Below are 57161 nucleotides of genomic sequence, written 5' to 3'. Positions count from 1 at the left end.
CCGCCGCGGACTCGCCAGGGAACTCCTCGGGGAACTCCTCGGGCCGGCCGAAGGGGTCGTTGCCGCCCTGCACCACGAGCGTGGGCACCCCGGCACCGAGCAGTTCCCCGGCGCGCGACTTCTCCGGCCTGCCCGGCGGGTGCAACGGGAAGCTCAGGGCCAGTACGGCGCGGGCGCCGAGCTCGCGCGCGGTGCGGCAGGCGACCCGCGCCCCGGCGCTGCGCCCGCCCGCGACCACGGGCAGGTCCCGCCCGGCCACCGCGGGCCACACCCCGCGCCACCCCGCGTCCAGCGTCTTGGGGGCCGGCGCCAGCTTTCTGCCCGCCACCCGCCAGGGCTGCTCCACGAGCGCGACGCTCACCCCGCGCGCGGGCAGCTCCCGGGCCAGGGCCGTCAGGTCGCGCGCCTCGATGCCGCCGCCCGCGCCGTGGCTCACGGCGAGCACGAGGCGGGCGCGCGGGGCTTCGTACCAGGTGACACGGGCCGGACCCGCGTCCGTGTCCACCGTCTCCACCGTCGCGGTCGTCCGGTCTGCTTCACTGTGCGTCACCCGGCCATGGTGCCCTGCCGACGGATCCCGGTGGATCATTAGGGCCTGTGGCGCGGAGGAGCGCTTCAGAAGAGCGTGCCCTCCTCCGGTGCCTCCAGCTCCTTCAGCAGCTCGGGCCCGTTGTTGCGCACGTTGCTCACCGCCGTGGACACCGGGTACGCGCGCATCAGGCCCGGCGGGGGCGGCGCGAGCAGGGAGCGCACGTCGTCGGCGTCCGTACGGGCCGGGTCGAGCCAGGCGTCCCAGCGGTCGGGGGTGAGCATCAGCGGCATGCGGGGGTGGATGTCGGCCAGGGAGCGCGGGCCCTCGGCGGGGGCCACGGCGAGCGGCGAGGTCTCCGCCTCCGTGGTGATCACCGAGCAGGTCACCCACCACGCGCGCGGGTGGTCGTCCGGCAGCGTGCGGTCGCGCCAGAACTCGTACAGGCCCGCCATCGCGAACACCGAGCCGTCCGCGCGGGTCACGAAGTACGGCTGCTTGCGGGGCCGCTTCTTCTTGCCCTCCACCTCCAGCTCGCGCTCGGCGGCGGCGGTGACCCACTCGTAGTAGCCGTCCGCCGGGAGGATGCAGCGCCGGGTGGCGAAGGCCCGCCGGTACGACGGCTTCTCGTGCACGGTCTCCGCGCGCGCGTTGATCATCCGGGCGCCGCCGTCGGGCGTCTTGGACCAGGACGGGACGAGGCCCCACTTGAGCCGGCGGAGCTGCCGAACCGGCCGCGGGTCCCCGGCGTCCTTAACGGGACGGTCGAGGACCGCGTAGACCTCCTTGGTGGGAGCCACGTTGAAATCGGGCGCCAGGGCCTCGGCGGGCCCACCGCCTTCCGCGCCCGGCTCCGCCGCCGCCTCGGGCACCATCTCGATCTCAAAGATTCCTGCGAGATCCTCGGGCCCACGACTCGCTGCATACCGTCCGCACATACGTGCCACACTGCCAGATCTCGCGAACCCACAGGGAGCCACCGCAGACAATGGACAGCACCGCATCCACCTCGCCTGCCGAACTCTGGGACCAGATCGTCGGCGGCCAGCCGGACCCCGACCTGTGGGTGGTGATCGCCACCGCGGTCGCCGCCCTCGCGGTGATCCTCCCGCACAACGTGTGGCGGCTCTCACGCAACGCCATCACCATCGCGCACGAGGGCGGCCACGGTCTGGTCGCCCTGCTCACCGGCCGCAGCCTCGACGGCATCCGGCTGCACTCCGACACCAGCGGTCTCACCGTCAGCCGCGGCAAGCCCAGCGGGCTCGGCATGATCCTCACCGCGGCGGCCGGCTACACCGCGCCGCCGCTGCTCGGCCTCGGCGGCGCCGCGCTGCTCGCCGCGGGCCACATCACCGCCCTGCTGTGGCTGGCCACCCTGCTCCTGGTGGCGATGCTGGTGATGATCCGCAACGCCTACGGCGCGCTCACGGTCGTGCTCACCGGCGGCACCTTCGTGCTGGTGTCCTGGCTGGCCGGACCCCAGGTGCAGGCGGCGTTCGCCTACGCGGTGGTGTGGTTCCTGCTGCTCGGCGGCGTCCGTCCGGCCTTCGAGCTCCAGGCCAAGCGGATACGCGGCGGCGCGGGCGACTCGGACGCCGACCAGCTCGCCCGGCTCACGCACGCGCCGGCCGGGCTGTGGCTGTTCTTCTTCCACGCGGTGTCCCTGTGCTCCCTGATAGGCGGGGGGCGCTGGCTCCTGGAGGTGTGATCCGGGACGGACGGAACCGGATGCCGGGCGGGCGGGAACCGGTTGCCGGGGCGAACGGAACCGGAGGCTCCGCCGGTTCGGGACGCGGTACACCGCCCGTTCTTACCACCGTTTCGTTTCGCTCGGATTTCGCCGCTTTTGATCAAGATCTCCGCTCATCGCCAGCCACTAAAGTGGGGCGCATGACCGTTAACCCCGCTCACACCGCCCTCTGGCCCGCCCCGCACGCGAGCGGAGCCGTCGACGCGACGGTCCACGTGCCCGGGTCGAAGTCGGTCACCAACCGTGCCCTGGTCCTCGCCGCGCTGGCCTCCGAACCGGGCTGGCTGCGCCGCCCGCTGCGCTCGCGCGACACCCTGCTCATGGCGGGCGCGCTGCGCGCGATGGGCGTCGGCATCGAGGAGACGGTCTCCTCCAGCTCGACCGTCACGGTCGGCTCCGAGAGCTCCGGCGAGGCATGGCGGGTCATCCCCTCCGGGCTGCGCGGCCCGGCCACGGTCGACGTCGGCAACGCGGGCACCGTGATGCGCTTCCTGCCCCCGGTCGCCGCGCTGGCCGACGGCCCCGTCCGCTTCGACGGCGACCCGCGCTCGTACGAGCGGCCGCTCAACGGGGTGATCGACGCGCTGCGGGTGCTCGGCGCGCGGATCGACGACGACGGCCGCGGCGCCCTGCCGCTGACCGTGCACGGCGGCGGTGCCCTGGACGGCGGCACGGTCGAGATCGACGCGTCGTCCTCCTCGCAGTTCGTCTCCGCGCTGCTGCTCTCGGGGCCGCGCTTCAACCAGGGGGTCGAGGTCCGGCACACCGGCTCCCGGCTGCCCTCCATGCCGCACATCCGGATGACCGTCGACATGCTGCGCACGGTCGGCGCGCAGGTGGACACCCCGGAATCGGGCGGCGAGCCCAACGTCTGGCGGGTCACGCCGGGCGCCCTGCTCGGCCGCGACCTGACGGTGGAGCCGGACCTGTCCAACGCCCAGCCGTTCCTGGCGGCGGCCCTGGTGACCGGCGGCAAGGTACTCATCCCCGACTGGCCGGAGCACACCACGCAGCCCGGTGACAGGCTCCGCGACATCTTCACCGAAATGGGCGGTTCCTGTGAACTGACCGACCGCGGTCTGGTGTTCACCGGTTCGGGTTCCGTGCACGGCATCGACGTGGACCTGGGCGAGGTCGGCGAGCTGACGCCGGGCATCGCCGCGGTCGCCGCGCTGGCCGACTCCCCGTCGACCCTGCGGGGCGTGTCCCACCTGCGGCTGCACGAGACGGACCGCCTCGCCGCGCTCACCAAGGAGATCAACGAGCTGGGCGGCGACGTCACCGAGACCGCCGACGGCCTGCACATCCGCCCCCGCCGGCTGCACGGCGGCATCTTCCACACCTACGACGACCACCGCATGGCCACCGCGGGCGCGATCATCGGCCTGCTGGTGGAGGGCGTCGAGATCGAGAACGTGGCGACGACGGCGAAGACCCTGCCGGACTTCCCCGACCTGTGGACCGGAATGCTCGGGAACTGACGGGCGGCCCGGAACCATGCGCCGCTACGGCAAGCACACCGACGAGGACGACATCCGCAGCCGCCCCAACCGCAAGGGCAACCGGCCGCGTACGAACATCCGGCCCAAGCACGAGGACGCCGCGGAGGGCATGGTCCTCACCGTCGACCGGGGCCGGCTGACCTGCCTGGTCGACGACCGCCACATCCTGGCGATGAAGGCCCGCGAGCTGGGCCGCAAGGCCGCCGTCGTGGGCGACCGGGTGGCCCTCGTCGGCGACCTGTCCGGCAAGAAGGACACCCTCGCGCGGATCGTCCGCATCGAACCGCGCACCTCCGTCCTGCGCCGCACGGCCGACGACGACGACCCCTACGAGCGCGTGGTCGTCGCCAACGCCGACCAGCTCGCCATCGTCACCGCCCTCGCCGACCCCGAGCCGCGCCCGCGCCTGATCGACCGCTGTCTGGTCGCGGCGTACGACGGCGGCCTCGACCCGCTCCTCGTACTGACCAAGTCGGACCTGGCACCGCCGGACGAACTCCTGGAGCTGTACGGCGCGCTCGGCGTCCCGTACGTCGTGACCAGCCGCGCGGAGCTGGAGAGCGGCGAGGCGGTGGAGCGCGTGCGCAAGCAGCTGGACGGCAAGGTCACGGCGTTCGTCGGGCACTCGGGCGTCGGCAAGACGACCCTGGTCAACGCGCTCGTGGCCGAGGACCGGCGGCGCTCCACCGGGCACGTGAACGCGGTCACCGGGCGCGGCCGGCACACCACGACGTCGGCGCGCGCCATCCCGCTGCCCGGAGCGTCCGGCTGGGTCATCGACACCCCGGGCGTGCGGTCCTTCGGACTGCACCACGTGGACCCCTCCCGGGTCATCAAGGCGTTCCCGGACCTGGAGCCCGGCACGGAGGGCTGCCCGCGCGCGTGCAGCCACGACGAGCCGGACTGCGCGCTCGACCAGTGGGTGGCCGACGGGCACGCGGACCCCGCGCGCCTGTACTCGCTGCGCAGGCTGCTCGCCACCCGGGAGCGGCACGAGGGCGACTGATCCGGCGCGCTGTTCGCGGCAGGGCGCGTCACATGCCAGGGGCAGGCCGCTGACCTCCGCGTTGTTTGCGTACGCGGCCGGTCGGTAAGTGCATAATCGCACCGAGCCGGAGCCGAGCCGGGCGAAGCAGTCGACGTGCGGACACGGGAGGACAAGACATGGCGTGGCTGCTGGTCGTGGTGGCGGGGCTCCTGGAGACGGGCTTCGCCGTCTGTCTGAAGCTCTCGCACGGTTTCACCCGGCTCTGGCCGACGGTCGCCTTCTGCGTCTTCGCGCTCGGCAGCTTCGGTCTGCTGACGCTCTCCCTGAAGAAGCTCGACGTCGGCCCGGCGTACGCGGTGTGGACCGGCATCGGCGCCGCGGGCACCGCGATCTACGGGATGGTCTTCCTCGGCGATCTGGTCTCCGTGCTGAAGATCGTCTCCATCACCTTCGTGATCGCCGGGGTCATCGGACTCCAGCTCTCGGGCTCGGCGCACTGACTCCGGCGTACTGCATCCGGCGTACGCGTCCACGCTCGTTCACGCTCGTTCACGTGAGCGCCAGTGTGCGCGGGGGCGGTGCGAGCGCGGTCCTCACCAGATCCGTGATCCCGCCCTGCCCCGGCGGCGCGGCGACACAGGACAGCGACAGCCGTACGACGAGCTCGCAGCAGCGGGCCAGTTCGAAGGCGTCCGCCTTGCCGGTGCCGGGCCCGGAGACCGCGGCGACGGCCCGGTCCCGTACCAGCGCGACGAAGTCGGACGGCGAGGGCAGCGGCCCGTCGGCCCGCCGCTGCGCCGGCACCGCGGTCGACGACGGCACCGCCGAGAGCGTCGGCGAGGGCAGCCGCTCGCTCCAGCAGCCGGTGAGCATCGCCCGTACGAGCGCGTTGCCGCGGGCGGCCGACGCGGTCCACTCGGCGGCGGCGACCAGGCGCTCGCGCGGCTCGGCGTGGGCGGCGAGGGCGCGCTCGACGCCCGCGAGGAAACCGTCGGCCTCCCGGCGGACCAGGGCCCGCGCCAGGCCGTCCTTGGAGCCGAACTCGTTGTACAGCGTCTGGCGGGACACACCGGCCACGGCCGCGACGTCCACCATGCGCACGGTGGACCACGGGCGGCGTGCGAGCGCCGTGTATGCGGCGTCCAGTAGGGATTCCCGCGCTGCAGGCATCATCGCCTCCCTGGAGGGACCGGCTCTCAGAGACCGGGTCTCAGCTCACATTTGACGCGCACGGAGGCACTGTCAAGGGTTCCCGGCGGTACCGAGGGGCGTACGCCCGTCGCCGTGCGCGGCGCCCGCGCGACGGTCTCCGTGATGACGTGCCGTGATGCCCGCGCGCGGGGACCGTGGTGATCCCGAACCCGTGTGGCCCCGCCCCTGGCCGGGCGGATACGGTTCTGCCATGGCCGATTATCGCGATGACCTGCGCCTCGCCCATGTGCTGGCGGACGCCGCCGACGCGGCGACCATGGACCGCTTCAAGGCGCTCGACCTGAAGGTCGAGACGAAGCCGGACATGACGCCGGTGAGCGAGGCGGACAAGGCCGCCGAGGAACTGATCCGCGGTCACCTCCAGCGGGCCAGGCCGCGCGACGCGATCCTCGGCGAGGAGTTCGGCATCGAGGGCACGGGGCCGCGCCGCTGGGTGATCGACCCGATCGACGGCACCAAGAACTACGTACGCGGGGTGCCCGTCTGGGCCACGCTGATCTCCCTGATGGAGGCGGGCGAGGGGGGCTACCGGCCCGTCGTGGGGGTCGTCTCGGCGCCCGCGCTCGGCCGCCGCTGGTGGGCGGCGGAGGGTCACGGCGCGTTCACCGGGCGCAGCCTGACCGCCGCGTCCCGGCTCAAGGTCTCCGGCGTCTCGCGGATGGCCGACGCCTCGTTCGCGTACTCCTCGCTCACCGGCTGGGAGGAGCAGGGCCGCCTGGACGGCTTCCTCGACCTCACCCGCGCGGTCTGGCGCACCCGCGGCTACGGCGACTTCTGGCCGTACATGATGGTCGCCGAGGGCTCGGTCGACCTGTGCGCCGAACCGGAGCTGTCGCTGTGGGACATGGCGGCGCCCGCGATCGTCGTCACCGAGGCGGGCGGCTCCTTCACCGGCCTCGACGGCCGCCCGGGCCCGCACAGCGGCAACGCGGCCGCCTCGAACGGCACCCTCCACGACGAACTGCTGGGGTATCTGAACCAGCGTTACTGAGCACCGGCACCGACCGGCGGTACGAGGAGATACGCGAGAGGTACGGGAGCGTCCGGGGCACTTCCGGGACGCGTGGGCGCCCCCGAACTCGCCTCCCGCGCCCCCTTGTTGCGCTCCCCGGCACCTGCAACTCTGAGAGTCCCCCACTTGTGAACTTGTGAATCGCTTCTCTTGGCGTTTCACCAAGGAGGTGGCTCCATCCCATGCTCGTACGCGATGCCATGAGCACGGTGGTCCTCACCATCGGCCCGGCACACACCCTCCGCCAGGCGGCCCGGCTGATGTCGGCACGCCGGGTGGGCGCGGCCGTCGTCCTCGACGAGGAGAGCAGCGGCCTCGGCATCCTCACCGAACGCGACATCCTCAACTCACTCGCCCTCGGCCAGAACCCGGACAGCGAGACCGCAGGTACCCACACCACGACCGACGTCGTCTTCGCGGCACCCGCGTGGACCCTGGAGGAGGCCGCGGCCGCCATGACCCACGGCGGCTTCCGGCACCTGATCGTGCTCGACGGCAGCGGTCCCGTCGGGATCGTCTCGGTCCGCGACATCATCCGTTGCTGGGCCCCCGTCCGGCAGCACGCGGCGGTCTGACCCGGTACCCCCACCGGGACGACCCGGGCGACCGGGGCATACGAACGGGCCGGAACCCCTGGAAAAGCAGGGGTTCCGGCCCGTCCTCCACGACAAGCGTTCCAGCGCTGGTTCGTCAGCCGCGCAGGGCCTGGACCGCGGCCTCCAGCCGCTTGCCGAAGTCTCCGTCGGCCTGACGGAAGTTGTTGATCGCGCGCTCGGCGATGTCCTCGCGCGAGACCCCGGAGATGGCGCCCGCCAGGTTGTTCACCAGCCGCTCCTTCTCGTCCTCCGTCATCAGCCGGTAGAGGTTGCCCGCCTGGACGAAGTCGTTGTCCTCGGTGTGCACCGGGGTCACGGTCTCGCCGGTGACACCGGTGACCTGAATGCCCTGCCACAGCGCGCGGTCCGTCTGGAACGGGCCGCCGAAGCTGTTCGGCTCGTAGTTCTTCGCGCCCTTGTGGCGGCCGTCGTACAGGTAGCCGTCACGGGAGTTGGTGCGCGCCTCGGTGGCGTGCGGGCGGTTCACCGGCAGGTGGTCGGCGTTGATGCCGACGCGGTAGCGGTGGGCGTCGCCGTAGGCGAAGAGCCGGCCCTGGAGCATCTTGTCCGGGGACGGGCCGATGCCGGGCACGAAGTGCGCCGGGGAGAAGATCGACTGCTCGACCTCGGCGAAGACGTTCTCCGGGTTGCGGTTGAGCTCCAGCTTGCCGATCTCGACGACCGGGTAGTCCGCGTGCGGCCACACCTTGGTCAGGTCGAACGGGTTGAAGCGGTACGTCGCCGCCTCGGCCGCCGGCATGATCTGCACGCCCACGGTCCAGGACGGGAAGTCGCCGCGCTCGATGGCCTCGCGCAGGTCGCGCTGGTGCGAGTCGGGGTCCTTGCCCGCGAGGACCTCGGCCTCCTGGGCGGACAGGTTCTTGATCCCCTGGTCCGTCTTGAAGTGGTACTTGACCCAGAAGACCTCGCCGGCCTCGTTGTTCCACTGGTAGGTGTGCGACCCGAAGCCGTCCATGTGCCGGTACGAGGCGGGGATGCCGCGGTCGCCGAACAGCCAGGTCACCTGGTGGGTGCTCTCCGGGCTCAGCCCCCAGAAGTCGAAGACGTTGTCCGCCTCCTGCGAGCCGGTGTACGGGTCGCGCTTCTGGGTGTGGATGAAGTCGGGGAACTTGATGGCGTCCCGGATGAAGAAGACCGGGGTGTTGTTGCCGACGAGGTCGTAGTTGCCCTCCTCGGTGTAGAACTTCAGCGCGAAGCCGCGCGGGTCGCGCACCGCGTCCGCGGCACCGAGGTTGCCCGCCACGGTGGAGAACCGCAGGAACGTCTCGGTCTCCTTGCCGACCTCGGACAGGAAGTTCGCGCGCGTCCACTGCGAGACGTCCCGGGTGAGCGTGAAGGTGCCGTAGGCGCCCGCGCCGCGGGCGTGCACGACACGCTCCGGGATGCGCTCGCGGTTGAAGTGGGCCAGCTTCTCCAGGAGGAGCTGGTCCTGGACGAGCACGGGGCCGCCGACGCCCGCGGTCTCGCTGTTCTGGTTGTCGGCTACCGGCGCGCCGGCCTCCGTAGTAAGCGGTCCCTGCGTCACGTGCGCCTCCTGCGTCCTGCCTGACTGATGCTGTCCGACCCTGTCCTTCGACCAAAGCCGAGTCCGATCCTACGATAGACAATGTCTAAGTCAAGTAAACTTCCAAAGTCACACCTGTTCGGAGTTCCGTTCCCTTGCTGTTAGGCTGGTGCGTATGAGCGACCTGTTGGAACGACTGCGCGGACGCGGCTGGCGCATGACCGCGCAGCGACGCGTCGTGGCCGAGGTCCTCGACGGCGAGCACGTTCACCTGACGGCCGACGAGGTGCACGCCCGCGCGGTGGCCAAGCTGCCCGAGATCTCCCGGGCGACCGTGTACAACACCCTGGGCGAGCTGGTCACGCTCGGCGAGGTGCTGGAAGTCGCCACCGACAAACGCGCCAAGCGGTACGACCCGAACGCGCACCGGCCGCACCACCACCTGGTGTGCGCCCAGTGCGGCGCCATCCGCGACGTCCACCCGAGCGGCAATCCGCTCGCCGACCTCCCCGACTCCGAGCGCTTCGGCTTCGTGGTCTCCGAGGTCGAGATGACCTACCGCGGCGTCTGCCCGAACTGCGCGTCGGCCTGACCCGAGCCCGAGCACAGCGGTAAGCCCCGGCGTCCTGGACGCCGGGGCTTACCGCTGTGCCTTCTACGGGCGTGGGGTATCAACACCGAAGGCCCGGAACCATTGGTTCCGGGCCTTCGGCCTTCAGTAGCGGGGACAGGATTTGAACCTGCGACCTCTGGGTTATGAGCCCAGCGAGCTACCGAGCTGCTCCACCCCGCGTCGATGAACTGAACATTACGCGAGCCCTGCCGATCAGCGCAAATCGTTTGCCTGCCGCCGTGCCCGGCCTGCGTTCGCCGCCGGTCACGGCGTACACCGGTCACGGCGGCGGACGCCGGGCCGCGGCTCCGTCACCGCTCAGGCGGACAGTTCCTGCCGCAGCGCGTCCCGCAGCCGCGCGGCGCGTTCGGCGACCTCCTCGGGGCCGAGCGAGACGGCCCGGTCGGCCCACCGCTGCCCCTCGGCCAGCTCGCCCCCGCGCGCGTAGACGAGGGCCAGCCGCAGCGCCGCCCGTCCGTGCCCCGCGTCGGCGGCCCGGGTCCACCACAGCGCCGCCTCGGGCTCGCTGCCCTCGCGGGCCAGCAGCAGGCCCAGGTTGAAGGCACCGTTGCGGGAGCCGGCCTCCGCGGCCTCGCGGTACCACCGCGCCGCCTCGACGACGTCACCCCGCGCGGCGGCCAGCATCCCGACCCGCACCTGTGCGCGCCGGTGCCCCTGGGACGCCGCCCGCTCGTACCACTCCTCGCACTCGCTCTTGTCGTGCGCGGGCTCGCCCAGTTCGTGCGCGGGCGCCGGCGGCCGCCGGGCGTCGAGCAGGGCGGCGAGACGATACGCCGCCTCCGGGCTGCCGCCGCCCGCGGCGCACCGCAGATGCCGCTCGGCCGCCTGCTCGTCGCCCTCCCGCAGCCGCGCGATGGCGACCTGGAGCGCCGCCTCGGTGTGCCCGGCGGCGGCCGCCCGCTCGTACCACCGCAGCGCCGCCGCGTCGTCCGCCTCCGTGCCCCGGCCCGCGTGCAGGATGCCGAGATTGAAGGCGGCGTCGACGCTGCCCGCCTCGGCGGCCTTGGAGAACCACGGCTCGGCCCCCGCCGCGTCGCCGACCTGGAGCAGCAGGATGGCGAGCGCGTTCGCCGCCTCGCGGTGCCCGGCGTAGGCCGCCCGCCGGTACCACTGCTCGGCCTGCACGGTGCGCCCCTGCTCGGCGCAGAGCAGCCCCAGGTTGTACGCGCCGTTCACGTCGCCCGCGTCCATCGCCGCCCGGTACCACCGCTCGGCGGTCTGGGTCTCGCCGCGCTCGGCGTGCAGCGCGCCCAGGGCGTTGGCCGCGTTGCCGTCGCCCTCCTGGGCGGCCCGCAGCCACCAGACCGCGGCGCTCTCGGAGTCGCCCGCGTCCCGCAGCAGGAAGCCGAGGGCGCACGCGGCCCGCGCCTCACCGTCCTTGGCCGAGGTCAGGTACCAGCGCCCGGCCTCCTTGAGGTCCCCGCGCTTCTCCAGGATCGCCCCGAGGTGCAGCGCGGCCCGGCGGTGCCCGCGCGCGGCGGCCTGCCGGTACCACTGCTCGGCCTCCTTGGCCGTCGCGCTGTCCCCGCGGCCCGTGCCGGTCACGTCCTCGTCGCGGGCCTTGAGGTCGAGGGTGCGCGCCAGCCGGTACGCGGCCTCGCGGTGGCCGCGCTCGGCGGCGGCCCGCATCCACTGCCCGGCCCCGGCGTCGCTGCGGTGCTCCAGCAGGTCCGCGAGCGCGTACGCGCCGAGGGCGTGGCCCTGTTCCGCGGACTGGCGCAGCCAGTACTCGGCGGCCGGTTCGTCGCCGCGCTCGCGGTGGTGCCGGCCGAGCGCGTGCGCCGCGGCGGCGGAACCCGCGACGGCGGCGATCCGCCACCAGCCGGCCGCCTCGTCGGGGTAGCCGCGCTGGTGCAGGAGAACACCCAGGTTGTTGGCGGCGGCCCGGTCACCGGCGGCCGTGGCGGCACGCAACTGGGGCTCGGCTCCGTCGAGATCGCCGCGGCGCAGCAGCATGGCTCCGAGGACGCTCATCGCCTCGACATCGCCGGCTGCGGCGTCGAGCCGCCGGCGTGCCTCTTCCACGTCTTCGCCGGTTTCGTCCCGGTCGGAAGACTGCACAAAACGCCCTGTCTCCAACAGAGTTGCCTTGTCCCCCATAACGTCCATCGTCGCACCACCTGCAACCTGGGTACATCTGGTATACCGCAGTCAGTGAGGTCACTTCAGCGTTTTGTCGACATGCCCACAGAGAGACAAGTCAAACACACATCTGCCAACTCGCCACGCATACCGCCGCCTTCACGCGCGTCGCCCCTCAACTCCGCACGCGCGTCCGTCAACTCACCAGGGAACGGCGCACACGACGAAGGCCCGGATCCAATTGGATCCGGGCCTTCGTCTTCAGTAGCGGGGACAGGATTTGAACCTGCGACCTCTGGGTTATGAGCCCAGCGAGCTACCGAGCTGCTCCACCCCGCGCCGTTGTGCTGCAACCGTATCACGGCGCGGGGTGGACCTTCGCTCAGCCGCCGGCCGAGCTCTTGTCAGTGCTCTCATCAGCGCTCTTGTCAGCGCTCTTGTCAGCGCTATCGCCGCTGCTCTTGTCGCTGGACTTGTCCGTGCTCTTGTCGCTGGACTTGTCCGTGCTCTTGTCGCTGGACTTGTCGTTGCCGTCGCTGCCCTGGGAGGACTGCGACTGTGCCTCTTCGGCCCGCTCCAGCGCGTCCTCGAGGTCCTTCTGCGCCTTGGCGTACGCCTCCCAGTCGGGCTTCTTCAGGGCCTCCTGGCCCGCCTCGAAGGCCTTCTGGGCATCGTCCAGCGCCTCCTGGACCGTCGGATCGCTCGACGTCGGCGGCTTGGTGGTCCCCTCGTCCGGTGGCTCCGTACTCGAACCGTCCGCCCCGAAGACCTTGTTCAGCGCGGCGTCGAGGGTGTCCTCGAAGGCGGTGTTGCCTCCATAGGTGACCAACACCTTGCGCAGCAACGGGTACTTGAGTCCACCACCGCGTACGTAGACGGGCTCCACGTACAGCAGTCCTCCGTCGAGCGGCACGGTCAGCAGGTTGCCGTACTCGACTTCCGAGTCGCCGCCCTTGAGGAGCCTGATCGACTCGGCGATGTCCTGTTCGGAGTTGAACTGGCTCTGGACCTGTTTCGGCCCGTCGACCGTTCTGCTCGTCGGCAGTTTGAGAATTCTGATCTTGCCGTAGTCGTCGGTGCCCGCTTCGGCGTTGACCGACATGAAGGCGCTCAGGTTGTCCCGGCCGTTCGGCGTGAAGGTCGTCGTCAGCGAGAACGCCTGGGACTTCTGGTCGGCGACCTTCATGCTCAGGTAGTACGGCGGTACCGCGTTGCCCGTCTGGTTGGTCGGGTCGTCCGGCACCTGCCACACCTCGCTGCCGCTGAGGAACGTCTGCGCGTCCTTCACGTGGTAGCGGGTCAGCAGCTCACGCTGGACCTTGAACAGGTCCTGCGGATACCGCAGATGGTCCATGAGCGACTGGGAGATCTCGGTCTTCTTCTTGACCGTGTTCGGGAAGGCCTTCATCCAGGTCTTGAGCACCGGATCCTTGGTGTCCCACTGGTAGAGCTTGACCTCACCGGTGTACGCGTCGACGGTCGCCTTCACCGAGTTGCGGATGTAGTTGACCTGGTTCTGCTGGGCGACCACCGCGCGCTGGTTGTTGGCCGCGGTCAGCGAGTCGGCCGTGGTGTCGCCGAGCGTCGTGCGCGACGCGTACGGATAGCCGTTGGTGGTCGTGTAGGCGTCGACGATCCACTGGATCTTCCCGTCGACGACCGCCGGATAGGCGTCGCCGTCGATGGTCAGCCACGGCGCCACCGCTTCGACCCGATCCTTGGGGGTGCGGTTGTAGAGGATCCGGGAACCCTCGCCGATCGCGCCCGAGTAGAGGATCTGCGGCTCGCTGAACGCCACCGCGTACGCGGCACGGTTCACCGGGTTCGAGAGGTTGACCCCGCTCTTGGCCTTGTAGCTGGTGGTCTTCTCGCCGTTGTCGTCGGAGTAGTCGATCTCCTTCTGGGGACCGCCGACGATCGAGTACTGCGTGGTCTTCTCGCCGTAGTAGATACGCTGCTGGTACTGGCCGAGGTCGCCCTTGGACGGCAGGTCGGACTCGGTGAAGACCGGCAGGCCGTCGGCGTCCGCGGTGGTGCCCTTGGCGGCGACCACGCCGTAGCCGTGGGTGTAGCGGAAGTGGTCGTTGATCCAGTTGTTCTTCGGGATGCCCGCCAAATTGAGCTCGCGCAGGCCGATGACCGTGTCCTGGTCCTTGCCGTCCTTCGTGGTGTACCGGTCGACGTCCAGGGTGGTCGGAAACGCGTAATAGTTCTTCATCTGCTGCCGCTGCTGGAACGTCGGCGACACGACGTTCGGGTCGAGCAGCCGGATGCTCGCCGTGTCGTCGGCGTCGTCGCGCAGCTTGGTCTTGTCGTCGGTCTCGCTCTTGCCCGCGTACTCCGTGACGTCGGCGCCGCCGATGCCGTACGCCTCGCGGGTCGCCTTCAGGTTCTTCTCGACGTACGGCGCTTCCTTGGCCTGCTCGTTCGGCTGGACCTGGAACTTCTGGACGATCGCCGGGTAGAGCCCGCCGATCAGGATCGCCGAGAGGACCATCAGGCCGAAGCCGATGACGGGGAGCTGCCAGGTGCGCCGCCACAGGGTGGCGAAGAAGAGCAGGGCGCAGATGACCGCGATGCAGAAGAGGATCGTCTTGGCCGGCAGGTACGCGTTGGCGTCCACGTACCTCAGGCCCGTCCAGTTGCCCGTCGCCTTGAAGTCACTGGACTTCACGGCGAGGCCGTACCGGTCGAGCCAGTACGCGATCGCCTTCAGGGCGACGAAGATGCCGAGGAGCACCGAGAGGTGGCCGGTGGCCGCGGCGGTGGCGCGCGCCCCGGGGCTGGTGACCCGCAGTCCTCCGTAGAGGTAGTGCGTGAGCGCGGCGGCGATCAGCGAGAGCACCGCGGCGGCGAAGCCGAAGCCCAGCAGGAACCGGTACCAGGGCAGGTCGAAGGCGTAGAAGGCGACGTCCAGGTGGAACTGGGGGTCCTTCTGGTGGAAGGGCACTCCGTTCACCCACATCAGCCATACGCGCCACTGCCCGGCGGCGGACGCGCCGGCGATCAGACCGACCAGGGCCGTGATCCCGAGCAGCAGCCACCGCTTGTACGGGGCGATGCCCATGCGGTACCGGTCGAGGCTCTGCTGCTCCATCGACATGGCGCTCAGCGGCGGGCGCAGCCGGTGCGCCAGCCAGATGTTCACCCCGACCGCGGCCGCCATCAGCAGGCCGAAGACGAAGAAGAGTCCGACCTTCGTCCACAGCGTGGTCGTGAAGACGGACGAGTACTTGACCGATCGGTACCAGAGCCAGTCCGTCCAGAACCCCGCGAACATGGTGAACGCCATGGCCAGCACGGCCAGGACGCCCAGCGTCATGAGCAGGGTCCGGACACGCCGGGACGGGCGGCCCACTCTGATCCGCGGCCCCGTGGGGCCTCCGCCGCGGTCCGGCATCTGGAAAGCCAAGGTGCGCACCTCGAAGTTCGCTGTTGATCCGTCAGGCCCCCGAGATCGTGGACCCACACCTATGCAACTTACTCACGCTTTACTCGGTTCCCGTTTCCGGGGACTTCCGAGGCAGGATTGTGACCATGTCCAACACTCCCATGGCAGCGAACCCGCTCACCCGGGCCGTGCTCGAGATCGACGAGTACGCCTCCGGCCTCGGCTGGGACCAGCCCGCTCGCCTCTTCGCCCTCGTAGACACCGCGCGTCTGCGGACCCAGGAACCCTCTCTCGCGGCCCAGCTCGGTCTGGAGGACGAGCAGACCACCGGCCTGACCCCCATCGAGCAGGAGGAGATCCCCGCCGACAAGCCCCTGGACGAGTTCCTGGGCACCATCGCCTGGCCGGACGCGGTGGCCGGCTGCGCGCTGACGGTGGAGCGGCTGATGCTGCCGCCGTCCGCCGAGGCCTCGGTCCCGGAGGGGCTGAGCGAGAAGAAGCTCGCCCAGTGGGTGGCCGCGCACCCGGACCGCCAGGAGGTGCGGATGACCGTCGGCGTGCTGCGCGACGGGTCCCGCGACTCGGCGGTGCGGCTGCGGGAGAAGGACGCGGCCACGGAGGTGCTCACCGGCTCCGACCTGGTGCCGGGCCTGGCGGAGGCGCTGTCGGCGACGTTCGCGGACTGATCGTCCCGCACGCTGCCCTCCTTCCTCCGCGGCTCTCCCGCGGATCCTGCGGCTCCCGCAGATCTCGCGAATCCTGCGGCTCCTGCGGCTCCTGCGGCGACGGGGGCGGGTCCGGCTCGGACGCGCCCCCTCCCTCCGCGCACCGTTCGGTGCCGGCCCGGTGTCAGCCCTTGGTGGTGCACTTCGGCAGGTCGGCGGTCTTGCCGGCGCTGATGTCCTCCAGGGCACTCATCGCGTCGTCGATGGTGTTCACCTTGACGAGCGTGAGGCCGTCGGGGGTGTCCTTGGCGGCGGCCGCGCAGTTGTCCTTCGGCGTCAGGAAGTACTGGGCGCCCTTGTCCCGCGCGCCGACGGTCTTCATCTCGATGCCGCCGATCGGGCCGACCATGCCGTCGTCGTCGATGGTGCCGGTACCGGCGACGAACTTGCCGCCGGTGAGGCTGCCCGGCGTCAGCTTGTCCACGATGCCGAGCGCGAACATCAGGCCGGCGCTCGGACCGCCGACGTCGGCGAGCTTGATGTCGATGGTGAACGGGAACGTGTGATCGGTGCCGGCCGAGATGCCGACGATGGCGCGGTCCGCGCCCGAGTCGTCGGACTTCTCGGTGGTGATCGTGACGTCCTCCGTCTTCGTCGGCGTCCTGTTCGCCTTCTCGGCGGCGGCCTGCTCCTTGGCGGGCACGATCGTGAAGTCGACCTTCTCGCCCGGCTTGTGCTTGGTGACCAGCTTCGCCACGTCGTCGGGCGCCTTGACCGCCGTGCCGTCGACGGACTTGATCACGTCACCCGCGTGCAGCCGCCCCTCTGCGGGCGACCCCTTGAGGACCGTCGCGACGATCACCCAGGACTTCACCGGGATGTCCAGCTCCTTCAGGGCCGCGACCTTGGCGCTCTCCTGGGACTGGCTGAACTCCTCGGCGTTCTCCTGGCTCGACTGCTCCTCCGTCTGGCCGTCGGGGTAGAGCGTGTCGTGCGGCACGACCTTGTTGTCGTGCGCCAGCCAGCCGTAGACCGCCTCGACCAGGTTCATCTTGTAGTCGGCGCTGGTGACTCTGACCGTCGTCATGTTGAGATGGCCGGTCGTGTCGTACGTCTTGCGCCCGGTGATCTGCAGCACCGGCTCGCCGTCGTGCTCCCCGAGCGTGTTCACCGTCGGGCCCGGTGACATCTCCGCGTAGGGCACGGGGATGAAGACTCCCGCGCACAGAAGCGCGATCAGCATCAGGGTGGAGGCGAGCATCGTCGCGGTGCGGCGTGGCATGGAACGACAGTACGGGACCCTGCCGACAACGCACCGCCGGGGCCGCCGTACGGGCAAAGGACCTGGTCAGCCGCCCGAGTGGGACTTCTCCATGGCTTCCCTGAAGCGGGTGTACCCCGCCAGTTCGTGGCCGTCCTCCGTGGTCTTGCGGTTCCGGCCGGCCCAACTGCCCCACAGCCCCGCACCGACCCCGGTCACCAGCGGAATCAGCAACCAGGCGAGCGACGCCATACCGACCTCCCGACCCCAACAGCACCGCAACTGACTGATCAGCAGATTAACCATCCGCCGAATCAACGCTCACGCCAGGGGTCGGGTTACGCAACCGGACGACCCGGGGGGCGGTGTGGAGTTCGGACCGGCGCGTTGTCGCCGGTGGGAGCCGGTCGCGGCGGCGTCCGCGCCGGGCGGTCAGCAGGCGCCGACCCACTCCTCCGTACCGTTGGAGAACCTCTGGTGCTTCCAGATCGGCACCTCGCGCTTGAGGTCGTCGATCAGCCTGCGGCACGCCTCGAATGCCTCGCCGCGGTGCGGGCAGGACACGGCGACGACGACCGCCAGGTCACCGACGGTCAGTTCACCCACACGGTGGACGGCGGCCAGTGCCCGTACGGGGAAGTCCGCGACCACCTTCTCGGCGATCCGCCGCATCTCGGCCTCGGCGCTGGGGTGGCACGAGTAGCCGAGCCCGTCGACGTCGGCGCCCCCGTCGTGATTGCGCACGGTGCCCACGAAGAAGGCGGTGCCGCCTGCGGCGTCGTCCCCCACGGCCCGGAAGACCTCGTCCACGGAGAGCGGTGTCTCCCGGACGGCGAGCAGCCTGATCGGATCCTGCGCGCCCTGCTCACCGGGGTGGTCGTTGGTAGGTGCCATGGCTCCATCGTGCCGTACCCCGCCGACAGGGCGGAACAGCGTCATCACCCGGCACGCGCGCGTAGGCGTTCGGAGCTTTCCACAGGAGGGCGTCCGCGAGGGCTGTCGCAGGCGTGCGCCTGCCGTGAAGCGTCCTGCCGGAGGGACACCCGGCCGCCGGTCCCCAAGTCCCCGGTTGCGGGTTGCGGGTCGTGGGTTGCGGGTCTCGGACCGCCCGTCCTCAGATCCGCCGCCGTGCCTTGCGGGCCCTGCGGACCAGGGCCGCCGTACCGAGCAGGGCGACCGTCGCGCCCGCGGCCCCGGCCGCCGTCGCGTCCTTGCGCCCGAGCCGACGCCCGGCCACCGTGTGCCGGCCGGAGACCTCCTCCAGCAGCTCGGCGAGGACCTCCTCGTTCGTCCACCGGGGACGCCAGCCCGCGGCGTGCAGCCGGCTCCCGCTGACGACCCACGGGTACATCGTGTACGCCAGGTCACCGGCGGGCGAGGGGGTGAGGCCGATGCGGTGCAGCCGGGCGGCCGCCCCGAGCGCCACCGCGGACGGCAGTTCCATCCGCCGGATCCCGCTGAGCTCCTCGACCTCCTCCTGCTCCAGCCAGCCGTCGCACCCGACGGCCAGCTCGCCGTCGACCTTCTCCAGGACGGCGTACTCCAGGGCGCTGCACAGGTCCTCGACGTGGCAGAACTGCCAGGCGGGCCGGGACCCGGCCACCACCAGCAGGCGCGGCGACTCGAAGTACCGGGTCAGCGCCGTGTCGGTGCCGCCGACCAGTACCGCGGGGCGTACGACGGTGACGTTGAGGCCCGGGTGAGCGCGCGGCGCGCGCCGGGCGAGCCGCTCGATCTCCAGGAGGTCGCCGACGCCCGTGGCCTCGGCGGTCGCCCGCAGCTCGGCGTCCTCCGAGAGCGGCAGCTCGTTGTCGTCGAGCGCTCCGTAGACCATCGACGAGGTGCACAGCACCACACGGTGCACACCGGCCGCGGCGGCCGCCGTGAGCACGGTCTGCGTCCCCCGGACGTTGTACGCGGAGCGGGCCGCCGGATCGGTCTCCAGGTCCAGGTCGAGGGCCAGGTGCACCACCACGTCGGCGCCGCGCAGCTTCTCGGCGATGGCCGGGTCGCGCACGTCCAGGATGTGCCACTGCGCGCCCTCGCACTCGCCGCGGCGCTCGTCGATGGCGACGACCTGCTTGATCTCCTCGCTGGCGGCCAGCCGCTCGGCGAGCAGCGCGCCCACGCCGGACGCGGCGCCGGTGACGGCGACGACGGGGCCGCGCCTGGGCGGGCTGTTTGCGGGGTTTCGCGCTGCGCGAACCTGCGGATCTGGGGAACTCACCGGGCGTCTCCAGCGGTTGTCTTCAGTAACGGACGCGCGTGACGCGTGCGAACCAGGTGGCATCCATCCTGCCGCAGGCCAGGTATCGGCGAAGCACCGAGGCCCGATCGGCCCGCGGTGTCTACGCTGGGTGGTGTTGTCGGGCAAGCCGCCGTCGGAGAGAACCGGCGGCCTTATCAGCCGAGGAATCCCGTGAGTGACACCCCATTCGGATTCGGCCTTCCGCCGGAGGAGCCGGAGAACGGCGACGAGGGCAAGAAGAAGGACCAGGAGAGCGGCGGTGGTCAGGGACCGGCCAACCCGTTCGGTTTCGGGTTCCCCGGAGCCGGCGGCCCCGGCGCCGACAACCCGCTCGCCGCGATGTTCGGTTCCCTGAACCCCAACGATCTGGGCGCGGCCTTCCAGCAGCTCGGCCAGATGCTCTCGTACGAGGGCGGGCCTGTGAACTGGGACATGGCCAAGCAGATCGCCCGCCAGACGGTCTCCCAGGGCGCCCCTGACGGCAGCAAGGACGCCAGTGTGGGCGCCGCGCAGCGCTCCGCGGTCCAGGAGGCCGTCCGCCTCGCCGACCTGTGGCTGGACGACGCGACGTCCCTGCCGTCCGGTGCCGGTTCCGCCGTGGCCTGGAGCCGCGCGGAGTGGGTCGAGGCGACCCTGCCGGTCTGGAAGGAGCTGGTCGACCCGGTCGCCGAGCGTGTCGGCGCGGCCATGGGCGACGTCCTGCCGGAGGAGATGCAGGCCATGGCGGGCCCGCTGATCGGCATGATGCGCTCCATGGGCGGCGCCATGTTCGGCACGCAGATCGGGCAGGCCGTGGGCGTGCTCGCGGGCGAGGTCGTCGGCTCGACGGACGTCGGCCTGCCGCTCGGCCCGGCCGGCAAGGCGGCCCTGCTCCCGCAGAACATCGAGGCGTTCGGCAAGGACCTGAGCGTCCCCCAGGAGGAGGTCCGGCTCTACCTGGCCCTGCGCGAGGCCGCCCACCAGCGGCTCTTCGCGCACGTGCCGTGGCTGCGCTCGCACCTGTTCGGCGCGGTCGAGGGCTACGCGCGCGGGATCAAGGTCGACACCGCCAAGCTGGAGGACGTGGTCGGGCAGTTCGACCCGCAGAATCCGGAGCAGTTGCAGGACGCCCTCCAGCAGGGCATGTTCCAGCCGGAGGACACCCCGGAGCAGAAGGCCGCCCTGGCCCGCCTGGAGACGGCGCTGGCGCTCGTCGAGGGCTGGGTCGACGCGGTGGTGCACACGGCCGCCAAGCCCCGCCTCTCGTCCGCCGACGCGCTGCGGGAGACGCTGCGCCGCCGCCGGGCCACGGGCGGTCCGGCCGAGCAGACGTTCGCCACGCTGATCGGCCTGGAGCTGCGTCCGCGCCGGCTGCGGGACGCCTCCCGGCTGTGGGCCTCCCTCACGGACGCGCGCGGTGTCGACGGACGCGACGGCCTGTGGGCCCACCCGGACATGCTGCCGACCTCGTCCGACCTGGACGACCCGGACGGTTTCGTGCACCGCGAGCAGCTCGACTTCTCCGAGCTGGACAAGATGCTCGGCGAGGCGGCCGACGGCTCCGGCCCGAAGCAGAGCCTGACGAAGGACGATGCCGAGTCCGAGCCCGACGAGAAGAAGGACGACAAGGACGGCAAGGGCGGCAAGGGCGAGAGCAAGGGCGACGGCACCGAGTGACCCTCCATGACGACGCGGTCCTCGTGCTCAAGGGCTACGAGGACCAGCCGGAGCTGCGTCAGGCGTATCTTGACCATCTCTCGGCGCACCCGGACGGTCTGTGGAAGTCCTGCACCGCGGGGCACCTCACGGCGAGCGCCCTGGTGATCGATCCCGAGCGGGGCCGGGTGCTGCTCACGCTCCACCGGAAGCTGCGCATGTGGCTGCAGATGGGCGGCCACTGCGAGCCGGGGGACGCCACGCTGGCGGCCGCGGCCCTGCGCGAGGCCACGGAGGAGTCGGGCATCGCGGACCTGACCCTGCTGCCCGGCGGGCCCGTCCGGCTCGACCGGCACGCCATCCCGTCGCCGTGCAACTGGCACCTGGACGTCCAGTACGCGGTCCTGGCGGTGCCCGGCGCCGTGCAGACGATCAGCGACGAGTCGCTGGACCTGCGCTGGTTCCCGTACGACGAGGTCGCGGACGTGGCCGACGAGTCGGTGGTCCGCCTCATGGAAGCGACGCGGGCGCGGCTCTGAGCCGCAGCGGTCCTGAGGTGGACGGGTAAGGGGCGGTCGCCCTGGCGACCGCCCCTTACTCATGGCCCCTGGGACCTCGTCCGCTAGCTCCAGACGTTGCCCTGGTTCTGCCCGCGGGCGCCCTGCTGGCCCATGCCGTACTGGGCGCGCAGCCCCTGGCCGACGACGGCGTTCTGCGGGGGCAGCAGCTCGCTGGGCTGCACCAGGATGTACCCCTGGCCCATGAAGCTGAGCTCCCAGCCCTCACCGGTGCTGCCGCGACGCCGCCACACGCCGGAGGAGTGCGTCTGGGCCTGCATCTGCACCCGCAGCGAGGTGGACCAGGCCACGATCGCGTCGGCGTCGCAGTTGACGTACTTGTCCGGGGTGACCTGCATCATCAGGGGCATCCCCGACGTCATCAGGGCCACCTTGCCCCGGCCCGTGATGTTGAGCTGGTACTTGCCGGAGCCGGAGATGCCGTACTGGCTGTCCACCGCGATGACCTCGTGGTGCAGCGAGGAGTCCATCGCCAGCACGTAGCTGCTGTCGACGGTGAGGCCGTCCTGCTCGACGTCCACCACGTGCACGTGCTGGGCGAGGTTGGCGAAGTAGACCGTGCCCTGCCCGTGGCAGCGCATCAGGCTCAGGCCCTCGCCGGTGTGCGCCCGCGCGCGGCGCTGGCCGTTGTTCTCGTACTCGGCGTCGAACTCGACCAGTCCCTGGTAGGCGACCATCGTGCCCTTGCGGGCGAGGACGTCGTCGTGGCCCTCCAGGGTGACGCGCAGCATCTGCGAGTTCTGCAGGCTGTAGCGCTCCTGGGTCTGCTGTTCGTTGTAGCCGAAAAGCGGGCTCTGCATGGTGTCCTGCTCCCCCTCAGCCCCGGATCCGGAGGCGGTCGGTGCTGTCCTCACTGGGCTGGACGACGACGATCCCCTGCCCGGAGAACGCCATCTGGTACGCCTCTCCGCTGCCCCGCCCGATCAGCGACTGCGCCTTGAAGCTGCGCTTGCCCTTCACCTTCAGGTTCGGGGACCAGGCGACCAGGGCGTCCGGGTCGACGTACGTCTCGTCCTCGCCGCCGCCGCAGTCGACGACGATCGGCTTGCCCCGGGAGGTCAGGGCCACCCAGCCCTGCCCGGAGATCTTGGTGTTCCACAGCCCCTGGCCGGCGAACTTGGCGAGGCCCTTGACGCGCTCGACGCCCCAGGTGAGGTGCGCGTCGAAGGCCAGCAGGTTGGTGGCGTTGACCGAGATCGCGTCCCCGTTGAGGTTGATGACGACGACGTTCGCCCCGTAGTCGGCGAGGTAGAGCAGACCGTCGCCGGTGCACTTCATCAGGGGGGCGCCTTCACCGGTCATCCAGTCGCGCGCGATCTGGCGCACGGCCGGCGGATTGGGCTCGTACTGGACGAACCCCTCGTAGGCGACCATCGATCCCACGCGCGCGAAGAGGTCGTTCCCGGTCTGCATGGCGACCTTGAGCATGTGGTTGCCGTGGTTCTCCATGCGGGCGGAGACGGGTGCCGGGGCGAAGCCCGCGAATGGCTGGTTCATGACGGGCTCCCTCAGACCTCGTACGGCTGGACGACGATGAAATTGCCGGGCGCGCCGCGGAACTGGAGGTTCACGCTCTCGCCGGTGTCGCCCGGGTAGGCGTTGCGGCGCATCCTGACCTGGCTGGAGACGATCACCTGGGAGGCCGCGGACCAGGCCACCACCGCGTTGCAGTCGGCGAACGTGGTGGGCGTGACCGGCAGCACCACGGGCGCGCCGTGGGTCTTCACGACGATCGTGCCGGTCCCCTGGAACTGCATCGTGAAGAGGGCGCCCCCGGGGATGCCGTGTCCCTCGATCCTGCGCACCTCGTACTGGAGCGTCTCGTCGAAGGCCAGCACGTTCTCCGCGGACACACAGATCGCGTCGCCCTGGAGTTCGATGGGGTGCAGCATCGTCGCGTCCTCGGCGAGGAAGACCTGTCCCCGGCCGGTACAGCGCATGAGCTGCATCTCCTGGCCGGTCGCGTTGCCCACGATGCGGCCGGCGAAGCCGGCGCCCTTGTAACTGAAGTCGACCTTGCCCTGGTAGAGCACCATGCTGCCCTGGCGGGCCAGCACGGGCTGGTCGCCGCCGACGCCGAGGTCGACCCGGATCAGCTTCTTGTTCTGCTGCGTCCAGCGCTGCCCGGTGGGCGTCTCCTTGAACGCCTGGAGCGCGGCGCTCACTCCTGCACCGCCCTGCGGGGCACCCTGAGGGACGCCGTACCCGCCCGGCGCTCCTGGCTGGCCGGGCACCTGGCCGTAGGGCGGCTGCTGACCGTAGCCGGGAGGGGCGGGCGGCTGGCCGTAACCGGGGGGCGCCGGAGGCGTCTGGCCGTAGCCGGGCGGCATCGGCGCGCTCGGCGCGGGCGGCTGCTGGCCGTAGCCGGGGGGCGGTCCGGGCTGGCCGGGCGGCTGCGCGTACGGCGCGGGGCCGGGCGGCGGTACGGTGCCGGCGCCGGGCTGGCCGAGGGGCGCGACGATGGTCGGGGCGGCGTGCACCGAGGGCGCGGGCGCCGGTGCGGGCGCGGGCGGCGGTGTTCCTCCCGCGGGCGGCGCGAAGCCCTGCGGCTGGGCCGGGGCGACGGGAGGCTGCTGCTGAGCGGGGGCCGCCGGGGCCCCGAACGACGGGGGCTGGGTGCTCTGGGCGGGCGGCGCGAACCCGGGAGCCGCGCCGGCCTGCGGCTGCTGCGGGGCCGCGGGCTCCTCCTCGGCGACCTCGCCGCCGAAGTTCTTCAGCAGCGCGTCGAGGCCGCCGTCGAAGCCCTGGCCGACGGCGGCGAACCGCCAGACGTCCTTGAGGTAGAAGTCGCCCAGCATCACCGCGCGTTCGGTGGAGAACTCCGCGCCGTTGAAGGAGTACCGGGCCACCTCTTCGCCGCCCGCGACGACGCGCAGGTAACCGGGAGCGATCTGCGACATCTGCCCGGCGCCGTCGACCGTCGCCGTGAACGCAAGCTTCTGGATCTGCGGCGGGATCCGGTCCAGGGTGACGCGGAAGGACTCCGTGTCACCCGCCTGCGCACCGAGGAGCTGAATCGCTTCCTCGGGCGTCTTCGGCTGGTTGAAGAAGACGAAGTAACGGTCGTCCGACAGGCGCTCGTCGGCGTCCAGTCCGAAGCAGCTGATGTCGAAGCTCAGTCCGGGGCCGGTGATCTGCACGCCTACGTACAGATCGGTGCCCGCGGTGAGGTCACTGATCTTGGCCTTGTGGCCGCGTTGGAATTCCCTGGCCATGCGTAACGACCGTCCCCCATCCCGAATGCGAGTGCGTCGCGCCAGGCTAACGGCAAACTCCGGGACCATACGAAGCCGGTACAGACCCGGTACACAATCCCTGCCTCCGCGTTCGGGCGGGGCTGTCCAGCCGGGTCACTCCTCGCGCGCGGCGGGCCGGTGCGGCAGCCGGTCGGCGGCGACCACGCCCTCGAGATAGCCGCGGGCGCGCTCCGTGCGCGGATACGCCTCCAGGAGCTGCCAGAAACGGGGACCGTGCCCCGGGACGAGCAGGTGCGCGAGTTCGTGCACCAGGACGTAGTCGACGACGTACTCCGGCATGCCCTGCAACCGGTGGGACAGCCGGATGCTGCCCTCGGACGGGGTGCAGGAGCCCCAGCGGGTGTTCTGGTTGGTGACCCAGCGGACCGACGTGGGCCGGGCCCGGCCGTCGAAGTACAGCGCCGAGAGCCGGGCGGCGCGCTCGGTGAGTTCGCCGTCGCCGAGCTTCCGCTTGCTCTCCTGGGCGGCCAGTTTGTCGAGCATGACGGTCACCCAGCGCTGCTCCTCCGCCTCGGACATCCGGGCGGGGATCAACACGACGGTGCGATCGCCCTCGCGGTACGCGGAGACCGTCCTGCGTCGGCGGGTGCTCCTGCGGACCTCGATCGCGCTCGCCCCCGAGCCGCTTGGCGGCTGGCTCGTCGTGCTGCGCTGTGGCTTTCCGGCGCGGTGCAGTGGGTCGGCGGGCACGCCCCGACCGTACCGGTTGCGCAGGGCGGAAGTCCCGCCCCCGGGACGGTTCGGTGCGGAACCGCACTCCGTGCGCTGGATTTGTACGACGAACAGTGCGACCTGTGGACAACTTTCGGCACTCCGTGAGCGCGGCGGGCATGCTGGCATGCGTCGGTGGCACGCATCACGGCCCACCGGCACACGGGGAGACACGGAAGTTACGGGGGCCGGCATGCATCCGATGGTGAAGCCCGCGCTGCGGCGCGGCTGGCGGGATCCGGGCACCGTGCAGTTCGGGATGGCACCGGCGCACGCAATGGTCCTGGGCCCGCTGGACACGGCGACGGGGTATTTCCTGACGCTGCTCGACGGGACCCGCGGCCTGCCGCTGCTGCGGGACGAGGGACGCCGGATGGGACTGCCGGACGGTCATGTGGACGGCCTGGTGAAGCGGCTGGCCGGAGCGGGGCTGCTGGACGACGCGACGGGCGGAGGTGCCGCGGCCGATGCCCTGCGCGCACGCAAGGCGGTCCTCGACCGGCTCAGGCCGGACCTCGCGTCCCTGTCCGTGATCACCACGGAGCCGGGTGAGGGGATCGAGCGCCTGGCAGCCCGCGGCGGGTTGCGCGTGCAGGTCCGTGGCGCGGGACGGGTGGGTGTCGTCCTCGCCTCCCTGCTGGCGGGCGCGGGCGTGGGCGAGGTGGAGGTGCGCGACGGCGGCTGCGTCGAGCCGTGGGACGTCGCTCCGGGCGGGCTGCCCGCCGACTCCATCGGCGAGCGCCGGGCCGAGGCCGCGCGGCGGGCGGTCCGGCGGGCCGCTCCGGAGCGCCCGCGACGCCGCCGTGCCGGACCGGCGGACGGATCGGCGGGACGGCCCTCCACGGCCGACGGGCGTGCGCCGGTGGACCGGGCGCCGGGCCTCGCCCCGGAACGCGGCTGGTCCCTGGTGGTCCTGGCGCCCAGGGACGGTCTCGCCGTCCACGCTCCCGACCCGGCCGCCGCCGAGGACCTTCTCGCCTCCGGGACCCCGCATCTGTACGCGGGCGTGGTCGAGGCCACAGGTGTGGTCGGCCCGCTGGTGCTGCCCGGCGGGACCGGATGCGCGGGCTGTCTCGACCGGGGGCGCGCCGACCGGGACGAGACCTGGCCGCGGCTGATCGCCCAGTGGCGGTCCGGTGGTGCCCGGCCGCCGCAGCCTTGTGACCTGGCGCTGTCCGCGGCCGTCGCCGGACTGGCCGCCGGACACGCGCTGACGTTCCTGGACGGCGGATCGCCGTCCAGCGCGGGAGCCCGCTGCGAAGCCTCCCTGCCGGGCCTGAACTGGCATGCCCGCCAGATCTGCGCCCACCCCGCATGCCCGTGCGGCGCGGCGGAGAGAGGTAAGGCAGAACACACCTCTAAGAACAGGGAGCCGCACGAGACAATGGCGGAGCAACAGCCGCCCACCGAGCACCGCAGCACGGCACGAGCGGCGCGGCTGTCTGGGACCTGGAGGGCGCATGTCTGATCTTCCCCGGAAGGCGGTCACCCGGACCGCCAAGCTCGCCGCGCTCCCGCTCGGCTTCGCCGGGCGGGCGACGTGGGGACTCGGCAAACGCATCGGCGGGAAGTCGGCGGAGATCGTGGGCCGCGAGCTGCAACAGCGCACGGCGGAGCAGTTGTTCAAGGTGCTCGGCGAGCTCAAGGGCGGCGCGATGAAGTTCGGGCAGGCCTTGTCCGTCTTCGAGTCGGCGCTGCCCGAGGAGGTCGCCGGGCCGTACCGCGCGGCCCTGACGAAGCTCCAGGAAGCCGCGCCCCCGATGCCGACCCGTACGGTGCACTCCGTGCTGGCCGAGCGGCTGGGCGAGGACTGGCCGGAGCTGTTCCTGGAGTTCGAGGACAAGCCGTCGGCGGCGGCCTCGATCGGACAGGTGCACCGGGCGGTGTGGCACGACGGGCGCGCGGTCGCGGTCAAGGTGCAGTATCCCGGCGCGGGTGAGGCCCTGCTGTCGGATCTCAGTCAGCTCAGCCGTTTCGCCCGTCTCCTCGGCCCGCTGATTCCCGGCATGGACATCAAGCCGCTGATCACCGAGTTGCGGGACCGCGTGTCCGAGGAGCTCGACTACGGCCTGGAGGCGCAGGCCCAGTCGGCGCACGCCGAGGAGTTCGCGGCGGACCCGGACGTGGTGGTTCCGGCCGTCGTCCACCAGAGCGAGCAGGTCCTGGTGACGGAGTGGATCGACGGGATTCCGCTCTCGGAGGTGATCGCCGACGGTACTGCGGAGCAGCGCGACCGCGCCGGGCAGTTGCTGGCCCGCTTCCTGTTCTCGGGTCCGGCCCGCACCGGCTCGCTGCACGCCGATCCGCACCCGGGCAACTTCCGGCTGCTGCCCGACGAGGACGAGGGCTGGCGGCTGGGCGTCCTGGACTTCGGCACGGTCGACCGGCTGCCGGGAGGACTGCCCCCGACCATCGGCCATTCCCTGCGTCTGACCCTCGAAGGAGAGGCGGACGCTGTCTACGGCCTTCTCTGCGAGGAGGGCTTCGTCAAGGAGTCGATAGAACTCGACCCCGACGCGGTCCTGGACTATCTGCTGCCGATCATCGAGCCGGCCCAGGCCGACGAGTTCACCTTCACCCGCGGCTGGATGCGCAGTCAGGCGGCGCGCATCGCCGACCCCCGCTCCCCCGCCCACCAGCTCGGCCGCCGGCTGAACCTGCCGCCGTCCTACCTGCTGATCCACCGAGTCACGCTCAGCACCATAGGAGTCCTGTGCCAACTGGGCGCGACGGTGCGGCTGCGGGACGAACTGGAGGAGTGGCTGCCGGGCTTCGTCGCCTCCGGGGAGGACGCGCCGCAGGAACTGCCGGAGGCGGAAGAGGAAGCGGACGAGGAGGAGCCGGCCGTGGAGGCCTGACGCCGGGCTCCCGCTACCACCAGGCCGAGTCGAGCCGGCCTTCGATCGATCGGAGATGCGCCCTTGAGCAGTCGTCGCAGAAGTAGCGGCGGGTGCCGTTCTCCACGGAGCAGGTCCAGGTCAGCGGAGGCTCTTCGGCCGAGGCGCCGCAGCGGGCGCACGTCACGCGCGGGGCGTCCGCCGTATCGGGCCGCCGCGCGGAGTCGCCGGTGTCACTGTCCCCGGGAGAACTCGTCACCCGGCGACGATACCGCCGGGCCGAGTGGCCCGGCGGACACAACGCACCACGGGGGCCGGTCCGTTCGGACCGGCCCCCGTGGTGGGCGGGCGTCCCGTGCGGACGCCCGGTGTGGCTCACTGCATGACGGCCGTGGCCAGTGCCCGGCGAGCGCGCAGCGAGGCGCGCTCGGCCCGGCGCTGCATCCGCCGGGCGGCCGCCAGGCGGCGGGCCTGGCGGTCACGCTCGGCGTCCCGCAGCAGGTCGTGCATATGCGCACGAGCCAGGGCTTCTGGGATGAGTTGCATCTCTCGGGTCCTGTTCTGACGCGAGTCGTTCGCGCCGGTGCTCGTGAAGTCTGGGGTCGCGGAGCCTGCGGGCTCGTTGGTGGACGGCTTCATCGGGGCCTGCTTCTTGGGGTCGTTCGTCAGGGGGCGGTCGATCGTTCCTACGGTGTTCATGCCGTGACCGGGTTCTTGCGCGGACGGCCACGAGGCCGCTTGCGGGCCACGACGACACCCTGGACGAAGAGCTCGCCACCCCAGACGCCCCAGGGCTCACGCCGCTCCTTCGCCCCCGCGAGGCAGGCCTCGATCAGCGGGCAGGTGCGGCAGAGGGACTTGGCGTACTCGACGTCCGCCGGCGACTCGGCGAAGAAGACCTCCGGGTCGTAGGACCGGCAGGGGACGGGCACGCCGAGGTTCTCGATGGCGTCGTCGAGCGCGGTGAGCGCGGTGAGCGGGATCAAGGTGGAGTCCTCCGTGAGGCCGGGCGGGGGGATCGTTTCGGAAGGCGGTACGGACGGGGCGTGCGCTTCGAGTTGCACGGTTTGCTTTCCTCGTCTGGTCGTGCCGGCCGGTTGGCCGGTTGGCGGCTGGTACCGGGTCTTTTCTTGTCCCGAGGCCCCTTCGCTCTGCCGCCCCCGGTCGGGGACAAACAGAAGGGCCGCGGATCCCGGGTGGGGTTCCGCGGCCCTGAAGGCGCCGGCCTGATCGCCGATCAGGCTGGATCACTCCAGGGTTCAGGCCCACGGAAGGCCCACATCGTGTGGTGCTGCGTCATCTGCTTGCGGGATCCGGCACCGGCTGCCGCAAAGGCATAGGCCTGCGCCTTTGCCGCTACTGCTTCCAGTGCCTGGGTCGGTCGCTCATTGCGCTCACGGACAGGGAGATCCGAGAGAGACACAGGGGAGGCCGGCCGGACGGCGGAAATGCCGGACAGACCGGTGCCCAGGGTCGAGACGCCGAGCAGGCACGTGGAGACGACCGAGCGATCGGTCATTTTGACGGTGCTGATGGAGCTGCTGTTGATGCTGATCACTGGAATCGCCTCCTCTCGGCGTCTTGGGGGACCGGGGCGAACCGGTCCGACGGATATTAAGTACAGCACGGAACCTCGGCCTCGGAGAAGGCCGCCGCTTCCGTGCTAAGAACCTATGGGGATTGCTGGGGCATGCGCAAACTATTTTTTCGACGAGTTTGAATCAGTCCTCCTGCTGGTCTACGTCGACCTCCTGGCCTGCGCAAATGGCCAGTACGTGGGCCCCGTACCGCTTGAACTTGCGCACGCCGACGCCGGGGATCCGGGCGAGCTCCCCCTCGTCCTCGGGCACGGTCTCGGCGATCGCCATCAGCGTCTTGTCGGTGAAGACGCAGAAGGCGGGCTGCCCGCTGCGCTGCGCCTGCACCGCCCGCCACTCCCGCAGCCGCTCGTACAGCCCCTCGTCCATGTCGGAGGGGCAGTCCTCGCAGCGCATCAGCTTCATCTCACCGGCGTCCGTGAGACTGCGGCCGCAGACCCGGCACCGGGCCGGGGTCCGCGCCCGGCGGCGCACGGCGCTGCCTCCGCTGCTCCCGGCACCGCGCTCGATCCCGCCCGCGCCCCCGGCGCCGGTGCGGCCCGCGGTGGCGACCGAGCCGGGGCGCAGGCCGTCGAGGAAGCGGCTGGGGCGGCGGTTGAGCCGGCCGCCGGGCGAACGGGACAGCGCCCAGGAGACGGAGAGGTGCTCTCTGGCGCGGGTGACGCCGACGTAGAGCAGGCGGCGTTCCTCCTCGATCTGGTCGTCCGTCTTTGCGTAGGTGATCGGCATCATGCCCTCGGCGACGCCGACCAGGAAGACGACGTCCCACTCGAGTCCCTTGGCCGAGTGCAGGGAGGCGAGGGTGACGCCCTGGACGGTCGGCGCGTGCTGGGCGCCGGCACGCTCGTCCAGCTCCGCCACCAGGTCGCTCAGGGTGGCGCCGGGTCTGGCGGCGGCGAAGTCCTGTGCGAGGTGGACAAGAGCGGCCAGTGACTCCCAGCGTTCTCTGACCGCGCCGGAACCAGCGGGCGGCTCGCTGGTCCAGCCCTCTCCGGACAGCACCGCGCGGACCTGTGAGGGCAGGTCGACGGCGTCGTCCAGGAGGGAGTCGTTGCCTCCGAAGCGGGCCGCGCCGCGCAGGGCCACGCCGGCTTTGCGCACTTCGGGGCGGTCGAAGAACCGCTCGGCACCACGGAGCTGGTAGGGCACACCGGCGTCCGCGAGGGCCTGCTCGTATATCTCGGACTGCGCGTTCGTACGGAAGAGGACGGCGATCTCGGCCGCCGGGACGCCCGAGGCGATGAGGTCGCGGAGGCGGCGGGCGGCACCCTCCGCCTCGGCGGGCTCGTCCGTGTACTCCGCATAAACGGGCTCGGGTCCCGGCTCGCGCTGGGAAATCAGCTCCAGCCGGTGGTCGGCGGCCCGGCCGCGGGCCTGGGACAGCAGACCGTTGGCCAGATGGACCACCTGGGGCGTGGAGCGGTAGTCCCGGACGAGCTTGACGACCGTGGCCCCGGGGTGGCGGGTGCGGAAGTCGAGGAGGTGGTCGGGGGTTGCACCGGTGAACGAGTAGATCGTCTGGCTGGCGTCACCGACGACGCACAGGCTGTCGCGGTCGCCCAGCCACAGCTCAAGGAGGCGCTGCTGGAGGGGGCTGACGTCCTGGTACTCGTCGACCACGAAGTGCTGGTACTGGGAGCGGACCTGCTCGGCGATGTCGTGCCGGTCCTGGAGGATGCCGACGGTGAGCAGCAGGACGTCCTCGAAGTCGATCACCGCCCGGTTCCGCTTGAGGTCCTCGTAGACCGCGTAGAGCTGAGCGATCTCGGCCGGGTCGCGGGGGGCCTCACGGCCGGCCTTGGCGGCCGCGGCCGCGTAGTCACCGGGGACGGTCTGGGTGACCTTGGACCACTCGATCTCGCCGGTCACGTCCCGCAGCTCGCCCCGGTCGAGACGGATCCGGCAGGCGGCTGCCGCGTCCGCGACGAGCTGGATCTTACGGTCGACGATCCGGGGCAGTCCGCCGCCGACCGCTTTCGGCCAGAAGTACTGGAGCTGGCGCAGGGCGGCCGAGTGGAACGTACGGGCCTGGACGCCGGAGGCGCCGAGCTGGCGGAGCCGGCCGCGCATCTCTCCCGCGGCCCGGTTGGTGAACGTGACCGCCAGCACGCTGGTGGGAGGGAGGATCCCGGCGCGCACTCCGTAGGCGATGCGGTGGGTGATCGCCCGCGTCTTGCCCGTGCCGGCTCCGGCCAGCACGCACACCGGACCGTGCAGGGCGGTCGCGACCTCGCGCTGCTCGGGGTCGAGCCCGTCGAGCACCGCGTCGGCCGAGTCCGGTGCCGGTGGGAAGAGAGTGGAGTGCGTTGCTGCTGTCACATCTGCCATGCTGCCAGGTCGCCGGAGACGGACGAGCGGGTTGTCCACAGGGAGGCTCTCGCAGTCGTACTAATGCGGCAGGCGTCACGGGTGCGGGAGGCACGGGCGCGGTGGGGCACGGGCGCGGGGAAGCACGGTCGCGGTGGGACACGGGCGCGGTGGGGCACGGGCGCGGGGAAGCACGGTCGCGGTGGGACACGGGCGCGGGAGGGCACGGGCGCGAGAGGGAATGGCCGTCACACCGTCCGCGTTCCACTGTCAGCGACCGCGTATCCAGCGCACCACACCAACGAAGGAGCACAGCAGACATGCCGGGCACTGTGACGATGTACAGCACCACGTGGTGCGGCTACTGCCGTCGGCTGAAGAGCCAGATGGACCGCGAAGGCATCGCGTACGACGAGATCAACATCGAGCAGGACCCGGCGTCCGCGGCCTTCGTCGAGAAGGCGAACGGCGGGAACCAGACGGTCCCGACCCTGCAGATCGTGCCCGCCGACGGCGGCCCCGAGGTCGTCATGACGAACCCGAGCCTCGCCCAGGTGAAGCAGGCGCTCGGCGCCTGACGAGGCGGACGCTCGGCGTCCGGCCCCTGTGCACGACCCCCGACCGGTCCGGTGACCGATCGGGGGTCTGCGCGTTTCCGGCCCCCGTCGGCCGGGGCACGGTGCGGGCGGTCAGAGCGCCGAGCCGCCTGGCCGGGGCAACGGCTTGCCGTACCAGAGCTCGATCAGGCGGGCCGCGATCGAGATGCCGTACGGGGGCAGCACCTCGCCGGACTCGAAGGCGCTGCGCAGGTCCTCGCGGGAGAACCAGCGTGCCTCGGAGATCTCCTCGCCGTCGACGTTGATCTCCGAGGAGGTCGCCCGCGCCATGAAACCGAGCATCAGGCTGGACGGGAACGGCCACGGCTGGCTGGCGACGTACTCGACCTCGCCGACCGTGACGCCCGCCTCCTCGAAGACCTCGCGGCGCACCGACTGCTCGATGGACTCGCCGGGCTCGACGAAGCCGGCCAGGGTCGAGAAGCGGCCCTCGGGCCAGTGCACCTGGCGGCCGAGCAGGATGCGGTCCTCGTCGTCCGTCACCGCCATGATCACGGCCGGGTCGGTGCGCGGGTAGTGCTCGGCGCCGCAGGCCGGGCAGCGGCGGATGTGGCCGGCGGCGGCGATGACCGTCCGCTCCCCGCAGCGGGAGCAGAACCGGTGCAGGCGCTGCCAGTTCTCCAGGGCGACGGCGTGCACCATCAGGCCCGCGTCACGGGGCGACAGCAGCAGGCCCGCCTCGCGCAGCCCTGCCGGGCGCGCGGACTGGTCCATGCGCCCCGGGAGGGCGTCCTTCTGGAGTGCGAAATAGCTCACACCGTCGTCGGTGCCCAGGAAGTAGCGGTGCGCCTCGGTGAGCGGGGCCTCGAAGGACGGAGTCATGACGAGTTCGGTGGTGCCGTCCGCCGTCTCGTCGATGAGGACCTGGCCGCCGGAGACCACGAAGACGCGGGTCGTGGGGTGGCTCCACGCCGCCGCGAGCCAGGCCTCGTCGAGCCGGTGGTGGGCGGCCCGGTCGATGCCGCTCGGGGCGGTGAGCGAGATGGGACGGTCGGCGGTGTGGTCGGTCCAGGTGGTCACGGGTGCTTCCAACTCCCCCGGTGTGCAGCGGTTGGTTCGGCGGGCGGTTCAGCAGGGTGTGCGGCGGGACGGGTGTGCGGGTCGCTCCTCGGCGCGTGGCCGGACTTCTTCAGTGTGCCTCGCCCCAGTTCGCGGCCAGGTCGCCCCACAGGTAGGCGGTGGTTTCGACGCCCTTCATGAGGAGGTCGAGTTCGATCTTCTCGTTGGGTGCGTGCCAGCCGTCGGACGGGACGGAGATGCCCAGGAAGAGCACGGGCGCTCCCAGCACCTCCTGGAGGTCCGCGGCGGGTCCCGAGCCGCCCTCGCGCGTGTAGCGCACCGGCTGCTCGAAGGCCCTGCTCATGGCGCGTACGACGGACTGGAGGGCGGGGTGGTCAAGGGGGGTCAGGCACGGCCTGGTGGCCGCGCCGAAGGTGATCTCGTACCGGATGCCCTCGGGGAGCTGTCCGGCGGCCCAGTCGCGGACGGCCTTCTCGATGTGGTCCGGGTCCTGGCCCGCGACCAGCCGGAAGGAGAGTTTGACCAGGGCCGAGGCCGGAACGATCGTCTTGCTGCCGGGGCCCTGGTGGCCGCCGCCGATGCCGTTGACCTCGGCGGTCGGCCGGGCCCAGATGCGCTCCAGGGTGGTGTGACCGGCTTCACCGCAGGTCGCGTGCGACTTGGCGGTGCGCAGCCAGCGTTGCTCGTCGAAGGGCAGCTCGGCGAAGAGTTCGCGCTCGCGCTCGGTGAGTTCGCTCACTCCGTCGTAGAAGCCTGGTACGGCCACGCGCGCGTGGTCGTCGTGCAGGGCCGCGACCAGGCGGGCCGCCGCGGTGGCGGGGTTCGGCACGGCCCCGCCGAAGGAGCCCGAGTGGATGTCCTGGTCGGGTCCGAAGAGCTCGATCTCGCACTCGGCGAGCCCGCGCATCCCCGTGCAGACGGTCGGGGTGTCCTCGGACCACATGCCGGTGTCGGAGACGATCACCGCGTCGGCGGCGAGCCGGTCCGCGTGCCGCTCGACGAGGGCCCGGAAGTGCGGCGAGCCGGACTCCTCCTCGCCCTCGACGAGCAGCTTCAGGTGGACGGCGGGGGCGTTGCGCCCCGTCGCGGCGAGGTGGGCGCGGACGCCGAGTGTGTGGAAGAACACCTGGCCCTTGTCGTCGGCGGCCCCACGCGCGTGGAGCCGGTTCCCGCGGATCACGGGCTCGAAGGGGTCGGTGTCCCAGCCGTCCTCGCGGGCGGCCGGCTGCACGTCGTGGTGGCCGTAGATGAGGATCGTGGGCGCCCGGGGGTCGTCGCAGGGCCACTCGGCGAAGACGGCGGGTGCGCCCGGGGTCTCCCAGACTTCGCTGGTCGGGAAGCCGGTCTCCGTCAGTTTCGCGGTGAGCCAGTCCGCACTGCGCCGTACGTCCGCGGTGTGCGCGGGCTGGGCCGACACCGAGGGGATCCGCAGCCACTCCGCGAGGTCGTCGAGGAAGGCGGTGCGGTGTTCGCCGATGTAGGTGCGGACGGCGCTGTCCGGGGTCTCGCTCATGGTCACGAGCCTATCGGCCCGCGCCGGCATGCTCGTCCGGCGGCTCCTCGGGAGGCTGCTCCGGCGGCTGCCCCAGCAGCAGCCGTTCCAGCTCGGAGCGGCCCGGCAGGGGTCCCGGCCGGGCGGTCTCGCCGCTGCGGACGTACAGGAACGTGGCCTTGACGGACTCCAGGGGCACGCCCTGCTGCTCGGCCCATGCGAGCCGGTACACCGCGAGCTGGAGGGGGTCGGCGCTGCGGGTCCTGCTGGTCTTCCAGTCGACGATCTCGTACGTCGTGGCGTCGCCCTCGCCCTCCCGGTACACGGCGTCGATCCGGCCCCGTACGACGCGGCCCGCGATGGAGAGCTGGAAGGGGGTCTCGACGCGGTAGGGCGTGCGGTGGGCGTAGGGGGTGCGTTCGAAGGCCTCCTTGAGGGCTTCGAGATCACGTTCGTCGGCGATCTCCGCCTCGCTGCCGGGCAGCTCCTCCGGTTCCAGCAGGGGCAGCCGCAGGGCTTCGAAGCGGGACTCGATCCAGGCGTGGAAGCGGGTGCCGCGGCGGGCGGCGGGCTGGGGCGGGCGGGGCATGGGCCTGGCCAGTTCCCGGGCGAAGCCGTCCGGGTCGGCGGCCAGGCGCAGCAGCTCCGTGGCGGTGAGCGACGCGGGCAGGGGGACGTCGGTCACGCGCGCGCGGGCGCTCAGGAGCTCTCCGGTGAGGGCGTCCAGGTCACGGTCCCAGGAGGCGATGGTGCGGGCTTCCTCCGGGGTGAGGGGGGCACTCGCGGGGCCGGGGTCCTCCGGGTGGCGGCGGGCGTGCGGGACGGCCGGCCGGGGCGGCTCGTCGTGCGGCGGGTCCGGCTCCGGGTGCCGCGGGGTGAGCGGCACGCGCGCGTGGGATGCCGGTGCGGTGGGTGCCGGGTGGGCCGGCCGGGCCGTCGTCCAGGAGTCCCAGTCGTCGGTGGCGTCTTCCGGGATGCCGCCGTGACCGCCCTCGTCGTAGGGAGGCTCGCTGTGGGGAGGTTCGTCGTCGTCCGGGGGCGGTGGCCACTCCGGGTCGTCGGACGAGCCGAGGTCGTGGACGGCGCCACCCGGGAGGGCGCCTTCCGGAAGGGCACCTCCCTGGAGGACGTCGTCCGGGGCGGCTCCCGGGTGGGTGCGGTCGTGGGAGGCGACCCGCTCCAGGTGGGCGAGGACGGTCTCGGCCGCGGCGCGGCGGCGGGCGAGGGCCGTGTCGTCCAGCGGGAGCGGCCAGGCGTGGTCGGCGGCGGCCTCCAGCAGGGCCGGGTTCTCCTCGTCCTCCGCCGGTTCGTCCGCCCAGACCTCGGTCTCGCCGAACCCGGCCGCGCAGTGCTCCTGAAGGGCGTGCAGGAAGTCCGAGGGGCCGCGCGTCCGCTTCTGGGAGGGGCCCCACCAGTGGCCCGAGCCGAGCAGCAGGGAGCGGGGGCGGGTGAACGTGACGTATCCGAGGCGCAGTTCCTCGGTGTGCTGGTGGTCCTTCATGGCCTCGTGGAAGGCCTTCATGCCCCGGGAGTCCCAGACGTCGATGTCCGGCAGCGTGTCGGCGTCGCCACGCAGTTCGTGCGGCAGGACCTTGCCCTGGGCGGTCCACTTCTCTCGGCCCTGGCTGCTGGGGAAGGTTCCGGTGACCAGACCCGGGACGGCGACGACGTCCCACTCCAGTCCCTTGGACTTGTGCGCGGTGAGCACCTTGACGGTGTTCTCGCCGCCGGGCAGGGCGTTGTCGAGGCCCTTCTCGTACTGGGCGGCCGTCCGCAGGAAGCCGAGGAAGGCGAGCAGCGTCGCCTCCCCGTCGCCCGCGGCGAACGACGCAGCGACATCGAGGAAGTTGGACAGGGTCTCGCGGCGGCGGGCGGCCAGCGCGTGCGGAGACGCGGAGAGCTCGACCTCCAGGCCCGTGACGGCGAGCACGCGGTGCAGGACGTCCATCAGCGGATCGGCCAGCGAGCGGCGCAGGTCGCGCAGTTCGGCGGCGAGCCGCGCGAAACGCACCCGGGCGTCCGGCGAGAACGGCAGTCCGTCGTCCTGGGCCTCGGACCCCAGGGGCATCTCCAGGAAGGTGTCCAGGGCGTCCGCGAGCGATATCACCTCGGCCGGGTCGACCCCCTCGACGGCCGCGGCGAGCCGGCGCTGCGGGTCGTCGTCGGCGTCCACGCGCGTGTGGGACACCAGAAGACGGGCGCGCCTGCCCAGGAGTGCGAGATCACGTGCGCCGATCCGCCAGCGCGGGCCGGTGAGCAGACGTACGAGGGAGGCGTTGGCGCCGGGGTCCTGGAGGACCTCGCAGACGGCGACCAGGTCCGCCACCTCGGGCAGGTGCAGCAGTCCGGAGAGGCCCACCACCTCGACCGGGACGTCCCGGGCGACGAGCGCTCCCTGGATCTGCGCGAAGTCCGTCGCCGTACGGCACAGCACGGCGATCTCCCCGGGTGCCTTGCCGGTGCGCACCAGGTGGGCGATGGAGTCGGCGAGCCAGTCCATCTCCTCGGCGTGGGTGCGCAGCAGCGCGCAGCGGACCAGGCCGTCGCGCTCCGCCCCGGGTGCCGGGCGGAGGGCCTCCACGCCCGCGTGCAGCGCGCGCAGGGGCTCCGCGAGTCCGTTGGCCAGGTCCAGGAGGCGTCCGCCGCTGCGCCGGTTCTCACTGAGCGCCTGGCGGGTCGCGGGGCGGCCGTCGGCGTGTGCGAAGTGCTCGGGGAAGTCGTCGAGGTTGGCGACCGAGGCGCCGCGCCAGCCGTAGATCGCCTGGCAGGGGTCGCCGACGGCGGTCACGGGATGGCCGGTGCCCCCGCCGAACAGTCCGGCGAGCAGGACGCGCTGGGCCACCGACGTGTCCTGGTACTCGTCGAGCAGCACCACGCGGAACTCATCCCGCAGGATGGCGCCGACCTCCGGACGGGTGCGGGCCAGGGTGGCCGAGAGGGCGATCTGATCGCCGAAGTCGAGGAGGTCGCGCTCGCGCTTGGCCGCGCGGTAGCGGCCCACCAGCTCGGCCAGCTCGCGGCGGGCCGCGGCCGCCTCGGGGACCTTGCGCAGCTCGGCGTTGCTGAGTCTGGCGCCCTCCAGGGCCCGCAGCAGCCCGGCGTCGTACGCCCGCAGATCCTCGGGGCGTACGAGGTGTTCGGCCAGCTCCGCGTCGAGCGTCAGGAGGTCGCTGACCAGGTCGGCGAAGGAGCGGGTCAGCGCGGGGTAGGGACCCGGGGCCTCCCGGAGCACTCGCGCGGCAAGCTGGTAGCGGGTGGCGTCGGCCAGCAGCCGCGCCGTCGGTTCGAGCCCGATGCGCAGCCCGTGGTCGGTGAGCAGCCGCCCGGCGAAGGCGTGGTACGTGGAGATGACCGGTTCGCCCGGCGGGTTGTCGGGGTCGATCACGTCCGGGTCGGTGACGCCCGCCTTGATCAGTGCCTTGCGGACGCGCTCGGCCAGTTCGCCCGCCGCCTTGTTGGTGAACGTCAGGCCCAGCACCTGCTCCGGGGCCACCTGGCCGGTCCCGACGAGCCACACCACCCGGGCCGCCATCACCGTGGTCTTGCCCGACCCGGCTCCGGCCACGATCACCTGCGGGGCGGGCGGTGCGGTGATGCAGGCCGTCTGCTCCGGGGTGAACGGGATCCCCAGGAGCTCCTTGAGCTGCTCGGGGTCGGTGATACGGGCGGACACCTCAGGAAGGCTAGCGGCGCCCACTGACAGCGGAGACCGCATCGGCGGCCGGGCCGGAAGAAACGCAGGTCAGCACGTGTGGTGCCGTACGTCACTCGATGACCTGGCGCCCCTCGGGGCGAGCGCTGCACGACGCCCGGAACGCGCAGTGCGTGCAGTGCTGGCCCGTGGTCGGCGTGAACCGTTCGTCGAGGACCTTGCCCGCGGCCGTGGCGAGGAGGTCGCCGACCCACTCCCCGGAAAGGGGCTCCTGGGCCTGCACCTTCGGCAGGGCCTCGCCGCCGTTCTTCTTGGCGGCGCCCTGCCGCAGCTGGACGAGTTCCGCACCGCCGGGCTCGGGGCGTACGCCGTCGAAGGCGTCGTCGACGGCGCCCTCGCCGACGGCCAGCTGGTACACGGCGAGCTGCGGGTGGCGGGCCACGTCGGCGGCGCTCGGCGCCTGTTTGCCGGTCTTGAAGTCGACGACGTAGGCACGGCCCTGGGAGTCCGCCTCGACGCGGTCCATGGAGCCGCGGATGCGCACCTCGTAGGAGCCCGCTTCGAGGGTGACGTCGAAGTCGTGCTCGCTGGCCACCGGGGTGCGGCCGGCGCGGTCCATGACGTGCCACCGGAGGAAGCGTTCGAGCGCCACGCGCGCGTGCTCCTTCTCCTGCGCCGACTTCCAGGGTGCGTCGAAGGCCAGCGCGTTCCACACCGAGTCGAGCCGCTCCATGAGGACGGCGAGGTCGGCCGGGGTGTGTCCGGAGGCGACCTCGTCGGCGAGCACGTGCACCACGTTGCCGAAGCCCTGGGCGGCCGTCGCGGGGGCGTCCGCCTTGACCTCGCGGCCCAGGAACCACTGGAGGGCGCAGGTGTTGGCGAGCTGGTCCAGGGCGCTGCCGGAGAGCACCACCGGCTGGTCACGGTCGCGCAGCGGGACCTTGCTCTCGGTCGGCTCGTACATGCCCCACCAGCGGTACGGGTGCGCGGAAGGCACCAGGGGGCGGCCCTCCTCGTCGCCGAGCGCCGCGAGTGCGGCCAGACGGCGGGCGGCGGCCTCCCTGAGGGTGTCCGAGACGCGCGGGTCGACGGTGGTGGCCCGCAGCTCGGCGACGAGGGCCGCGACCGACAGGGGACGGCGCGGGCGGCCTGTCACGTCCTTCGGTTCGACGCCGAGCTCGGTGAGGAAGCGGGAGGGCTGGTCGCCGTTGTCGGCGGGGGCCTTCACGGCGGTGACGACGAGGCGTTCGCGCGCGCGCGTGGCGGCCACGTAGAACAGCCGGCGCTCCTCGGCGAGGAGGGCTCCCGGGGTGAGCGGTTCGGCGAGTCCGTCGCGGCCGATGCGGTCCGCCTCCAGCAGGGAGCCGCGGCGGCGCAGGTCGGGCCAGAGCCCCTCCTGGACACCCGCGACGACGACGAGGCGCCACTCGAGGCCCTTGGAGCGGTGCGCGGTCATCAGGCGTACGGCGTCAGGGCGCACGGCGCGGCGGGTCAGGGTGTCCGCCGCAATGTCCTGGGCCTCGATCTCCCCCAGGAAGTTGAGTGCGCCACGGCCGCCGGTGCGCTCCTCCGCGCGGGCCGCGGTCGCGAAGAGGGCGCACACGGCGTCAAGGTCGCGGTCCGCGTTGCGCCCGGCCGCGCCGCCGCGCCGGGCGGACCTCTCCAGGCGCTGCGGCCACGGGGTGCCCTCCCAGAGGTCCCAGAGGGCCTCCTCTGCGGTGCCGCCGCCCGCGAGGCGTTCGCGGGCCTTGCGGAGCAGTGTGCCGAGGCGCTGGGCTCCCCGTGCGTACGCCGGGTCGTGCGCGACCAGCCGCTCCGGTTCGGCCAGTGCCCGTGCCAGCAGCTCGTCCGAGGGCGGCGGCACGTGGTTGCCCCCGGCCCGCTCCTCCTCGCGCAGGGCGCGGCCGAGCCGCCGCAGGTCGGCGGCGTCCATGCCGGCGAGGGGGGAGGCCAGCAGGGTGAGCGCGGTCTCGGTGTCGAGCCAGGACGTCTGCCGCGCGGGGGCGGTGGCGGACGCGTCGGCCGTGTTCGCGGGCACGCCCCCGTCGGCATCGGTACCTGAGGGCGGGTCCCCGTCGGCATCGGTACCTGAGGACGGGTCCCCGTCGGCGTCGGCATCACTTTCTGCGGACACTGCCGCATCGGTGTCGGCTTCTGTGGGCACAGCCACGTCGGCATCGGCTTCTGTCGGCGCGGCCGCACCGGCGTCCCGGTCGGCGCCGGACGGCTCCCCCTGGTGAGGCGTTTCGCCCTCGGGTGCCGTCCCCGACTCCGCCGCCGCGACCGCTCGCAGGGCCGTGAGGAGCGGAGCCACCGCCGGTTCGTGGCGCAGGGCCAGGTCGTCGCCGTCGATGTCCAGGGGGACCCCGGCAGCTGTGAGGGCGCGGCGGACGCCCGGGATGGTGCGGGAACCCGCGCGCACGAGGACGGCCATCTCGCCCCAGGGGACGCCGTCCTCCAGATGGGCCCGACGGAGGATGTCCGCGATGTTGTCCAGCTCCGTGCCCGGCGTCGGGTACGTGAAGACCTCCACGCGGCCGCCGTCCCGCACCGGCGCGAGCTCACGGTGAGCGCGCACCTTCTCCGCCGGGAGGCGGGTCAGGGGCATGCGCTGGGTGAGCAGCCGGGTGGCGGCCAACAGGGCGGCGCCCGAGCGGCGGGACGTCCGCAGCACCTCGACCGGCGCCGGACGGCCGTCGCCGCGCGGGAAGGCGTACGGGAAGTCCAGGATGCCGTTCACGTCGGCGCCCCGGAACGCGTAGATCGACTGGTCGGGGTCGCCGAAGGCCACCAGGGACCGGCCACCGCCCGCGAGGGCCTGGAGCAGCCGTACCTGCGCGGGGTCGGTGTCCTGGTACTCGTCGACGTAGACGGCGTCGTACTGGGCGGCCAGCCACTCGGCGACGTCCGGCCGGCCGGCGAGCAGCACCGCGCGGTGGACGAGTTCGGCGTAGTCGAGCACTCCCTGCATGTCGAGGACGTCCAGGTACTCGGCGAGGAAGGCGGCCGCCGCGCGCCAGTCCGGGCGGCCGATGCGGGCCGCGAAGGCGTCCAGGGAGCCGGGGCCGAGGCCCAGCTCCCGGGTGCGGGCGAGCACCGCGCGGACCTCGTCCGCGAAGCCGCGTGTGGTCAGACAGGCGCGCAGCTCGTCCGGCCAGCGCACGTGCGCGAGGCCGAGCCGCTCCAGGCCGGGCTGGCCGGCGAGCAGCTCGCGCACCGCCACGTCCTGCTCGGGACCGGACAGCAGCCGCAGGGGTTCGGCGAACAGATCGCTGTCCTGGTGGGCACGGACCAGGGCGTAGCAGAACGAGTGGAAGGTGGTCGCCCGGGGAGCGCGGGCGGCGCCCGTACGCAGGGCCATCCGGTCGCGCAGCTCCACAGCGGCCTTGCGGCTGAAGGTGAGCACCAGGATCCGCCGGGGGTCGCCGCCCCGGGCGATCCGGGCCGCGACGGACTCGACGAGCGTGGTCGTCTTGCCCGTGCCGGGGCCGGCGAGGACGAGCAGCGGGCCGCGGCCGTGGTCAACCACCGAGCGCTGTGCCGCGTCCAGACGAGGGGGGTCCTGCCGGACCGGCGGGGTCCGCACCAGTCGGTAGGCGCCACGGGTCCCCTGTCGCACCTGGGGGTGCGACAGGCGCCTGGTGGAAGAAGAGGAGCTCACGTGGTTCGCCGGTCCTGGTGGTTGTGCGATCTGTCACTGTCGGCGCGGAGCACCGTCGTCGGAGGGTGGCGGTCGGGCGACGGGTGGGACGGCCGCCGCGTACGGAGGGCGGGGGCCGCGGGGTGAGGGGGACGCGCGTCGCCGACGCTACGCCGGTGAGTCCTGTGGAAGCAGGGCTTCCCCTTCTTCCCCTGTGCCTCGTGCGTTCCCCCCTGATCGAACGTACGGCATGCCGCGGGCGTGCCCCGGATCCCCCGTACGGACGAACGGTTCCTCCTTCGTCCGTCCGATGCCGGAAGCTGTCAGTTGTGACCCTCCGCGCGCTCAGCCCCGTCCCATCGCGCCCGTCTCATGTCGATGCGCGGGAGACGGCCCTCGGACGCCCTCCCTGCCTCCCTCAGCGGGGTGCCCTCCGTCCGGTAGTGGCCCAGCGCGTCCAGTTCGTGCCCCGGGAGCAGCGCTCCGTCCGCGCGCACGACGCGCCACCACGGGACCACTCCCCCGTAGAGGGCCATCACGCGGCCCACCTGGCGCGGCCCGCCCTCCTGCAGCCACTCGGCGATGTCCCCGTAGGTCATGACGCGTCCGGGCGGGATCAGCTCGGCGACGTCGAGGACCCGCTCCGCGTACTCCGGCAGGGCATCCGCCGGAAGGCTCTGCTCGCTCATCCGTCCCATCCTGCCGCACTCCACCGACAGTGCGGGGCGGCGGCCATGCCCGTCCCTCGCCCCGGGGCCGCGCGTGGGGCAGACTGTGCGCCCGCCGTAATGCACCCTCATGCCCCCGTCTGCCGACCGGGCATGCCACCATCGTGCGGGCGGTGACCGGTGATACGAGACCAAGAAGAGACGATGAAGCAGCAGGGTGTGCATCCCGAGGACGCGGAGGGCACCTCTGAGGCATCGTCGTGCCCGGACCCCGCCCGGCCGGACGGCGAGGCGGACGAGCAGCGGACGAACTGCGCGGAGGACTCCCACAACGAAGCGGTGGAGGGCGACGAACCGCTCCTCCCCGCGCGCGTGCACCGTCCTTCGGACCTGATGCGGCTCCTGGTCGGCATCCTCGCCGTCGTGGTGCTGCTCGCCATCGCCGCGTTCGCGCACGGCACCACCTCGGGTCTCGAACAGGACATCAACAAGGGCACGGGACAGGCTCCCGATCTGCTGATCCGGATCGCGGGTCTGGCGTCGAGCATCGCGATCTTGCTGGTGCCGGTCGCCTTCGCGATCGAGCGGCTGATCAAACGGGACGGGCTGCGCATCGCCGACGGCGTCCTCGCCGCGGTGCTGGCCCATGGGGTGACGCTCGCCACCGATCTGTGGGTGGCCAAGGCCGCCCCCAACTCCATCCAGGAGGCGCTCACCCAGCCGTCGCCCGGCGACATCCACGCGCTCACCGATCCGGTCCACGGCTATCTCGCGCCGGTCATCGCGTACATGACAGCGGTGGGGATGTCGCGCCGGCCGCGCTGGCGCGCGGTGTTGTGGGTGGTCCTGCTCCTCGACGCCTTCTCGATGCTGGTCACCGGCTACACGACGCCGTTCTCGATCATCCTGACGGTGCTGATCGGCTGGACGGTCGCCTACGGAACGCTGTACGCGGTCGGCTCGCCGAACGTGCGGCCCACGGGGCGGACCCTGATGGCGGGTCTGCGGCACGTGGGCTTCCACCCGGTGAGCGCGGCCCGCGAAGAGGTCCCGGACACCGTGGAGAACGGCGACCGGGGCCGGCGCTACTTCGTCACCCTGGAGGACGGCCCGCCCCTGGACGTCACGGTCGTCGACCGCGAGCAGCAGGCCCAGGGCTTCTTCTACCGTGCCTGGCGCCGGCTGACGCTGCGCGGCATCACCACCCGGCGCAGCCTCCAGTCGCTGCGCCAGGCCTTGGAGCAGGAGGCGCTGCTCGCCTACGCGGCCATCGCGGCCGGGGCGAACGCGCCGAAGCTGATCGCGACCTCCGAGCTGGGCCCGGACGCGGTGATGCTCGTCTACGAGCACACCGGCGGGCGCACCCTCGACTCGCTGCCCGACGAGATGATCACGGACGACCTGCTGCGGGACACCTGGCACCAGGTCAGGGCGCTGCAGTCGCGCCGCATCGCGCACCGCAGACTCGCGGGCGACGCGATTTTGGTGGATCGTTCCGGCACGGTCATCCTCACCGATCTGCGCGGCGGCGAGATCGCGGCCGGTGACCTGGTGCTGCGTATGGACATCGCGCAGCTCCTGGCGACCCTGGGGCTGCGGGTCGGCGCCGAGCGCGCGGTCGCCTCGGCGGTGGGCGTCCTCGGCCCGGACGCGGTCGCCGACTGTCTGCCGCTGCTCCAGCCCATCGCCCTGACGCGCTCCACGCGCGCGACGCTGCGGAAACTGGCCCGGGAGCGCGCCCAGCGCGAGCGCGAGGCGGTCCTGGAGGCGTCCCGGCAGGACAAGATCGCCCGTGCCGAGCAGGCCCAGCAGGACACCGGAGTCGTCCTGGAGAAGCCCGACAAGAAGGCCGCGCGCGCGGAGCAGCGGGCCGAGAAGCAGGCGATCGACGAGGCCCTGGAGGAGGCGCGCGAGGAGGACCTGCTCACCCAGATCCGCCACCAGGTGCTGCTGATCCGCCCGCAGGCCCCCGTCGAACCGGCCCGCCTGGAGCGGGTCAGGCCGCGCACGCTGATCAGTTTCATCGCCGGTGCCATCGGCGCGTACTTCCTGCTGTCGCAGCTCACCCACATCGAGTTCGGGACCCTGTTCGACGACGCCGAGTGGGGCTGGGTCGCCGCGGCCGTGCTGTTCTCGGCGCTGAGCTACTTCGCGGCGGCGATGAGCCTGCTCGGCTTCGTACCGGAGCGGGTGCCGTTCCTGCGGGCCGTGGCCGCGCAGGTCGCCGGGTCGTTCGTGAAGATCGTGGCTCCCGCCGCGGTCGGCGGTGTCGCCCTGAACACGCGTTTCCTCCAGCGGGCCGGTGTCCGCCCGGGGCTCGCGGTGGCCAGTGTGGGCGCGTCCCAGCTCTTCGGTCTCGGCTGCCACATCCTGATGCTGCTGTCGTTCGGCTATCTGACGGGCACCGAGAAGACGCCGTCGCTGTCGCCGTCCCGCACGGTCATCGCGGGCCTGCTGACGGTCGCGGTCCTGGTGCTCGTGGTCACCTCGGTGCCCTTCCTGCGCAAATTCGTCGTCACGCGCGTGAGGTCGCTGTTCGCGGGTGTCGTGCCCCGCATGCTCGACGTGCTCCAGCGGCCGCAGAAGCTGGTCACCGGCATCGGCGGGATGCTGCTGCTGACGGCCTGCTTCGTGATGTGCCTGGACGCGTCGATCCGGGCCTTCGGCCACGAGGAGACGACCACGCTGAGCCTGGCCAGCGTCGCGGTCGTCTTCCTCGCCGGCAACGCGCTCGGCTCGGCGGCACCGACCCCGGGCGGCGTGGGCGCCGTCGAGGCGACCCTCACGGTCGGCCTGATCGCCGTCGGCCTCCCCAAGGAGGTCGCCGCGCCCGCGGTGCTGCTGTACCGGCTGCTGACCCTGTGGCTCCCGGTGCTGCCGGGATGGCTGTTCTTCAACCACCTGACCCGCAAGGGCGCACTCTGAGCCCACAGGGGTGCTCGGTGATGAAGCTCACCCGCACGGACCGCGCCCCGAGCGCCCCGCGCGGCGCGCCCCCAGGATGGGAGCATGCCGAACCCGCCTCGACCGCGCACCGCAGTCCTGACGGCCGCTGCCGTCTTCGTGCTGTCCTCCGTGCTGACGGGTTGCAGCGACGACAAGGGCGAGCAGAAGGACCTGACGGCCCAGAAGCTGAGCTGGGAGGACTGCCCGGCGCCGTCCCGCTCCGAGGGCGGCAGCGGCTCCCCCTCACCGCTGCCTGACGGTACGGAGTGGAGCTGCGCCACCATGAAGGCCCCGCTCGACTGGGACGAGCCGAAGGGCGACACGATCGACATCGCGCTGATCCGGGCCGAGTCCAGCGGCGGCAGCGGCAAGCGCATCGGCTCGCTCCTGTTCAACTTCGGCGGCCCCGGCGGTTCGGGCGTCACCACGCTGCCCGCCTTCGGGAAGGACTATGCGAAGCTGCGCACCCGTTACGACCTGGTCAGCTTCGACCCGCGCGGGGTCGGCCGCAGCGCGGGCGTGCGGTGCGAGGACGACCAGCAGCTCGACGAGTACTTCCAGCAGGACGCGACCCCGGACGACGCGGCCGAACGCGAGGCCATGCTGAAGAACGTCAAGAAGTTCAACGCCGCCTGCGACAAGAACTCCGGCGACACCCTGCCGCACGTACGGACCACCGACGCGGCCCGCGACATGGATCTGATGCGGCAGGTGCTGGGCGACGACAAGCTGCACTACTTCGGCATCTCGTACGGCACGGAACTGGGCGGTGTCTACGCCCATCTGTTCCCGAAGAAGGTGGGCCGGGCCGTGTTCGACGCGGTCGTCGATCCGACCCAGACCCCGGACCAGAGCTCGCTGGGACAGGCCGAGGGCTTCCAGCTCGCGCTCGACAACTTCGCGAAGGACTGCACGTCGAAGACGGAGGACTGTCCGATCGGTGACACCGCGCAGGACGTCAAGGACCGCATCGCCAAGCTGCTGACGGATCTCGACCGCAAGCCGATCACGGGCGTCTTCCCACGTCAGTTGACACAGACGGCCGCGACCGGCGGCATCGCGCAGTCGCTCTACTCCAAGGACTACTGGGAGTACCTCACCCAAGGGCTCGAGGACGCCTACGACGGCGACGGCAAGGTGCTGATGCTGCTGTCCGACTCGATGAACGGCCGCAGCGAGGACGGCGAGTACAGCAATCTGACGGCGGCGAACGTCGCCATCAACTGCGCCGACGACAAGGCCCGCTTCACCACGGCCGACGTGGAGAAGCAGCTCCCGCGGTTCCGGGCCGCCTCGCCGCTGTTCGGCGAGTATCTGGCCTGGTCCATGCTCAGTTGTACGAAGTGGCCGGTCGCCGGCGCCGGCGACCGTCCCGACGTGAGCGCTCCCGGCGCGGCGCCCATCCTCGTCGTCGGCAACACCGGCGACCCGGCCACACCGTACGAGGGCGCACGGAAGATGGCGGACGCGCTGGGCACGTCGGTCGGCGTCGAGCTGACCTACAAGGGCCAGGGACACGGCGCGTACGACAGCGGGAACAAGTGCGTGCACAACGCGGTCGACAGCTATCTGCTGGAAGGAACCGTACCGCGTGCCGGCACCGTCTGCTCCTAGAAAACCGCAGGTCAAAAGGTTATCCACAGGACGTGACGGCCGTCGGCCGGCACCACCTACCATTGCCTTCAAGTGATCCGCCGCACCGGGCGGACCACTGGCGAGGGGGGACTCATGGCACGTTTCGCACGGTGGACGGCGCTGGCCGCCGCCGCACTGCTCGTGGCGGGCTGCAGCAGCGGCTCGTCCGATGACGGCAAGGACGCCGGGGGCGGCGGCACGGCCGGTTCCGACCCGTCGGCCACCGCGTCCTCTTCCGGATCGCCGGGGCTGCCCGCCTCACTGACGAAACAGCGGCTCGACTGGGGCGGCTGCAAGGGCACTTCGGACTCCCCCGCGCCCGACTCCTCCTGGCAGTGCGCCACGATGAAGGTCCCGCTGGACTACGCGAAGCCGGACGGCGAGACGATCGGCCTGGCCCTGATCCGTTCGAAGGCGACCGGCGACAAGGACGAGCGGATCGGCTCCCTGGTCTTCAACTTCGGCGGCCCCGGCGCCTCGGGCGTCGGCACGATGCCGTCGTTCGGCAGCACGGTCTCGAAGCTCCACCAGCGCTACGACCTGGTGAGCTGGGACCCGCGCGGCGTCTCCGCGAGCGAGGGCGTGCGCTGCCGCAGCGACAAGGAGATCCAGGCCGCCGAATCGGTGGACGCCACCCCGGACGACGCGGCCGAGGAGAAGGCGTACCTCCAGGACGCGACGGACTTCGGCAAGGGCTGCGAGAAGGCCGCGGGCAAGCTGCTGTCCCACGTCTCCACGACCGACACCGCCCGCGATCTGGACCTGATGCGCCAGGTTCTCGGCGACGACAAGACGCACTACTTCGGCATGTCCTACGGCACGGAACTGGGCGGTGTGTACGCCCACTTGTTCCCCAACAACGTGGGACGCGTGGTGCTGGACGCGGTCGTCGACCCCAGCGCCGACACGGTGGGCCACGCGAAGAACCAGACGAAGGGCTTCCAGCGCGCCCTCGACGACTATCTGAAGTCGACCGGGCAGGACCCGGAGCAGGGCTCGCAGAAGATCGTGGACCTGCTGAAGCGGATCGACGCGAAGCCGCTCGCGACGTCGGGCGACCGCAAGCTCACCCAGACACTGGCCCTGACCGGCATCGTCCTGCCGCTCTACAGCAAGCAGGGCTGGCCCTCCCTCACCAGCGCCCTCGACGCGGCCGAGGACGGCGACGGCACGGAGCTGCTGGCACTCGCCGACGGCTACAACGAACGGGACGACTCGGGGCACTACGGCACGACGACGCATGCCCAACGGGTCATATCGTGCCTGGACGACAAGCAGCGGGTGACGCCCGAGGAGGCGAAGAAGCTGCTGCCGGAGTTCGAGAAGCTCTCGCCCGTGTTCGGCGACTTCATGGGCTGGGACGCGGCCGGCTGGTGCCACGACTGGCCGGTGGCCGGTCAGTACGAGACCCCGGAGGTCAGCGCTCCGGGGTCGGCGCCCATCCTGCTCGTGGGCAACACCGGGGACCCGGCGACGCCCTACGAGGGCACTCGGAAGATGGCCGACGAACTGGGCAAGGGCGTCGGCGTGGAGCTGACCTGGAAGGGCGAGGGCCATGGGGCGTACGGCAGCGGGAGCGACTGCGTCGACTCCACGGTGAACGGCTATCTGCTGGAGGGGACGGTGCCCAAGGACGGCAAGGTCTGCGCCTCGTAGGCCGGAAAGCTTTCCGCCCGGCCGGACCCCGGTCCGCCGGGCATGCCGGAAGGGGCCCGGCACGCGTGGTGCCGAGCCCCTTCGGGATGGACCGGATCCTGCTCGGAGAGGAGCGGAGCCTAGTAGACCGGCTTCTCCGGCTCGATCTGGTTGACCCAGCCGATGACGCCGCCGCCGACGTGCACCGCGTCGGAGAAGCCCGCGGACTTCAGGACCGCGAGGACTTCCGCACTGCGGACACCCGTCTTGCAGTGCAGGACGATCTTCTTGTCCTGCGGCAGCGACTCCAGGGCGGTACCCATGAGGAACTCGTTCTTCGGAATCAGCTTGGCGCCGGGGATCGAGACGATCTCGTACTCGTTGACCTCGCGGACGTCGATGATCTCGATGTTCTCGCCGTCGTCGATCCACTCCTTGAGCTGCTTGGGAGTGATCGTCGAGCCGGCGGCCGCCTCCTGGGCCTCCTCGGACACGACGCCGCAGAAGGCCTCGTAGTCGATGAGCTCGGTGACGGTCGGGTTCTCGCCGCAGACCGCGCAGTCGGGGTCCTTGCGGACCTTGACCTGGCGGTACTGCATCTCCAGGGCGTCGTAGATCATCAGGCGGCCGACGAGCGGCTCACCGATACCGGCGAGCAGCTTGATCGCCTCGTTGACCTGGATGGAGCCGATCGACGCGCAGAGCACGCCGAGGACCCCGCCCTCGGCGCAGGAGGGGACCATGCCCGGCGGCGGGGGCTCCGGGTACAGGCAGCGGTAGCAGGGACCGTGCTCGGACCAGAAGACCGACGCCTGGCCGTCGAAGCGGTAGATCGAGCCCCACACGTACGGCTTGTTGAGCAGGACGCACGCGTCGTTGACCAGGTAGCGGGTGGCGAAGTTGTCCGTGCCGTCGACGATCAGGTCGTACTGGCTGAAGATGTCCATCACGTTGTCGGCCTCGAGCCGCTCTTCGTGCAGGACCACGTTGACGTACGGGTTGATGCCGAGCACCGAGTCACGCGCCGACTCGGCCTTGGAGCGGCCGATGTCCGACTGACTGTGGATGATCTGGCGCTGCAAGTTCGACTCGTCGACCTCGTCGAACTCCACGATGCCCAGCGTGCCCACGCCCGCGGCGGCGAGGTACATCAACGCCGGCGACCCGAGGCCGCCGGCGCCCACACAGAGCACCTTGGCGTTCTTCAGCCGCTTCTGCCCGTCCATCCCCACATCCGGGATGATCAGGTGGCGGGAGTACCTGCGGACCTCGTCTACGGTGAGCTCAGAGGCTGGCTCTACCAGGGGTGGCAGCGACACGGAAACTCCGTTGATCGGTCAAACAGTGGGTGCTCCTCCGTCCCGGCGCGGACCAGGGCGAGGGAGGTCGTGCTCCCTGTAACAGTGCCATGTGCTTCTTCATTCCGAGACACCCGTTCCGACTCGCGAGACGATCTCGTCCCAGTAGCCGGGCATGGTCTCCCAGGGCTCGCCGCGGCCCCCGTGATCAGTGCGATCGGTGAAGTAGATGGTGGAGGCGCCCTGCCAGCGGGCGATGCGCAGCGCCTCGTCGAGGTGCCCGCGCGGCACGCCGTGCACAAAGTGACAGAAGCGCTCGGGAGGGTGCTCGGCCGTCCACTCGGCCACCTGCGACCAGCGGTAGTCGCTCCACGGGCCGGAGAAGGTCACCAGTTGGTCGGCGGCCTCGGCGAAACCGGGACAGGGATGGGTGCCGTGGCCGAGCACGATATGACCGTCGTCGCGCAGCGCGCGCAGCGTGGCCACGGTGCGGCGGACCTCCGCGAGCGCCGCCCGCTCACCGGGACAGCGGTCCAGGAAGAACCCGTCGACGAGATACCAGTCGAGATAGCGGTGCGCGTCGGAGACGAGTTCGCCGAAGGTGCGCGCGCCGAAGGCGACATCCAGGTGTCCGAGCACCCTGATCCGCGCGTTGCGCAGTCGGCCGGCCGCCTCCAGGCAGTGCGGGTCGGGCCGGGTGCCGGGGCCGTTGGCCACGTTCAGGACGACCCAGTGCAAGGGGGTGCCGGGGCGGGTGAGTTCGCCCCATTCCAGCGGGGCGACGAGGGGGTGCGCATATCCGGGGATGCCGAAGCCGAGCCCCAGGTCCGTGCTCGGTGCGCCCGTTGCGGTGCTGGTCAGATACGGCATGCTGCCTCCATCCAGATGTCGGCGAGGGATTCCTCGAGGTTGATGCGGGGCCGCCAGCCGAGACGGTCGCGGGCGGTGCGGACGTCCGCCTGCTGCCAACTGCCGCAGCCGTCCGGGTAGGGGTACGCGACCGGGGCCGCGTGGTCCGATTCGGTGCGGGGGTGCCCGATGGATGTCCTCAGCGGGCCGGGCGGTCCGTCCAGTTCGTGCAGCGCGCCGCCGTAGCCGGCCACGCGCGCGAGGACGGCGGCGGCGTCGCGGAGCCGTACGGCGCGGCCGGAGCCGATGTTGATGACTCCCTGCGCGGCGGAGAGCGAGGCGGCGTGGACGGCGCGGGCGATGTCGCGTACGTCGATGAAGTCGCGCTGGACGCCGAGTCCGCCGAGCTTGAGCTCACCGTCGCCCGACTGCATGGCACGGCGCATGGCCTCGGCGAGGCGGCCGAGCGGGGAGCCGGCGGGGGTACCGGGGCCGGCGGGCGAGAAGACGCGGAGCACGACGGCGTCCAGACCGGAACCGAGGACCAGTTCGGTGGCGGCGAGCTTGCTGACGCCGTACGGGCCGCCGGGACGCGGGACGGCGTCCTCGGCCGTGGAGGAGCCGGGCTGGCTCGGTCCGTACTCGGCGCCGCAGCCGATCTGCACCAGCCGGGCGCCGCAGCCGCTGCGGCGCAGTGCCTCGCAGACGGTGGCGACGGCGACGGTGTTGTGCCGGGTCAGCTCGCGGGCACCGCCGCGGGTGGCGCCCGCGCAGTTGACGACGACTCCCGGGTGCACCGCGTCCAGGAAACGGGTGAGCGCTCCGGGGCTGCCCGAGGCGAGGTCGAACCGTACGTCGGCGTCGTCGCCGCGGCCGAGCGCGGTGAGCTGCACGGCCGGGTCGGCGAGCAGCCTGTCGGCGACGAAGCGGCCGAGGTATCCGTTGGCACCGATCAGCAGAACCCTCATCGGGCGGCTCCCGGGGCGGATTCTCCGATTCGGGAGGTGATCATCTGGCGTTCTCCTTCAGGGGTGGTGCTGTGAATCGGGAAGGAAGGCCCGCGGTGTCGGCCCCGCGGGAGAAAGGGGGCGCCCAGGACGGGGACCGGGTCCAGGACGGCCGTGACGGCTTACAGCGGTGGCGGGCACCGGGGGCCGTGGTCGGTGACGCGGCACGAGAAATGCGGGTGCCGCGGTCGGTGTACCTGCACGAGGCCGGCGCACCTAGCCGAGCGGGCCGGGCATGCTGCCGGGCGGTCCGGACGACCTGGCGGTCGGTGCGGACGAGCAACTGACCGGGCCGGACCGGCTGCCGACCGGCGCGGACGCGCAGGTGACCAGGCCGGGTCGGCTTCCCCGCGGGCCGGACGAACCGGCGGTCGGGCCGGATGAGCCGCCGGCCGGACAGGGCGGGGCACCGACCGGGCCAGGTGGGGCGGTGACTCCGATTGCGGGCGCGGCCGGGCACTGGGGCGGGACCGCGGCGCTGTGAGAAACGGCCTTGGGAGGCGGAGGCGGAGGCGGAGACGGGGGCGAAGACTTGGACGGAGGCGGCGGGTGCCTGCCCGGGCGTGCGCTTTCCGCCCGGTCCGGGAGTCGGGCCGGGGTGCTGTGGGCGTGGCTCGGGTCGGACGAGGTAAGCGCACGGGCCCTGCCGCGGCTTCCGGCCCGCACGCCTGTCGGCAGCCGCCGTCGGCAGCAGCCGCAGCAGTCGTCCCCGCACCTGTGCAGGGCGTTCTGCCGCGGACCGCGCCGCTGCGGGTGGCCTGGGCGGGCCTCATCGTGTCGCTCCGGCTGGTGTGGCGTGGGCCGAGGCTCGGGTCAGGGCGCGCGTGGCGTGGATCAGGAGGGCGACGGCGGCCACGCCGCACGCGCCGGCCGGGACGGCGCCGGGTCCCCACGTACCGACGACGGCCTCGACGGGTGCGGCCACGGCCGAGCAGCCGGGGAGGCGACCGGCGAAGACGGTGCACAGGGCGGCCGCCTCGGTGGCGCCCGCCGCGCAGAGAGCGACGGAGGGGGCGCGGGTGCAGCCGTACGCGGTGAGCAGCCGGGCGAGCGGCAGCAACGTTGCCAGGGCACCGATCGCGGCGTACGTCACGGGCTCGTGCATCACGGACCCGTGTGCCGCGAACCCGTCCATCACGAACCCGTGTGCCGCGGGCCCAGGCATCACAGACCCGTGTGCCGCGGGCCCAGGCATCACAGACCCGTGTGCAGCGGGCCCGTGCATCACGGACTCGTGTGCAGCGGGCCCGTGCATCACGGACTCGTACAGCACGGGCACGTATGCCACGGGCTGATCCAGCGCTGTGGCGCACAGGGTCAGCAGCGCGCCGAGCAGGCAGAGGTAGAGCGCGAACGTGCCGAGGAGCATCGGGCGAACGGAGGCAGTGAACTCCTCCAGGCCGCGGCTGGCGGTCAGCCTTCGGCGGGCGCCTGTGGCGAAGAGGTGGGCGCACCATGCCGCCGGGGCACAGGCCAGTGTGAGGACCAACAGGGGTGCGGTGGTGAGGGGCCACGGGCCGTCGGGGCCGCCGCCGACGGCCGCGTCGAGCAGTCCGTCACCGATGAGGGCGTAGGCGAGCAGCCAGCAGGTCCACGCGCGGGCGGAGTTCGCCGGGCGGTGCGGGGTGCGGAGGGGGCCGTGGCGCAGTACGGCCACGAGCGCCAGTGCGACAACGAGGGCGCCGGTCGCGGCCACGGTGAGGCGTGGCCGTCCGTCGGTCAGCCGGACGCCCGCCATCGCGGCCGCGCACAGGGCACCCGGCGACAGCACCAGTGCCACCCGGCCGAGGGTCCGCAGGCGGGAGGACGTACGGCCGGGTCGGTGGGTGGATCCGGCCCGTGTCTCGGACAGTCGCGCCTGCGCCCGCGCCCTCGCCGACATTGGTTCCGGCCCCGCCGCCGACGCCGACGTCCGCTCCTCCGCCCGCGGCACGCGCGCGTACATCTCCTCGGCGAGCGCGAACACGTCGCGGTGCCGGAAGCGTGCCGCGGTGCGGTCGGTCATCCCGTGCGTCTCCAGGCCGGCTGCGATCTCGAGCGGGTCCACGGCTCGTTCGCACAGTTCGCGGTGCCGCTGCATCAGGACCTTGACCGGGTCGCCCGCGCCGCGCCGACCGGCGAGCCCGAGCGCGTCCGCCGGGCCCACGGAGCCGACCGAGTCCTCCGCGCCCGTCACTCCCGTCACGCCCGTCACGTCTGTCGCGTCTGTCGTGCCCCCGACATCCGCCACGCCTGCCGCTTCGTTCATCGGGCGCCCTCCCGCACCGGTGCCGCGTCCCGTGGCGGCGAGTCCGTGGCCCAGCGGGGGCGGGTCGCGGTGGGACGGCGGTCGACGCCGGTCCAGTGGCCGGGGACATGGGACTCCGCCGGCGTTCCGAAGGGCAGGGGCTCGCCGGAGGCGTCGACGACCACCCCGCGCACCGGGGAGCGGGAGACGACCTCCAGGTAAATGCCGTGAAATGCCGCGATGTTCTGTTCGACGGTGAACAGCTCGAGGGCGCGAGCGCGGGCGGCAGCCCCCAGGCGCGCACGGCGCTCCGGGTCGCTCAGCAGGGCCAGGCACGCCTCCGCGAGCGCCCGCGGGTTGCGCGGCGGCACGACGAGACCCGTACCGCCGATGACCTCCACGACCGCGCCGACATCGGTCGAGACCGTGGCCCGCCCGCAGAACATGGCCTCGATCAGGCTGACGGGGAAGCCCTCCACGACGCTCGACAGGACGACGACCGCTCCGGCCGCGTACGCCTCGGCGAGGTCCGGGGCCTCAGGGCCGCCGATCTCCTCGAAGGACACCGGGTTGTCGCCGACCGCGTGGGCGCCGTCCGCCTCGTCGGGGAAGAGCTGTGCGGCGAGGGCTCTGCACTGGCCGAGGTAGGCGACGCCCTCGGCGCCCGCCGCCGCCCCGACGATCCGCAGCCGGGCCCTGGGCCGCCGCTCGCGGATGCGCGCGAACGCGTGCAGCAGGCAGACCAGGTCCTTGGCGGGTTCGACCCGGCCGACCCAGACCAGCGTGTCCGGCTCACAGCCCGCGCCACCCGCACTGTCCGCACCACCCATCACGCCGACCGTGTCCCGGCCACCCGTCACGCCTACCGCGCCCGGACCACCCGTCACGCCTACCGCGCCCGCACCACCCATGACGCCCGCGCTGCCCGCCACGCCCACGCCGCCCACCGCACCCGCCACACCCGCCGCGCTCGCAGTGACGCCGGTCCGGGCAGTGCGGCCAGCGCGGGCCCCGCCCCTCGTACCCGCCCCGCGCTCCCCCACCTCCGCGAAGCGGGACGCGTCCATGCCCGGATAGATCGTGCGCAGCTTCGCGCGGTCGGCGCCGCACCGTTCCTGCCAGCGGCGGGCATGCGTGTTGCCGGGCGTGACGGCGGCGGCGCGGCGGTAGACCTCGGCGGCCAGTTCGCCGTGGAAGGCGGCGAGCAGCGCGCGGGTCGCGGGAGCCGCCCCGGCGGACGCCAGGTAGTGCGCCCGCAGTTGCACGCCGTACTCGGTCACCAGGAGCGGTACGCCGGAGAAGTGCCCGGCGAGCAGGCCCGGCAGCGCCGCCGCACCGCCCGCCGTGGCGTGGCACAGGTCGGCCGAGGCGAGCCCGTCGTCCCCGTACCAGTCGAGGGAGAGGGGGCGCAGCGCACGCGCGAAGTGGTCGGCGACGGTCAGGAGTTCGGGTACACGGGCGGTCCGGGCGGCGCGCAGGGCGCCGGGGACGCGGCAGGCGCGCTCCAGGGCGCGTACGGCGATCTCGGAGCGCAGGCCGCCGGCGAGACCGCCCTCGTCACGGGCGAGTTCGGCGAGCGCGTAGAGGGCGGTGCCGAAACGGTCCGCCTCGGCGCCGTCCGCGCACTTCTCGGCCCTCCCCGCAACGGAGGCCGCGTCCCCGCCCGGAACGAGCGGAGACCCGTCGGCGGTCCCCGGCGGCCTTCCGCAGACCGCGTCCACCAGTTCCCCGTAAGCCTCGGCGAAGCGGCGGCGGGCGCGGCGGCCGCGCAGGGCCCGGTCGTCGCCGGCCGTCCACAGCGGTGCCGTGCGGACCCGGGTGACCTGGGGCGGCAGTTCGATCCAGCCCTCGCGCTCCTGCTGTTCGGTGCGGCTGAGTGCGTAGACGTCGAACTCGTGTCGCGTGAGCCCGCGTACGAGCCGGTCGCACCAGAGCCTGGCGTCACCGCTCACATACGGATAGCCACCCTCCGTAAGCAGTCCGATCCGCACGAGTGCACTCCCGATCTCTCGTCTGGGGAGCCGCCGTCGCTCCGGCGGCTCGCAGCGGGACGAACGTAAGCGGACATGCAGGTGGGGGGGGGGGGGGGGGTTTGGTGGCACGGCCCAGAAGGGCGGCCTGAGGTGAATAAAGAAAAAGGACGGCGGGCGGTGT

Annotated in this window: 45 protein-coding genes and 2 tRNA genes (1 of these 47 cut by a window edge); 16 read left to right on the top strand and 31 right to left on the bottom strand. The window is 72.1% G+C overall.

Going from position 1 to position 57161, the window contains the following annotated elements; all coding sequences use genetic code 11:
* Window positions 1-550 carry the 5' portion of an alpha/beta family hydrolase gene (locus ACFV6E_RS15240; protein WP_385170973.1) on the bottom strand. The gene continues 134 nt to the left of window position 1, outside the view, so only the first 550 of its 684 coding nucleotides appear in the window; the start codon lies at window positions 548-550; the stop codon falls past the left edge of the window.
* 65 nt (window positions 551-615) lie between these two features.
* The gene (locus tag ACFV6E_RS15235; protein WP_385461919.1) at window positions 616-1467 is read right to left on the bottom strand and encodes an SOS response-associated peptidase; all 852 of its coding nucleotides are present in this window, start codon (window positions 1465-1467) and stop codon (window positions 616-618) included.
* 50 nt (window positions 1468-1517) lie between these two features.
* Here ACFV6E_RS15235 and ACFV6E_RS15230 point away from each other — a divergent pair, with 50 nt between their 5' ends.
* From ACFV6E_RS15230 to ACFV6E_RS15215, 4 genes are all read left to right on the top strand, one after another.
* The gene (locus tag ACFV6E_RS15230) at window positions 1518-2240 is read left to right on the top strand and encodes a M50 family metallopeptidase (protein ID WP_385170977.1); all 723 of its coding nucleotides are present in this window, start codon (window positions 1518-1520) and stop codon (window positions 2238-2240) included.
* A 182-nt stretch (window positions 2241-2422) separates the two neighbouring features.
* The gene (gene aroA / locus ACFV6E_RS15225; protein WP_385170980.1) at window positions 2423-3763 is read left to right on the top strand and encodes a 3-phosphoshikimate 1-carboxyvinyltransferase; all 1341 of its coding nucleotides are present in this window, start codon (window positions 2423-2425) and stop codon (window positions 3761-3763) included.
* A 16-nt stretch (window positions 3764-3779) separates the two neighbouring features.
* Window positions 3780-4790, top strand: coding sequence for a ribosome small subunit-dependent GTPase A (gene rsgA / locus ACFV6E_RS15220; RefSeq protein ID WP_385170983.1), 1011 nt, complete (start codon window positions 3780-3782; stop codon window positions 4788-4790).
* 158 nt (window positions 4791-4948) lie between these two features.
* On the top strand, window positions 4949-5272 hold the full coding sequence (locus tag ACFV6E_RS15215) for a DMT family transporter (protein ID WP_385170986.1): 324 nt from the start codon (window positions 4949-4951) through the stop codon (window positions 5270-5272).
* Window positions 5273-5321: 49 nt separating this feature from the next.
* Here the strand turns inward: ACFV6E_RS15215 and ACFV6E_RS15210 are convergent, their stop codons facing one another.
* The gene (locus tag ACFV6E_RS15210) at window positions 5322-5945 is read right to left on the bottom strand and encodes a TetR/AcrR family transcriptional regulator (RefSeq protein ID WP_385170989.1); all 624 of its coding nucleotides are present in this window, start codon (window positions 5943-5945) and stop codon (window positions 5322-5324) included.
* A 229-nt stretch (window positions 5946-6174) separates the two neighbouring features.
* Between ACFV6E_RS15210 and hisN the strand changes: the two genes are divergently transcribed.
* Window positions 6175-6975: a histidinol-phosphatase gene (gene hisN, locus ACFV6E_RS15205; protein WP_385170992.1), complete on the top strand. Its 801-nt coding sequence runs from the start codon at window positions 6175-6177 to the stop codon at window positions 6973-6975.
* A gap of 203 nt (window positions 6976-7178) precedes the next feature.
* On the top strand, window positions 7179-7571 hold the full coding sequence (locus tag ACFV6E_RS15200; protein ID WP_385170994.1) for a cyclic nucleotide-binding/CBS domain-containing protein: 393 nt from the start codon (window positions 7179-7181) through the stop codon (window positions 7569-7571).
* A 115-nt stretch (window positions 7572-7686) separates the two neighbouring features.
* Here ACFV6E_RS15200 and ACFV6E_RS15195 read toward each other — a convergent pair whose 3' ends face one another.
* The gene (locus tag ACFV6E_RS15195; protein ID WP_385461915.1) at window positions 7687-9138 is read right to left on the bottom strand and encodes a catalase; all 1452 of its coding nucleotides are present in this window, start codon (window positions 9136-9138) and stop codon (window positions 7687-7689) included.
* Window positions 9139-9292: 154 nt separating this feature from the next.
* On the opposite strand from ACFV6E_RS15195, the gene ACFV6E_RS15190 reads away from it, so the two are divergent.
* On the top strand, window positions 9293-9709 hold the full coding sequence (locus ACFV6E_RS15190) for a Fur family transcriptional regulator (protein ID WP_385170999.1): 417 nt from the start codon (window positions 9293-9295) through the stop codon (window positions 9707-9709).
* A 127-nt stretch (window positions 9710-9836) separates the two neighbouring features.
* On the opposite strand, the gene ACFV6E_RS15185 is transcribed toward ACFV6E_RS15190, so the two are convergent.
* The 4 genes from ACFV6E_RS15185 to ACFV6E_RS15170 all read right to left on the bottom strand — a co-directional run bounded on the left by ACFV6E_RS15185 (window position 9837) and on the right by ACFV6E_RS15170 (window position 15233).
* Window positions 9837-9910 (bottom strand) — tRNA-Met (locus ACFV6E_RS15185).
* 138 nt (window positions 9911-10048) lie between these two features.
* A complete protein-coding gene (locus ACFV6E_RS15180; RefSeq protein ID WP_385171002.1) occupies window positions 10049-11860 on the bottom strand; it encodes a sel1 repeat family protein in 1812 nt (603 codons plus the stop codon).
* 238 nt (window positions 11861-12098) lie between these two features.
* Window positions 12099-12172: transfer RNA gene (locus ACFV6E_RS15175), tRNA-Met, on the bottom strand.
* 43 nt (window positions 12173-12215) lie between these two features.
* Window positions 12216-15233: a UPF0182 family protein gene (locus tag ACFV6E_RS15170; protein ID WP_385461999.1), complete on the bottom strand. Its 3018-nt coding sequence runs from the start codon at window positions 15231-15233 to the stop codon at window positions 12216-12218.
* Window positions 15234-15370: 137 nt separating this feature from the next.
* Between ACFV6E_RS15170 and ACFV6E_RS15165 the strand changes: the two genes are divergently transcribed.
* Window positions 15371-15910, top strand: a complete 540-nt coding sequence (locus ACFV6E_RS15165) for a PPA1309 family protein (RefSeq protein WP_385174376.1) — start codon at window positions 15371-15373, stop codon at window positions 15908-15910.
* 163 nt (window positions 15911-16073) lie between these two features.
* On the opposite strand, the gene ACFV6E_RS15160 is transcribed toward ACFV6E_RS15165, so the two are convergent.
* From ACFV6E_RS15160 to ACFV6E_RS15145, 4 genes are all read right to left on the bottom strand, one after another.
* Window positions 16074-17171 carry a PDZ domain-containing protein gene (locus ACFV6E_RS15160; protein ID WP_385461912.1) on the bottom strand — a complete coding sequence of 366 codons (1098 nt, stop codon included), beginning with the start codon at window positions 17169-17171 and terminating at the stop codon, window positions 16074-16076.
* A gap of 66 nt (window positions 17172-17237) precedes the next feature.
* On the bottom strand, window positions 17238-17402 hold the full coding sequence (locus ACFV6E_RS15155; protein ID WP_385174382.1) for a hypothetical protein: 165 nt from the start codon (window positions 17400-17402) through the stop codon (window positions 17238-17240).
* A gap of 180 nt (window positions 17403-17582) precedes the next feature.
* The gene (locus ACFV6E_RS15150) at window positions 17583-18044 is read right to left on the bottom strand and encodes a molybdenum cofactor biosynthesis protein MoaE (RefSeq protein ID WP_385461909.1); all 462 of its coding nucleotides are present in this window, start codon (window positions 18042-18044) and stop codon (window positions 17583-17585) included.
* Window positions 18045-18264: 220 nt separating this feature from the next.
* Window positions 18265-19377, bottom strand: coding sequence for an SDR family oxidoreductase (locus ACFV6E_RS15145; protein ID WP_385174387.1), 1113 nt, complete (start codon window positions 19375-19377; stop codon window positions 18265-18267).
* 192 nt (window positions 19378-19569) lie between these two features.
* Here ACFV6E_RS15145 and ACFV6E_RS15140 point away from each other — a divergent pair, with 192 nt between their 5' ends.
* Entirely contained in the window at window positions 19570-21054 is a 1485-nt protein-coding gene (locus ACFV6E_RS15140) for a zinc-dependent metalloprotease (protein ID WP_385174390.1), read from the top strand.
* The gene (locus ACFV6E_RS15135) at window positions 21051-21572 is read left to right on the top strand and encodes an NUDIX hydrolase (protein WP_385461906.1); all 522 of its coding nucleotides are present in this window, start codon (window positions 21051-21053) and stop codon (window positions 21570-21572) included. The genes ACFV6E_RS15140 and ACFV6E_RS15135 overlap by 4 nt, the downstream gene beginning before the upstream one ends.
* Before the next feature lie 83 nt (window positions 21573-21655).
* Here ACFV6E_RS15135 and ACFV6E_RS15130 read toward each other — a convergent pair whose 3' ends face one another.
* The 4 genes from ACFV6E_RS15130 to ACFV6E_RS15115 form a co-directional block, all read right to left on the bottom strand.
* Window positions 21656-22411, bottom strand: a complete 756-nt coding sequence (locus ACFV6E_RS15130; protein ID WP_385174395.1) for an AIM24 family protein — start codon at window positions 22409-22411, stop codon at window positions 21656-21658.
* A 16-nt stretch (window positions 22412-22427) separates the two neighbouring features.
* The gene (locus tag ACFV6E_RS15125; protein ID WP_385174398.1) at window positions 22428-23108 is read right to left on the bottom strand and encodes an AIM24 family protein; all 681 of its coding nucleotides are present in this window, start codon (window positions 23106-23108) and stop codon (window positions 22428-22430) included.
* A gap of 11 nt (window positions 23109-23119) precedes the next feature.
* Window positions 23120-24826: a TerD family protein gene (locus tag ACFV6E_RS15120; protein ID WP_385461903.1), complete on the bottom strand. Its 1707-nt coding sequence runs from the start codon at window positions 24824-24826 to the stop codon at window positions 23120-23122.
* A gap of 135 nt (window positions 24827-24961) precedes the next feature.
* Window positions 24962-25558, bottom strand: coding sequence for a M48 family metallopeptidase (locus tag ACFV6E_RS15115; protein ID WP_385461900.1), 597 nt, complete (start codon window positions 25556-25558; stop codon window positions 24962-24964).
* A gap of 214 nt (window positions 25559-25772) precedes the next feature.
* Here ACFV6E_RS15115 and ACFV6E_RS15110 point away from each other — a divergent pair, with 214 nt between their 5' ends.
* Together ACFV6E_RS15110 and ACFV6E_RS15105 are read left to right on the top strand one after the other, a co-directional pair.
* Window positions 25773-27047: a TOMM precursor leader peptide-binding protein gene (locus ACFV6E_RS15110; protein WP_385174407.1), complete on the top strand. Its 1275-nt coding sequence runs from the start codon at window positions 25773-25775 to the stop codon at window positions 27045-27047.
* Complete coding sequence (locus ACFV6E_RS15105) at window positions 27040-28437, top strand: ABC1 kinase family protein (protein WP_385174409.1); 1398 nt, start codon at window positions 27040-27042, stop codon at window positions 28435-28437. The genes ACFV6E_RS15110 and ACFV6E_RS15105 overlap by 8 nt, the downstream gene beginning before the upstream one ends.
* Window positions 28438-28450: 13 nt before the next feature.
* Here ACFV6E_RS15105 and ACFV6E_RS15100 read toward each other — a convergent pair whose 3' ends face one another.
* The 5 genes from ACFV6E_RS15100 to ACFV6E_RS15080 all read right to left on the bottom strand — a co-directional run bounded on the left by ACFV6E_RS15100 (window position 28451) and on the right by ACFV6E_RS15080 (window position 32342).
* A complete protein-coding gene (locus ACFV6E_RS15100; protein ID WP_385174412.1) occupies window positions 28451-28675 on the bottom strand; it encodes a hypothetical protein in 225 nt (74 codons plus the stop codon).
* A gap of 116 nt (window positions 28676-28791) precedes the next feature.
* Window positions 28792-29115 carry a hypothetical protein gene (locus tag ACFV6E_RS15095; protein WP_385171004.1) on the bottom strand — a complete coding sequence of 108 codons (324 nt, stop codon included), beginning with the start codon at window positions 29113-29115 and terminating at the stop codon, window positions 28792-28794.
* On the bottom strand, window positions 29112-29480 hold the full coding sequence (locus tag ACFV6E_RS15090; RefSeq protein WP_010984500.1) for a WhiB family transcriptional regulator: 369 nt from the start codon (window positions 29478-29480) through the stop codon (window positions 29112-29114). The genes ACFV6E_RS15095 and ACFV6E_RS15090 overlap by 4 nt, the downstream gene beginning before the upstream one ends.
* Window positions 29481-29653: 173 nt before the next feature.
* The gene (locus ACFV6E_RS15085; protein WP_385171007.1) at window positions 29654-29974 is read right to left on the bottom strand and encodes a hypothetical protein; all 321 of its coding nucleotides are present in this window, start codon (window positions 29972-29974) and stop codon (window positions 29654-29656) included.
* A gap of 163 nt (window positions 29975-30137) precedes the next feature.
* Window positions 30138-32342, bottom strand: a complete 2205-nt coding sequence (locus ACFV6E_RS15080; RefSeq protein ID WP_385461897.1) for an ATP-dependent DNA helicase UvrD2 — start codon at window positions 32340-32342, stop codon at window positions 30138-30140.
* 299 nt (window positions 32343-32641) lie between these two features.
* On the opposite strand from ACFV6E_RS15080, the gene ACFV6E_RS15075 reads away from it, so the two are divergent.
* Complete coding sequence (locus ACFV6E_RS15075; RefSeq protein ID WP_385171013.1) at window positions 32642-32899, top strand: glutaredoxin domain-containing protein; 258 nt, start codon at window positions 32642-32644, stop codon at window positions 32897-32899.
* A 111-nt stretch (window positions 32900-33010) separates the two neighbouring features.
* On the opposite strand, the gene nudC is transcribed toward ACFV6E_RS15075, so the two are convergent.
* From nudC to ACFV6E_RS15050, 5 genes are all read right to left on the bottom strand, one after another.
* Window positions 33011-33958, bottom strand: a complete 948-nt coding sequence (gene nudC, locus ACFV6E_RS15070; RefSeq protein WP_385461894.1) for an NAD(+) diphosphatase — start codon at window positions 33956-33958, stop codon at window positions 33011-33013.
* A 109-nt stretch (window positions 33959-34067) separates the two neighbouring features.
* A complete protein-coding gene (locus ACFV6E_RS15065; RefSeq protein ID WP_385461891.1) occupies window positions 34068-35471 on the bottom strand; it encodes a dipeptidase in 1404 nt (467 codons plus the stop codon).
* A 10-nt stretch (window positions 35472-35481) separates the two neighbouring features.
* Window positions 35482-39123, bottom strand: coding sequence for a UvrD-helicase domain-containing protein (locus ACFV6E_RS15060; protein ID WP_385461888.1), 3642 nt, complete (start codon window positions 39121-39123; stop codon window positions 35482-35484).
* A 91-nt stretch (window positions 39124-39214) separates the two neighbouring features.
* The gene (locus ACFV6E_RS15055) at window positions 39215-42763 is read right to left on the bottom strand and encodes a UvrD-helicase domain-containing protein (RefSeq protein WP_385461886.1); all 3549 of its coding nucleotides are present in this window, start codon (window positions 42761-42763) and stop codon (window positions 39215-39217) included.
* Between the two features lie 302 nt (window positions 42764-43065).
* Entirely contained in the window at window positions 43066-43431 is a 366-nt protein-coding gene (locus ACFV6E_RS15050) for an MGMT family protein (protein WP_385171026.1), read from the bottom strand.
* 183 nt (window positions 43432-43614) lie between these two features.
* On the opposite strand from ACFV6E_RS15050, the gene ACFV6E_RS15045 reads away from it, so the two are divergent.
* The 3 genes from ACFV6E_RS15045 to ACFV6E_RS15035 all read left to right on the top strand — a co-directional run bounded on the left by ACFV6E_RS15045 (window position 43615) and on the right by ACFV6E_RS15035 (window position 49647).
* Window positions 43615-46335, top strand: coding sequence for a lysylphosphatidylglycerol synthase domain-containing protein (locus tag ACFV6E_RS15045; protein ID WP_385171029.1), 2721 nt, complete (start codon window positions 43615-43617; stop codon window positions 46333-46335).
* Window positions 46336-46419: 84 nt separating this feature from the next.
* On the top strand, window positions 46420-47970 hold the full coding sequence (locus ACFV6E_RS15040) for an alpha/beta hydrolase (protein WP_385171032.1): 1551 nt from the start codon (window positions 46420-46422) through the stop codon (window positions 47968-47970).
* Window positions 47971-48084: 114 nt separating this feature from the next.
* Complete coding sequence (locus ACFV6E_RS15035; RefSeq protein ID WP_385461883.1) at window positions 48085-49647, top strand: alpha/beta hydrolase; 1563 nt, start codon at window positions 48085-48087, stop codon at window positions 49645-49647.
* A 119-nt stretch (window positions 49648-49766) separates the two neighbouring features.
* Here the strand turns inward: ACFV6E_RS15035 and moeZ are convergent, their stop codons facing one another.
* From moeZ to ACFV6E_RS15010, 5 genes are all read right to left on the bottom strand, one after another.
* Window positions 49767-50945, bottom strand: coding sequence for an adenylyltransferase/sulfurtransferase MoeZ (gene moeZ, locus ACFV6E_RS15030; protein ID WP_385171038.1), 1179 nt, complete (start codon window positions 50943-50945; stop codon window positions 49767-49769).
* A gap of 99 nt (window positions 50946-51044) precedes the next feature.
* A complete protein-coding gene (locus ACFV6E_RS15025; RefSeq protein WP_385171040.1) occupies window positions 51045-51794 on the bottom strand; it encodes a spherulation-specific family 4 protein in 750 nt (249 codons plus the stop codon).
* A complete protein-coding gene (locus tag ACFV6E_RS15020; protein WP_385461880.1) occupies window positions 51782-52741 on the bottom strand; it encodes an NAD-dependent epimerase/dehydratase family protein in 960 nt (319 codons plus the stop codon). Before ACFV6E_RS15020 ends, ACFV6E_RS15025 begins: the two co-directional genes overlap by 13 nt.
* A gap of 808 nt (window positions 52742-53549) precedes the next feature.
* A complete protein-coding gene (locus ACFV6E_RS15015) occupies window positions 53550-55028 on the bottom strand; it encodes a hypothetical protein (RefSeq protein ID WP_385461877.1) in 1479 nt (492 codons plus the stop codon).
* On the bottom strand, window positions 55025-56998 hold the full coding sequence (locus ACFV6E_RS15010; RefSeq protein WP_385171048.1) for a DUF3492 domain-containing protein: 1974 nt from the start codon (window positions 56996-56998) through the stop codon (window positions 55025-55027). The genes ACFV6E_RS15015 and ACFV6E_RS15010 overlap by 4 nt, the downstream gene beginning before the upstream one ends.
* Window positions 56999-57161 lie beyond the last annotated feature (163 nt).

The sequence above is a fragment of the Streptomyces sp. NPDC059785 genome (assembly GCF_042732375.1).
Lineage (GTDB): Bacteria > Actinomycetota > Actinomycetes > Streptomycetales > Streptomycetaceae > Streptomyces.
This window is presented reverse-complemented; position numbering and strand designations above follow the sequence as displayed.

What these genes read in the sequence shown, in the direction of transcription:
- ACFV6E_RS15235 (WP_385461919.1), bottom strand. Translation starts at nt 1,467, where the DNA reads ATGTGCGGACGGTATGCAGCGAGTCGTGGGCCCGAGGATCTCGCAGGA.
- ACFV6E_RS15230 (WP_385170977.1), top strand. Translation starts at nt 1,518, where the DNA reads ATGGACAGCACCGCATCCACCTCGCCTGCCGAACTCTGGGACCAGATC.
- aroA (WP_385170980.1), top strand. Translation starts at nt 2,423, where the DNA reads ATGACCGTTAACCCCGCTCACACCGCCCTCTGGCCCGCCCCGCACGCG.
- rsgA (WP_385170983.1), top strand. Translation starts at nt 3,780, where the DNA reads ATGCGCCGCTACGGCAAGCACACCGACGAGGACGACATCCGCAGCCGC.
- ACFV6E_RS15215 (WP_385170986.1), top strand. Translation starts at nt 4,949, where the DNA reads ATGGCGTGGCTGCTGGTCGTGGTGGCGGGGCTCCTGGAGACGGGCTTC.
- ACFV6E_RS15210 (WP_385170989.1), bottom strand. Translation starts at nt 5,945, where the DNA reads ATGATGCCTGCAGCGCGGGAATCCCTACTGGACGCCGCATACACGGCG.
- hisN (WP_385170992.1), top strand. Translation starts at nt 6,175, where the DNA reads ATGGCCGATTATCGCGATGACCTGCGCCTCGCCCATGTGCTGGCGGAC.
- ACFV6E_RS15200 (WP_385170994.1), top strand. Translation starts at nt 7,179, where the DNA reads ATGCTCGTACGCGATGCCATGAGCACGGTGGTCCTCACCATCGGCCCG.
- ACFV6E_RS15190 (WP_385170999.1), top strand. Translation starts at nt 9,293, where the DNA reads ATGAGCGACCTGTTGGAACGACTGCGCGGACGCGGCTGGCGCATGACC.
- ACFV6E_RS15180 (WP_385171002.1), bottom strand. Translation starts at nt 11,860, where the DNA reads ATGGACGTTATGGGGGACAAGGCAACTCTGTTGGAGACAGGGCGTTTT.
- ACFV6E_RS15170 (WP_385461999.1), bottom strand. Translation starts at nt 15,233, where the DNA reads ATGCCGGACCGCGGCGGAGGCCCCACGGGGCCGCGGATCAGAGTGGGC.
- ACFV6E_RS15165 (WP_385174376.1), top strand. Translation starts at nt 15,371, where the DNA reads ATGTCCAACACTCCCATGGCAGCGAACCCGCTCACCCGGGCCGTGCTC.
- ACFV6E_RS15160 (WP_385461912.1), bottom strand. Translation starts at nt 17,171, where the DNA reads ATGCCACGCCGCACCGCGACGATGCTCGCCTCCACCCTGATGCTGATC.
- ACFV6E_RS15155 (WP_385174382.1), bottom strand. Translation starts at nt 17,402, where the DNA reads ATGGCGTCGCTCGCCTGGTTGCTGATTCCGCTGGTGACCGGGGTCGGT.
- ACFV6E_RS15150 (WP_385461909.1), bottom strand. Translation starts at nt 18,044, where the DNA reads ATGGCACCTACCAACGACCACCCCGGTGAGCAGGGCGCGCAGGATCCG.
- ACFV6E_RS15130 (WP_385174395.1), bottom strand. Translation starts at nt 22,411, where the DNA reads ATGCAGAGCCCGCTTTTCGGCTACAACGAACAGCAGACCCAGGAGCGC.
- ACFV6E_RS15125 (WP_385174398.1), bottom strand. Translation starts at nt 23,108, where the DNA reads ATGAACCAGCCATTCGCGGGCTTCGCCCCGGCACCCGTCTCCGCCCGC.
- ACFV6E_RS15120 (WP_385461903.1), bottom strand. Translation starts at nt 24,826, where the DNA reads ATGGCCAGGGAATTCCAACGCGGCCACAAGGCCAAGATCAGTGACCTC.
- ACFV6E_RS15110 (WP_385174407.1), top strand. Translation starts at nt 25,773, where the DNA reads ATGCATCCGATGGTGAAGCCCGCGCTGCGGCGCGGCTGGCGGGATCCG.
- ACFV6E_RS15105 (WP_385174409.1), top strand. Translation starts at nt 27,040, where the DNA reads ATGTCTGATCTTCCCCGGAAGGCGGTCACCCGGACCGCCAAGCTCGCC.
- ACFV6E_RS15095 (WP_385171004.1), bottom strand. Translation starts at nt 29,115, where the DNA reads ATGAACACCGTAGGAACGATCGACCGCCCCCTGACGAACGACCCCAAG.
- ACFV6E_RS15080 (WP_385461897.1), bottom strand. Translation starts at nt 32,342, where the DNA reads ATGGCAGATGTGACAGCAGCAACGCACTCCACTCTCTTCCCACCGGCA.
- ACFV6E_RS15075 (WP_385171013.1), top strand. Translation starts at nt 32,642, where the DNA reads ATGCCGGGCACTGTGACGATGTACAGCACCACGTGGTGCGGCTACTGC.
- ACFV6E_RS15065 (WP_385461891.1), bottom strand. Translation starts at nt 35,471, where the DNA reads ATGAGCGAGACCCCGGACAGCGCCGTCCGCACCTACATCGGCGAACAC.
- ACFV6E_RS15050 (WP_385171026.1), bottom strand. Translation starts at nt 43,431, where the DNA reads ATGAGCGAGCAGAGCCTTCCGGCGGATGCCCTGCCGGAGTACGCGGAG.
- ACFV6E_RS15045 (WP_385171029.1), top strand. Translation starts at nt 43,615, where the DNA reads ATGAAGCAGCAGGGTGTGCATCCCGAGGACGCGGAGGGCACCTCTGAG.
- ACFV6E_RS15040 (WP_385171032.1), top strand. Translation starts at nt 46,420, where the DNA reads ATGCCGAACCCGCCTCGACCGCGCACCGCAGTCCTGACGGCCGCTGCC.
- ACFV6E_RS15035 (WP_385461883.1), top strand. Translation starts at nt 48,085, where the DNA reads ATGGCACGTTTCGCACGGTGGACGGCGCTGGCCGCCGCCGCACTGCTC.
- ACFV6E_RS15025 (WP_385171040.1), bottom strand. Translation starts at nt 51,794, where the DNA reads ATGCCGTATCTGACCAGCACCGCAACGGGCGCACCGAGCACGGACCTG.
- ACFV6E_RS15020 (WP_385461880.1), bottom strand. Translation starts at nt 52,741, where the DNA reads ATGAGGGTTCTGCTGATCGGTGCCAACGGATACCTCGGCCGCTTCGTC.
- ACFV6E_RS15015 (WP_385461877.1), bottom strand. Translation starts at nt 55,028, where the DNA reads ATGAACGAAGCGGCAGGCGTGGCGGATGTCGGGGGCACGACAGACGCG.